This window comes from Nocardia sp. XZ_19_369 (assembly GCF_015355715.1).
In the GTDB taxonomy this organism is placed as follows: domain Bacteria; phylum Actinomycetota; class Actinomycetes; order Mycobacteriales; family Mycobacteriaceae; genus Nocardia.
On the sequence record NZ_JACVED010000004.1, the window covers coordinates 629,291 to 686,961 of the forward strand.

Annotated in this window: 52 protein-coding genes (1 of these 52 cut by a window edge); 35 read left to right on the plus strand and 17 right to left on the minus strand. The window is 67.9% G+C overall.

Going from position 1 to position 57,671, the window contains the following annotated elements; translation table 11 throughout:
- Positions 1 to 1,073, minus strand: the 5' portion of a protein-coding gene (locus IBX18_RS18235; protein ID WP_194834785.1) for a TIGR03364 family FAD-dependent oxidoreductase. Its footprint begins 55 nt before the window's first position; only the first 1,073 of its 1,128 coding nucleotides appear in the window; it begins with the start codon at positions 1,071 to 1,073; its stop codon lies beyond the left edge, outside the window.
- Positions 1,074 to 1,170: 97 nt separating this feature from the next.
- Here IBX18_RS18235 and IBX18_RS18240 point away from each other — a divergent pair, with 97 nt between their 5' ends.
- On the plus strand, positions 1,171 to 1,941 hold the full coding sequence (locus IBX18_RS18240; protein ID WP_194834786.1) for a GntR family transcriptional regulator: 771 nt from the start codon (positions 1,171 to 1,173) through the stop codon (positions 1,939 to 1,941).
- Between the two features lie 19 nt (positions 1,942 to 1,960).
- On the opposite strand, the gene IBX18_RS18245 is transcribed toward IBX18_RS18240, so the two are convergent.
- On the minus strand, positions 1,961 to 2,809 hold the full coding sequence (locus IBX18_RS18245) for a C1 family peptidase (protein ID WP_228541278.1): 849 nt from the start codon (positions 2,807 to 2,809) through the stop codon (positions 1,961 to 1,963).
- Between the two features lie 271 nt (positions 2,810 to 3,080).
- Here IBX18_RS18245 and IBX18_RS18250 point away from each other — a divergent pair, with 271 nt between their 5' ends.
- Both IBX18_RS18250 and IBX18_RS18255 read left to right on the plus strand, forming a co-directional pair.
- Complete coding sequence (locus tag IBX18_RS18250) at positions 3,081 to 3,731, plus strand: papain-like cysteine protease family protein (RefSeq protein WP_194834787.1); 651 nt, start codon at positions 3,081 to 3,083, stop codon at positions 3,729 to 3,731.
- A gap of 203 nt (positions 3,732 to 3,934) precedes the next feature.
- Entirely contained in the window at positions 3,935 to 4,315 is a 381-nt protein-coding gene (locus tag IBX18_RS18255; protein WP_194834788.1) for a hypothetical protein, read from the plus strand.
- Positions 4,316 to 4,445: 130 nt separating this feature from the next.
- Here the strand turns inward: IBX18_RS18255 and IBX18_RS18260 are convergent, their stop codons facing one another.
- Positions 4,446 to 5,456: an LLM class flavin-dependent oxidoreductase gene (locus tag IBX18_RS18260; protein ID WP_194834789.1), complete on the minus strand. Its 1,011-nt coding sequence runs from the start codon at positions 5,454 to 5,456 to the stop codon at positions 4,446 to 4,448.
- A 186-nt stretch (positions 5,457 to 5,642) separates the two neighbouring features.
- On the opposite strand from IBX18_RS18260, the gene map reads away from it, so the two are divergent.
- The 5 genes from map (at position 5,643) to IBX18_RS18285 (ending at position 9,552) form a co-directional block, all read left to right on the plus strand.
- Complete coding sequence (map, locus tag IBX18_RS18265) at positions 5,643 to 6,506, plus strand: type I methionyl aminopeptidase (protein WP_135232371.1); 864 nt, start codon at positions 5,643 to 5,645, stop codon at positions 6,504 to 6,506.
- A gap of 97 nt (positions 6,507 to 6,603) precedes the next feature.
- Positions 6,604 to 8,160, plus strand: coding sequence for a cobyric acid synthase (locus IBX18_RS18270; protein WP_194834790.1), 1,557 nt, complete (start codon positions 6,604 to 6,606; stop codon positions 8,158 to 8,160).
- A 104-nt stretch (positions 8,161 to 8,264) separates the two neighbouring features.
- Positions 8,265 to 8,552, plus strand: coding sequence for an AbrB/MazE/SpoVT family DNA-binding domain-containing protein (locus tag IBX18_RS18275; protein WP_306796310.1), 288 nt, complete (start codon positions 8,265 to 8,267; stop codon positions 8,550 to 8,552).
- Positions 8,549 to 8,941 carry a PIN domain-containing protein gene (locus IBX18_RS18280; protein WP_194834791.1) on the plus strand — a complete coding sequence of 131 codons (393 nt, stop codon included), beginning with the start codon at positions 8,549 to 8,551 and terminating at the stop codon, positions 8,939 to 8,941. The genes IBX18_RS18275 and IBX18_RS18280 overlap by 4 nt, the downstream gene beginning before the upstream one ends.
- Before the next feature lie 47 nt (positions 8,942 to 8,988).
- Positions 8,989 to 9,552, plus strand: a complete 564-nt coding sequence (locus IBX18_RS18285; RefSeq protein WP_194834792.1) for an alpha/beta hydrolase — start codon at positions 8,989 to 8,991, stop codon at positions 9,550 to 9,552.
- Here the strand turns inward: IBX18_RS18285 and IBX18_RS18290 are convergent.
- Positions 9,532 to 10,602: an alpha/beta hydrolase gene (locus IBX18_RS18290; protein ID WP_194834793.1), complete on the minus strand. Its 1,071-nt coding sequence runs from the start codon at positions 10,600 to 10,602 to the stop codon at positions 9,532 to 9,534. The genes IBX18_RS18285 and IBX18_RS18290 overlap by 21 nt on opposite strands.
- Positions 10,603 to 10,801: 199 nt before the next feature.
- Between IBX18_RS18290 and mqo the strand changes: the two genes are divergently transcribed.
- The 7 genes from mqo to IBX18_RS18325 all read left to right on the plus strand — a co-directional run bounded on the left by mqo (position 10,802) and on the right by IBX18_RS18325 (position 18,297).
- A complete protein-coding gene (mqo, locus tag IBX18_RS18295; protein WP_194834794.1) occupies positions 10,802 to 12,331 on the plus strand; it encodes a malate dehydrogenase (quinone) in 1,530 nt (509 codons plus the stop codon).
- Positions 12,332 to 12,349: 18 nt separating this feature from the next.
- Complete coding sequence (locus IBX18_RS18300) at positions 12,350 to 12,799, plus strand: GNAT family N-acetyltransferase (protein ID WP_135232365.1); 450 nt, start codon at positions 12,350 to 12,352, stop codon at positions 12,797 to 12,799.
- A 146-nt stretch (positions 12,800 to 12,945) separates the two neighbouring features.
- Positions 12,946 to 15,066 (plus strand): magnesium chelatase subunit D family protein, encoded by a 2,121-nt coding sequence (locus tag IBX18_RS18305; protein WP_228541280.1) that lies wholly within the window; start codon positions 12,946 to 12,948, stop codon positions 15,064 to 15,066.
- Positions 15,067 to 15,098: 32 nt separating this feature from the next.
- The gene (gene cobO, locus IBX18_RS18310) at positions 15,099 to 15,713 is read left to right on the plus strand and encodes a cob(I)yrinic acid a,c-diamide adenosyltransferase (RefSeq protein WP_194834796.1); all 615 of its coding nucleotides are present in this window, start codon (positions 15,099 to 15,101) and stop codon (positions 15,711 to 15,713) included.
- 121 nt (positions 15,714 to 15,834) lie between these two features.
- On the plus strand, positions 15,835 to 17,343 hold the full coding sequence (locus tag IBX18_RS18315; RefSeq protein WP_194834797.1) for a cobyrinate a,c-diamide synthase: 1,509 nt from the start codon (positions 15,835 to 15,837) through the stop codon (positions 17,341 to 17,343).
- 128 nt (positions 17,344 to 17,471) lie between these two features.
- The gene (locus IBX18_RS18320) at positions 17,472 to 17,837 is read left to right on the plus strand and encodes a cobalamin biosynthesis protein (protein WP_194834798.1); all 366 of its coding nucleotides are present in this window, start codon (positions 17,472 to 17,474) and stop codon (positions 17,835 to 17,837) included.
- Between the two features lie 67 nt (positions 17,838 to 17,904).
- Positions 17,905 to 18,297, plus strand: a complete 393-nt coding sequence (locus IBX18_RS18325; RefSeq protein ID WP_194834799.1) for a VOC family protein — start codon at positions 17,905 to 17,907, stop codon at positions 18,295 to 18,297.
- A 1-nt stretch (position 18,298) separates the two neighbouring features.
- Here the strand turns inward: IBX18_RS18325 and IBX18_RS18330 are convergent, their stop codons facing one another.
- Together IBX18_RS18330 and IBX18_RS18335 are read right to left on the minus strand one after the other, a co-directional pair.
- Positions 18,299 to 19,396, minus strand: coding sequence for a hypothetical protein (locus tag IBX18_RS18330; protein WP_194834800.1), 1,098 nt, complete (start codon positions 19,394 to 19,396; stop codon positions 18,299 to 18,301).
- Positions 19,397 to 19,404: 8 nt separating this feature from the next.
- Positions 19,405 to 20,535 carry a phosphotransferase family protein gene (locus IBX18_RS18335; protein WP_194834801.1) on the minus strand — a complete coding sequence of 377 codons (1,131 nt, stop codon included), beginning with the start codon at positions 20,533 to 20,535 and terminating at the stop codon, positions 19,405 to 19,407.
- 408 nt (positions 20,536 to 20,943) lie between these two features.
- Between IBX18_RS18335 and IBX18_RS18340 the strand changes: the two genes are divergently transcribed.
- Positions 20,944 to 22,239, plus strand: a complete 1,296-nt coding sequence (locus IBX18_RS18340) for a DoxX family protein (protein WP_194834802.1) — start codon at positions 20,944 to 20,946, stop codon at positions 22,237 to 22,239.
- Positions 22,240 to 22,251: 12 nt separating this feature from the next.
- On the opposite strand, the gene IBX18_RS18345 is transcribed toward IBX18_RS18340, so the two are convergent.
- Complete coding sequence (locus IBX18_RS18345) at positions 22,252 to 23,211, minus strand: isopenicillin N synthase family oxygenase (protein ID WP_194834803.1); 960 nt, start codon at positions 23,209 to 23,211, stop codon at positions 22,252 to 22,254.
- A gap of 46 nt (positions 23,212 to 23,257) precedes the next feature.
- A complete protein-coding gene (locus tag IBX18_RS18350) occupies positions 23,258 to 23,731 on the minus strand; it encodes a nucleoside deaminase (protein WP_194834804.1) in 474 nt (157 codons plus the stop codon).
- A gap of 84 nt (positions 23,732 to 23,815) precedes the next feature.
- On the opposite strand from IBX18_RS18350, the gene IBX18_RS18355 reads away from it, so the two are divergent.
- A complete protein-coding gene (locus IBX18_RS18355) occupies positions 23,816 to 25,342 on the plus strand; it encodes a PucR family transcriptional regulator (protein WP_194834805.1) in 1,527 nt (508 codons plus the stop codon).
- 24 nt (positions 25,343 to 25,366) lie between these two features.
- Here the strand turns inward: IBX18_RS18355 and IBX18_RS18360 are convergent, their stop codons facing one another.
- Entirely contained in the window at positions 25,367 to 26,752 is a 1,386-nt protein-coding gene (locus IBX18_RS18360) for a cytosine permease (protein WP_194834806.1), read from the minus strand.
- An 89-nt stretch (positions 26,753 to 26,841) separates the two neighbouring features.
- On the minus strand, positions 26,842 to 27,813 hold the full coding sequence (locus tag IBX18_RS18365; protein ID WP_194834807.1) for an alpha/beta hydrolase: 972 nt from the start codon (positions 27,811 to 27,813) through the stop codon (positions 26,842 to 26,844).
- 224 nt (positions 27,814 to 28,037) lie between these two features.
- Between IBX18_RS18365 and cobA the strand changes: the two genes are divergently transcribed.
- Together cobA and IBX18_RS18375 are read left to right on the plus strand one after the other, a co-directional pair.
- On the plus strand, positions 28,038 to 29,243 hold the full coding sequence (gene cobA / locus IBX18_RS18370; RefSeq protein ID WP_194834955.1) for a uroporphyrinogen-III C-methyltransferase: 1,206 nt from the start codon (positions 28,038 to 28,040) through the stop codon (positions 29,241 to 29,243).
- A gap of 59 nt (positions 29,244 to 29,302) precedes the next feature.
- Complete coding sequence (locus tag IBX18_RS18375) at positions 29,303 to 30,751, plus strand: MFS transporter (protein WP_194834956.1); 1,449 nt, start codon at positions 29,303 to 29,305, stop codon at positions 30,749 to 30,751.
- A gap of 95 nt (positions 30,752 to 30,846) precedes the next feature.
- Here IBX18_RS18375 and IBX18_RS18380 read toward each other — a convergent pair whose 3' ends face one another.
- From IBX18_RS18380 to IBX18_RS18390, 3 genes are all read right to left on the minus strand, one after another.
- Complete coding sequence (locus tag IBX18_RS18380) at positions 30,847 to 31,260, minus strand: PPOX class F420-dependent oxidoreductase (protein WP_306796311.1); 414 nt, start codon at positions 31,258 to 31,260, stop codon at positions 30,847 to 30,849.
- An 84-nt stretch (positions 31,261 to 31,344) separates the two neighbouring features.
- On the minus strand, positions 31,345 to 32,712 hold the full coding sequence (locus tag IBX18_RS18385) for an aspartate aminotransferase family protein (protein WP_194834809.1): 1,368 nt from the start codon (positions 32,710 to 32,712) through the stop codon (positions 31,345 to 31,347).
- A gap of 55 nt (positions 32,713 to 32,767) precedes the next feature.
- Positions 32,768 to 34,258, minus strand: a complete 1,491-nt coding sequence (locus IBX18_RS18390) for a CoA-acylating methylmalonate-semialdehyde dehydrogenase (RefSeq protein ID WP_194834810.1) — start codon at positions 34,256 to 34,258, stop codon at positions 32,768 to 32,770.
- 136 nt (positions 34,259 to 34,394) lie between these two features.
- Between IBX18_RS18390 and IBX18_RS18395 the strand changes: the two genes are divergently transcribed.
- The 5 genes from IBX18_RS18395 (at position 34,395) to IBX18_RS18415 (ending at position 40,327) form a co-directional block, all read left to right on the plus strand.
- Positions 34,395 to 35,987, plus strand: coding sequence for a PucR family transcriptional regulator ligand-binding domain-containing protein (locus IBX18_RS18395; protein ID WP_194834811.1), 1,593 nt, complete (start codon positions 34,395 to 34,397; stop codon positions 35,985 to 35,987).
- Positions 35,988 to 36,073: 86 nt separating this feature from the next.
- On the plus strand, positions 36,074 to 36,751 hold the full coding sequence (locus IBX18_RS18400; RefSeq protein WP_194834812.1) for an NADPH-dependent F420 reductase: 678 nt from the start codon (positions 36,074 to 36,076) through the stop codon (positions 36,749 to 36,751).
- 558 nt (positions 36,752 to 37,309) lie between these two features.
- A complete protein-coding gene (locus IBX18_RS18405) occupies positions 37,310 to 38,359 on the plus strand; it encodes a hypothetical protein (protein ID WP_194834813.1) in 1,050 nt (349 codons plus the stop codon).
- Positions 38,346 to 39,395, plus strand: a complete 1,050-nt coding sequence (locus IBX18_RS18410; protein WP_194834814.1) for an iron-containing redox enzyme family protein — start codon at positions 38,346 to 38,348, stop codon at positions 39,393 to 39,395. Before IBX18_RS18405 ends, IBX18_RS18410 begins: the two co-directional genes overlap by 14 nt.
- Positions 39,368 to 40,327 (plus strand): DMT family transporter, encoded by a 960-nt coding sequence (locus IBX18_RS18415; protein ID WP_194834815.1) that lies wholly within the window; start codon positions 39,368 to 39,370, stop codon positions 40,325 to 40,327. Before IBX18_RS18410 ends, IBX18_RS18415 begins: the two co-directional genes overlap by 28 nt.
- A gap of 426 nt (positions 40,328 to 40,753) precedes the next feature.
- On the opposite strand, the gene IBX18_RS18420 is transcribed toward IBX18_RS18415, so the two are convergent.
- A complete protein-coding gene (locus tag IBX18_RS18420; RefSeq protein WP_194834816.1) occupies positions 40,754 to 41,485 on the minus strand; it encodes a hypothetical protein in 732 nt (243 codons plus the stop codon).
- A gap of 216 nt (positions 41,486 to 41,701) precedes the next feature.
- Positions 41,702 to 42,445, minus strand: a complete 744-nt coding sequence (gene yaaA, locus IBX18_RS18425) for a peroxide stress protein YaaA (RefSeq protein WP_135232344.1) — start codon at positions 42,443 to 42,445, stop codon at positions 41,702 to 41,704.
- A 58-nt stretch (positions 42,446 to 42,503) separates the two neighbouring features.
- Here yaaA and IBX18_RS18430 point away from each other — a divergent pair, with 58 nt between their 5' ends.
- Complete coding sequence (locus IBX18_RS18430; protein WP_194834817.1) at positions 42,504 to 44,261, plus strand: proline--tRNA ligase; 1,758 nt, start codon at positions 42,504 to 42,506, stop codon at positions 44,259 to 44,261.
- Positions 44,262 to 44,448: 187 nt separating this feature from the next.
- Positions 44,449 to 46,200, plus strand: a complete 1,752-nt coding sequence (locus IBX18_RS18435; RefSeq protein WP_135232342.1) for an acyl-CoA dehydrogenase family protein — start codon at positions 44,449 to 44,451, stop codon at positions 46,198 to 46,200.
- Between the two features lie 57 nt (positions 46,201 to 46,257).
- Here the strand turns inward: IBX18_RS18435 and IBX18_RS18440 are convergent, their stop codons facing one another.
- Together IBX18_RS18440 and IBX18_RS18445 are read right to left on the minus strand one after the other, a co-directional pair.
- On the minus strand, positions 46,258 to 46,692 hold the full coding sequence (locus tag IBX18_RS18440; protein ID WP_194834818.1) for a ferritin-like domain-containing protein: 435 nt from the start codon (positions 46,690 to 46,692) through the stop codon (positions 46,258 to 46,260).
- Entirely contained in the window at positions 46,689 to 47,213 is a 525-nt protein-coding gene (locus tag IBX18_RS18445; RefSeq protein WP_194834957.1) for a hypothetical protein, read from the minus strand. Before IBX18_RS18445 ends, IBX18_RS18440 begins: the two co-directional genes overlap by 4 nt.
- Before the next feature lie 309 nt (positions 47,214 to 47,522).
- Between IBX18_RS18445 and rimP the strand changes: the two genes are divergently transcribed.
- The 9 genes from rimP to IBX18_RS18490 all read left to right on the plus strand — a co-directional run bounded on the left by rimP (position 47,523) and on the right by IBX18_RS18490 (position 57,562).
- Positions 47,523 to 48,197, plus strand: coding sequence for a ribosome maturation factor RimP (gene rimP / locus IBX18_RS18450; protein ID WP_194834819.1), 675 nt, complete (start codon positions 47,523 to 47,525; stop codon positions 48,195 to 48,197).
- Positions 48,194 to 49,225: a transcription termination factor NusA gene (gene nusA / locus IBX18_RS18455; protein WP_194834820.1), complete on the plus strand. Its 1,032-nt coding sequence runs from the start codon at positions 48,194 to 48,196 to the stop codon at positions 49,223 to 49,225. The genes rimP and nusA overlap by 4 nt, the downstream gene beginning before the upstream one ends.
- Before the next feature lie 68 nt (positions 49,226 to 49,293).
- Complete coding sequence (locus IBX18_RS18460; protein WP_228541408.1) at positions 49,294 to 49,653, plus strand: YlxR family protein; 360 nt, start codon at positions 49,294 to 49,296, stop codon at positions 49,651 to 49,653.
- A gap of 110 nt (positions 49,654 to 49,763) precedes the next feature.
- Positions 49,764 to 52,805, plus strand: a complete 3,042-nt coding sequence (infB, locus tag IBX18_RS18465; protein WP_194834821.1) for a translation initiation factor IF-2 — start codon at positions 49,764 to 49,766, stop codon at positions 52,803 to 52,805.
- 96 nt (positions 52,806 to 52,901) lie between these two features.
- The gene (locus IBX18_RS18470; RefSeq protein WP_194834822.1) at positions 52,902 to 53,192 is read left to right on the plus strand and encodes a DUF503 domain-containing protein; all 291 of its coding nucleotides are present in this window, start codon (positions 52,902 to 52,904) and stop codon (positions 53,190 to 53,192) included.
- A 54-nt stretch (positions 53,193 to 53,246) separates the two neighbouring features.
- Complete coding sequence (rbfA, locus tag IBX18_RS18475; RefSeq protein WP_194834823.1) at positions 53,247 to 53,690, plus strand: 30S ribosome-binding factor RbfA; 444 nt, start codon at positions 53,247 to 53,249, stop codon at positions 53,688 to 53,690.
- Between the two features lie 13 nt (positions 53,691 to 53,703).
- On the plus strand, positions 53,704 to 54,705 hold the full coding sequence (locus tag IBX18_RS18480) for a bifunctional oligoribonuclease/PAP phosphatase NrnA (protein ID WP_194834824.1): 1,002 nt from the start codon (positions 53,704 to 53,706) through the stop codon (positions 54,703 to 54,705).
- 87 nt (positions 54,706 to 54,792) lie between these two features.
- Entirely contained in the window at positions 54,793 to 56,220 is a 1,428-nt protein-coding gene (locus IBX18_RS18485) for an MATE family efflux transporter (protein ID WP_194834958.1), read from the plus strand.
- 385 nt (positions 56,221 to 56,605) lie between these two features.
- A complete protein-coding gene (locus tag IBX18_RS18490; RefSeq protein WP_194834959.1) occupies positions 56,606 to 57,562 on the plus strand; it encodes a metallophosphoesterase in 957 nt (318 codons plus the stop codon).
- Positions 57,563 to 57,671 lie beyond the last annotated feature (109 nt).

Sequence of the window (57,671 nt, forward strand, 5' to 3'; positions counted from 1 at the left end):
CCGCGGCCGCCGGGGCCGGTGATCACCCAGATGTGCGCGCCCGCCGCGGCGCGGGTGACGATCGCGGTCGGGTCGACGCTCTGGCTGTACACGCCGGCCCAGCGCCGAACCACCTGCGGCAGTTTGCGTCCGAGTAATTCCTCGGTGACCGCGGTGAGGTGCTCGTAAGGCGCCTCGTCCACGTCGAAGGCGAACGGCTCGTCGTATTCGTGGGTGTCGCCGATGGTGAGCCCGCCGTGCAATCGCTGCACGCAGAGCAACTGCATCTTGTGCTCGGCGGCGGTCGCGGACTGGGACTGTTCCCGGTTCAGCGTGTCCACCTCGTCGCCCGCGAAACCCGGGTAGTAGCGGAAGCTGTCGCCGTCGGCGATGGCGGTGGTGAGCGGTTCGCCCAGCGGCGCGGTCTGCATCATCTGCAAACGGACCCGGCGCACCGGCAGATCCTCGACCAGCTCACGGGTCAGCCCGCTGTGCGCGGCGCCGGGGCAAACAAGCGCCAGATCGGCCTCGAAGCGGCGGCCCTGATCGTCGAGCACGGTGGCACCGGTGGCGGTGTCGAGCACCGACCTGGCCTCGGTGGCCGCGTGGAAGGTGTATCGGCCGGTGGCGGCCAGGTAGGCGCGCAGCGCGGGCAGCGCCTGACGCGATTCGACCGCGGCGTCGGTCGAACAGTGCAGTCCGGCAAGGAATTTCCCGCGCAGGGCGGGATTGATCGCGCGCACCTGATCGGGGCCCAGCAGTTCGAAGCCGCGGGTCTCGGCGGTCGGTCCGGCCGCGGCCTGCTCGGCGACGGCGAGTTCGGCGGGGGTGCGCACCAGCGTGATCGATCCGGCGGGACGGAATCCGACAGCGGGGACCTTGCCGCCGATCTCCTCCCACAGCTGCCGCGAGCGCAGCGTCAGCTCCAGCTCGGCGGCGGAGCGCCCGGAGACCCAGACCAGGCCGAAGTTGCGGACCGTGGCGCCGCGGGCCTCGGTCTCCCGCTCCAACTGCACCACTTCGTGACCGCGGCGGACGGCGGCCAAGGCGTGTGCGGTGCCGAGGATTCCACCTCCGATGATGACCAATCGCATGGCCTCATCGTGCACATTGGTCTAGACCAAGCGGTGTTGCCTGTGCGAACGCCAGGTTAATAATTGGTATAGACCAATTGCGGGTAGGCTGTGCCGCATGGAAGCAACGGAGGTCGGTGCGGACGTGGCGCCCGGCGACACGCGTGACGGGCGAGCCGAATTCGCGCTGCCCGACCGGCTGCCGAAGTCGTACCGCGTGCGCACCGAACTCGAGACGATCCTGCGCGATCTGAACGAGGGTGATCCGGTGCCCTCCGAACGTGATTTGGCGGTCCGCTTCGAGGTGGCGCGGGAGACCGTTCGCCAGGCGTTGCGAGATCTCTTGGTGGAAGGCCGAATTCGCAGGCAGGGCCGGGGGACCGTGGTCTCGCGGCCCAAAATGGTGCAGCCGCTGTCGCTTCGGTCCTACACCGAGGGTGCCATCAGTTACGGCCGCGTCCCCGGCCGCCTGCTCGTCAGCTGGGACGACGTCCCCGCCGACCCCGACACCGCCCGCGATCTCGCTGTGCCCGTGGGCACTTCGGTCATGCACCTGGAGCGCGTCCTGCTCGCCGACGGCGAACGCATCGGCCTGGAGAGCACCTTCCTGCCGCTGCACCGCTTCGCCGGCCTGCGCACCACCTACGACCCGAGCACCTCGCTGTACGCGGCGGTGCGCGGGTCCGGCGTGATTTTCGGGCAGGCCACCGAACGCATCGAAACCGTCCTCGCCTCCCCCCGCGAGGCCGCGCTCCTCGAATGCACCACGGCCCTACCGCTTTTGCTGCTGCACCGCCGCAGCCTCGACGCCGCAGGCGACCCGATCGAACGCGTCCGCGGCCTCTACCGCGGCGACCGCATCGCCTTCGAAGCGCACCTCACCCAATAGCCCACGCCGATGGCCGCCGTCAGGCGGGAAGCAATCGGCCCATCGAGTGGATTTCGTTCACATCGGCGCCGGTGATGAAGGACCAAGGAGCGGTGAAGAAACCGTTCTTGCCCCAGTTCGGGCCCCATGAATTCTCGACTGTCACGCCTTTTGCGTCGTAGGCGACGATGGTGACCTCGTGGCCGCCGAGGATTTTCTCGCGGGCCGATGGGTTGTAGTTGTCATTGGTGCTGTCCAGGGCTTCGAAGCTTTCCCTGGCGTCGAAGCCGAAGGGGACCGGCAGGCCGGATGCGATCGCCTTCTTGATGTTGGTGACGATATCGCCCTTGGTGAGATCCTGTGCTCCGGACAGTTTGTAGTGGGTGGCGTTCGCGCGTTCTGCCGTGTCGGGCTGGGTCGTGTAGTCGAAATCGCCCTGCCAGTAGTCGGATTTGGTGTCGATGCCCTGCTGCTGTTCCAGCGGCAACGCGACTCCGGCGTAGGTGCCCTGGTCGCTGCCTTGCGCGATCTGCGCGTAGATGAACATCGGAGCCATCGGATCGCCTGCGATCTGCTGCTCGTTCATCAGCACCCCGTACCCGGTATATCCGGTCGCCCAGGTGACGCACGATCCGACCGGCCCCTGATCGCCCGCGGGTAAAGCGTACTGGCGCAGCGAGTATGCGGCTGGTGGTGCACCGGCCGCGCCCAGTTGAACCGGCAGCGCCGAACCGACGGTGGTGTCTCGGCCGAGGCTGTCGTGCGCGGCCGCGCGGTCGAGTCCGAATGCGTGGTGCTTGATCTGCGGCGAGGGTGCGTCCGGGGCGGCGTGCGCGGTACCGGTCACCGCGAGGCTGATTCCAAGGATGGATACGAAAGCGGTGGACAAGCGCGAATAGTGCAAGGTTCCTCCTGCTGAGCCCCATGATCCATCACTTCCGGATGGAATGATCGGTGAACTGAACAGGGAGTGTTCCACGGCATTTCGGCGACAACAATATAAAAGTCACCTTGATTCCTTTAAGTCGCGGTTAACGGCGGTGTCGCACAAGTAAATCCACCCAAGTCGCCCATTCGCACTATGATTCGATGCGGTGGTATTGCGGCCGAGAGCGCGGATATGTACCGTGCGATGGTATTTCCGCTCGGAAGGATGAGATGTGACGTCGAAATGGAAGCTGTGCTGCCTGGTCTCGATGTTCCTCGCCTTCGCACTGCACGGCTCCGCCGTCGCCGAGCCGGGTCCCGCCGAGCGGAATGCCGCCGGGCATTCCTACGGTTTGGTGGTGACGCCGAACCTGCCTCGGGTTCCGGAACCTCGCGCCGCCGCCTTCGGCGCGCAGACCCTGCCGTATCTCCAGCAGACCCAGATCGCGGATCAGTGGTGCTGGGCCGCCGACGGCTCGTCGATAGCCACGTATCTGCACCGGCCGATCAGCCAGAATCAGTATTGCGCACTGGTACACGGCGTCAGTGCCGAGGGCGCCTGCCCAGATGAGGAGGCGTCGCTCGAACAGATCGCGTCCGCTTTCCGGGGGATCGGTTTCGCCGCGGCCGTCGGTGCGCCGTTGTCGATGGCCAAGGTCATCGATGAGATCTCGGCCGACCGGCCGATCCTCACCGGCATCGCGTGGACGGCAGGCGGCGGGCACGCGCAGGTGATCTACGGCTTCGACACCGATGCCGGCACCGTCACCTACGGGGATCCCTGGCCCACCTCGCGGCGCAGCGTCACACAGTCGCTCGACTCCTATACCCGGAATTCGGACTGGACGTGGTTCGGCGAGGATTACGGCATCGCACTCCAATGAGTGGATCGGTCCTGCGCATCGCGATCGGGCTCTTAGTTGTTGGTCTGGGCCTGTCGGGGTGTGCGGATCGCGGTGCACCCGCGACGGTGTGGGAGAGGGAGCCGGACGGCAGTGCCATCGACAGCGCGATCGACACTCTCGCGGCGCAGCGTCTCGTCGGATCGTTCCTTCGATCGTCGGGTGCGTCGAATGATGTTGAGGCCGTGACACTTCAGCGAGCCGGCGCCCCGGTCATGGTGTATGCGACCTACCCGTCGTCCGCTGACGATTCCGGACACTCCCTCGAGCGTGCCGGGATCGAGTCCTACATCGCGGTGCCGGTTAGGGTGGCCGGGCGCAATGCCGCCGACACGTTGCAGTTGGAACCGTCGCCACCGTATCTGCCACGGGCGATGGCAACGGGAGTAGAGGAGACGAGCCGGCCACGTGCCGCCAGTGCGCGACTGCTGCTCGATTACCCGACCCATACCTGGTTCGCCTGGACGCGAACCCACGTCACCGTGATCTCCTCGGAAGAGACCCCAGCGTTGGCAGGCAATGAACTCAACGCCGAGGCCTTCTATGCCTGGCTCCAATCCCGCTGACCCGCCGAGTCGTTCGCGCGCCGCGCAACTAACTGTTGGATTTCCAGTGCCGCAGGCGATCCGATCGAGCGTGTCCGCGGCCGCTACCGCGGCGACCGGATCGCCTTCGAAGCGCACCTCACCCAGTAACTCAGCGCACCTGCGGGGCGACCTTCTCGCCCAGCAATTCGATGTTGTGCAGGACCTTTTCGTGCGGGAGGGTGCCGACGCTGGTGTGCAGCATGAAGCGGTCGAGGCCGAGGGTGTCGCGGATGTCGGCGACCTTTTCGGCGACGTAGTCGGGGGTGCCGACGAACAGGGAACCTTCCTTGGAGCGCAGGGCCTCGAATTGTGGGCGGGTCATGGGGCCCCAGCCGCGTTCGCGGCCGATGACGCTCATGGCCAGTGCGTACGGCTCGTAGAAGTCGGCGACGGCTTGTTCGTCGGTGTCGGCGAGGTAGCCGTGGGCGTGCACCGCGACCGGCTGCTTCTCGTGGCCGCCTTCGGCGAGGGCGCGGTGGTACAGCTCGACCAGCGGCTTGAACCGGGCGGGCTGACCGCCGATGATCGCGATGGCCAAGGGGAGTCCGAGCAGTCCGGCGCGGACCACCGACTCGGGGCTGCCGCCGACCGCGATCCAGACCGGCAGTGGCCGGTTGTCGGTGCGCGGGTAGACGATGGCGTCGCGCAGCGGTGCACGGAACTTGCCGGACCAGGTGACCGGCTCGTCCTCGCGCAGGTGCAGCAGCAGCGCCAGCTTCTCCTCGAAGAGCTCGTCGTAGTCGGACAGGTTGTAGCCGAACAACGGGAAGCTCTCGGTGAACGATCCACGCCCGGCCATCAGCTCCGCGCGACCCTTGGACAGGCCGTCCAGCGTTGCGAAATCCTGGTACACGCGTACCGGATCATCGGAGCTCAGCACGGTGACCGCGCTGGTCAGTTGGATCTTCTCGGTGCGCGCCGCGATGGCGGCCAGCACCAGCGCGGGGGAGGAGGCGGCGAAGTCCTTGCGGTGGTGTTCGCCGACGCCGTAGACGTCGAGTCCGGCCCGCTCGGTGGCGACGGCCTCCTCGACCACCTCACGCAACCGCTCACCCGCAGTCGGTGCGGGGCGGTCGCCGACGGGGTACAGCTCGGCGAAGGTCGTGAGTCCCAATTCCACGGTCGAGCCTCTTTCCTCTGTAGTGTCGATGTCAACCAATACCGTAAACGGACCGCAGTCCGCAGGTATTCCGCGTGTGTCGACGCCGGTGCGGTCTGGCTCGGCCGCCCTGCATCGGCCGGGGCGCTGCCGCGCCGCTCAGGTCCGGCGCTGCCGCAGCGCGCGCCATCCGATTACTCTGTTCGCATGTCTGTCCGCACTCGCAAGCCGCTCGTTCCCGGCATCCAGTCACCCACCCGCGAGGTCCCGCGCACGATCGAGCGCCCGGAGTACGCGTGGAAGAAGACTGTCAACGAGGGGCGTGAGCCCTGGGTGCAGACGGCCGAGACGATCGACAAGATGCGGATCGCGAGCAAGATCGCGGCGCAGGCGCTGGAAGAGGCGGGCAAGGCCGTCGCGCCCGGCGTCACCACCGACGAGCTGGACCGGATCGCGCACGAGTACATGTGCGACCACGGTGCCTACCCGTCGACCCTGGGCTACAAAGGTTTTCCGAAGTCGTGCTGCACCTCGCTCAACGAGGTGATCTGCCACGGCATTCCGGACTCCACGGTGATCGAGGATGGCGACATCGTCAATATCGACGTCACCGCCTACATCCACGGCGTGCACGGCGACACCAACAAGACCTACCTCGCCGGTGAGGTGGACGAGGAGGTCCGGCTGCTGGTCGAGCGGACCGAAGAGGCCACCATGCGGGCGATCAAGGCGGTCCGGCCCGGCCGGGCGCTGAACGTCATCGGCCGCGTCATCGAGTCCTACGCCAACCGCTTCGGCTACGGCGTGGTCCGCGACTTCACCGGGCACGGCGTCGGCCCCACCTTCCACAGCGGCCTGGTGATCCTGCACTACGACCAGCCCGCCATCGAGTCGATCATCGAGCCGGGCATGACCTTCACCATCGAGCCGATGATCAATCTGGGCGGCATCGACTACGAGATCTGGGACGACGGCTGGACCGTGGTCACCAAGGACCGCAAGTGGACCGCGCAGTTCGAGCACACCCTCGTCGTCACCGACACCGGCGCGGAAATCCTCACCCTGCCGTGAGGCGCCACAGCCGCACACTTCTTGATTTGCCGCACAAGGAATCGCATGCGAATTCGTATGCGGCGCATCAGAAAGTGTGCGGCAAGTGGTTGGTGCCGTGAAAGGCGCCCTGCTGGTCGCGGGGACTACGTCGGACGCTGGCAAAAGCGTTGTGGTGGCGGGCATCTGCCGGATGCTGGCGCGGCGTGGCGTGCGGGTCGCGCCGTTCAAGGCGCAGAACATGTCGAACAATTCCGTGGTCACCCTCGACGGCGGCGAGATCGGGCGGGCGCAGGCGTTGCAGGCGCAGGCGTGCGGGCTCGCGCCGAGCGTGCGGTTCAACCCGGTATTGCTGAAGCCGGGCAGCGATCGGCGCTCGCAGTTGGTGGTGCGGGGTAAGGCGGTCGGCACGGTCGGTGCGCGCGACTATTTCCGGCACCGGCAGGAACTACGCGAGGTGGTCGCGGCCGAACTCGCCTCGCTGCGTGCCGAATTCGACGTCGTGATCTGTGAGGGCGCCGGATCGCCGGCCGAGATCAATCTGCGGGCCACGGATCTGGCGAACATGGGGCTGGCCCAGCCCGCGCGGCTGCCGGTGCTGCTGGTGGGCGATATCGATCGCGGCGGCGTGCTGGCCCACCTGTTCGGCACCGTCGCCATCCTGGAACCCGAAGACCAGCAACTGATTTCGGGTTTTGTGATCAACAAGTTCCGCGGTGACGTCGAGCTGCTGCGCCCCGGCCTGGACCGGCTGACCGAACTGACCGGCCGCCCCACCCTCGGCGTGCTCCCGTATGCCGAGGACCTGTGGATCGACGCCGAGGATTCCCTCGGCACCGTCGCGGACGCCCCGGTCGGTCGTCCGCGCCCGCCGGTCGGTACCGAGTGGCTGACCGTCGCCGCCATCCGCCTGCCGCGCATCTCCAACTCCACCGATATCGAGGCCTTGGCCTGCGAGCCAGGGGTTTCCGTGCGCTGGGCGAGCGAGCCGTCCCGGCTGGCCGGGGCCGACCTCGTGGTGCTGCCCGGCAGCAAGGCCACCGTGTCGGACCTGGAATGGTTGCGGCGCAGCGGAATCGCCGAGGCCCTGCGTGCACGGGCGGCGGCGGGCGGCCCGATTCTGGGCATCTGTGGCGGTTATCAGATGCTGGGCAAGCGAATCATCGACCCGGTGGAGTCGGGCCGCGGACAGGTCGACGGCTTGGACCTGTTGGACCTGGCGGTCGAATTCGCCGACCCGAAGGTGTTGCGCCACAGCACCGGCCATGGGGCCACCGCCGACACCGCGGGAATCCCGATGCACGGCTATGAGATTCACCACGGCCGGGTGGTCGGCAGCGGCGATCCGGCCTGGCTCGACCTCGACGGAAATCCGGAAGGCAGTGTGCGCGGCGCGCTCTGGGGCACCCACTTGCACGGCCTGCTGGAATCGGACGACTTCCGCCGCGCCTGGCTGCGCTCGGTAGCCACAGCCGCCGGACGCACCGGTTTCGTTGTCGCCGAAGACGTTTCCGTCGCCGCCGTACGCTCGGCGCAACTCGATCTGCTCGCCGACCTGATCGAGCAGCACCTCGATCTCGGCCAGCTCGACCGCCTGCTCACCGACGGTGCGCCCGCCCATCTGCCGACGCTGGCAACCCAACTGCTCCCCACCACCGCAACCCTCGGTAACTGAACTGTTGACGTGACGAACGTCGCCCCTTACCTTTCAGTAAGGAATTCGGCTCCGGGTAAGGCGCGGGTCGATGGGCGCGGGAGAAGCACGGGTCGGTGATCGAAGTGGCAGCAGACAAGAAGTCCACCGGTAGGGCGGGAAATGTGGTGTCCGCGACGGTGACCAGCAAGGGGCAGATCACCATCCCGATCGACGTGCGAGTCGCCATGGGTTTGCGGGCCGGTGTCCGGGTCGCCTTCGTTCCGACCGACAACGGTACCTACGAACTGGTGCCGGAGACCCGAACCATCAAGTCGCTCAAGGGGATAGTCGGCTGGTCCGGCTCGCCCATCGGCCTCGCGGAGATGAACGAGGCGATCACCGGCAATGTCGTGGAAGGCAAGCAGAAATGATCGGTCTGGACGCCAATGTGCTGATCCGCTACCTCACCCAGGACGATCCGGTGCAGTCCGCGCGCGCCAATCAGGTGATCGACGGCCTCAGCGAGAGCCGCCCGGGATACGTGACGATGATCGTGCTCGCCGAGATCCACTGGGTGCTGCGCCGCGGCTACAAGCAGGACCCCGAGGCGGTCACCGACGTGTTGCTGGGCCTGCTCGACTCGACCGAGATTGTGGTCGAGCGTGCCGACACCGTGCGCCAGGCGCTGCGCCAGGCCGCCGAGGGCGCGGATTTCGCCGACGCGCTGATCCAGCAACTCGGCCAGGAGGCGGGCTGCGACCTCACCGTCACCTTCGACCACAACGCCGGGGAACGCGCGGGCATGCGTCTACTGGCCTGACGCGAAGATAGGGCTTCGTTCAGCAGACCCGTGTAGCGTCATTCGGCATGAAATCTCGGCAGATCACGGTGGGTGACGGGACCTGGACCGTGCGGGTAGACGGCCCGGAATCTCGGCACAGCGTGCTGCTGCTGCCCGACCTCGGCGACCCGGCGGACGTCTACGACCAGGTGTGTGCCCGACTGCACAATTCGGATCTGCGCACGGTGGTGCTGGAGTCGATCGAGGGCCTAGATGCCGCGGGCGTCACCGCGATCCTGGACCAGATCGGCGTGCCCTGGGCCAACGTCGCGGCCCGTGGCGCGGGCGCCGACCTGGCGTGGCGGGCGTGCGCGGCCGGATTCGGCCGCTTCATCAGCCTCGTGGTGGCCGATCGCGGCCATCCGGCGGCTCCGGGTGCGGACGGGACCGTCGCCGACGCCACGGTCCGTCCAGTCGAGTTGCCGACCACGGTGCTGGTCACCAAGAACCTGCCGCGCTCGGTCGCCGACGCCTCGGGGCGGTTCGTCTACGGCGAGTTCCGCGTGGTCGACGTCGACGTCACCAACGTGGCGACCGAGGCCGACCACGAATTGGCCACCGAGATCGTGCTACGCACCAGCACCTGGTGAGCCGTTGCCGGACTTGGCTTGGTACACGGCGAGCCACTCCAGCCAGCTGTCGAGTTCGGCGAAGGCGTGGGCCAGTGGTTCGGCCGCGGAAAGGAACACATCGTGCTTGGCGCCGTCGATCGGCACGATGTTGGTGCGGTCGCCCAGGCAGCCCGACCAACGCTGAATCTGCTTGACGTCCAACACCGCATCGGCCACGTCGACCGCCGGGCCGTACCGGCGGGCGAACTTCGTCATCCGGGAACGCAGGATCAGCGACGGCACCCCGATGTCGAGCCCGGCGTGCAGTTGCGCGTGGCCGTTGCGGATGGCGCGCAGCCAACCGAACCGAACGGGGAAGCCGTGCAACGGTTTCCAGTCGAGGTTGTAATCCCACTCGCCCGCGACGCTGTGGTGCAGGCTGTCACCGTAGGTGCTGATCTTGCCGCCCGGCAGTTCGATCATCTTCCGAAAACGGCCGAGCGCCTTGATGATCGGCGTCCCGACGGTCCGGTAGTACGACGGCCCCTGCAGATCGAACCAAGGGCTGTTGAGCACCAGACCGGAGACCCCGGCCGCGGCCGTCCCTCGGGTCCGATTGAGCCGATCCAGCCACAGCGGCAAGATCAGGCCGCCGGTCGAGTGTGCGTTCAGGACGACCGGCGCGCCGGTCTCCTCCCGCACGATTCGCAATGCCTCGTTCAACTCGTCGTCATACAGTGCGAGATCGGTCACATAATGCGGCGTCTGCCCGTCGCGCAGTGATCGTCCGCACTTGCGTAGGTCCAGCGCGTAGAAGTGGTAGCCGAGCGTCGCGAAATGTTCGGCGAGATGCTCTTGAAAGAAGTAGTCGGTAAAGCCGTGCACATACAGCACGGCGCCGGCGGTGAGTTCGACATCGTCGCCGGGCAGATAGCGGACCAGCGTGGCCACGGCCTCGCCTTCACCATCGGGATCGGGCCCGAAAGAAAGCGTGCGCTGCTGGTACTTCTCGCCTAGGACATCGGCTTTCCACTCCGCCCCGTGGTGGGTGTCGGTTTTCGTAGCGGCAAGTGAAGTTTCCTTTGTCACATACACAATCTAAGTCACATTCCGCGGTTTCGGCGCGGGGGATCGACGTGGTGAGGTGCACAATTGAAGCTAGGTGAACGGCGGGTAACCTAGCTCCCGCCACGGTTCACGGACCAGAGGCAAGAAACGCAAGCACCGTGCCCAGGCAGGTCCACCCGCCCGGTGGGCCCGCGAGAAGGACAAGGAAGTCGATCTAGCCGTGTCGAACGCTGCCATGACTGAAAAGACCGATGTTGTACTCATCGGCGCCGGCATCATGAGTGCCACCCTCGGCGCGCTGCTGCGCCAACTGCAGCCCGACTGGTCGATCTCCCTGTTCGAGCGGCTCGACGCCGCGGCGGCGGAGAGCAGCGACCCGTGGAACAACGCGGGCACCGGCCACTCGGCCCTGTGCGAACTGAACTACAGCCCGCAGAACGCCGACGGCTCGGTGGACATCACCAAGGCCATCGACATCAACGAGCGGTTCCAGGTGTCGCGCCAGTTCTGGTCCTACGCCGTAGAGAACAACATCCTGGGTGACCCGTCCCGGTTCATCAACCCGATCCCGCACGTGAGCTTCGTGCACGGCGCGGACAACGTCGACTACCTGCGCAAGCGCTACGAGGCGCTGTCGCGGCATCCGTTGTTCGAGGGGATGGAGTACATCGACAGCCCGGACGAATTCGCGCGCAGGCTGCCGCTGATGGCGCGCGGCCGCGACTTCTCCGACCCGGTCGCGCTGAACTGGACCGACGGCGGCACCGATATCGACTTCGGCGCGCTCACCCAGGAACTGCTCGCCTACCTCGGCGCCAGCGGTGCCGACCTGGCCTTCGGCCACGAGGTGCGCGACCTGTCCAAGCAGTCCGACGGGTCCTGGCTGGTCAAGGTGCGCAACCTGCGCACCCGCGAAACGCGCACGCTCATCAGCAAATTCGTCTTCGTCGGCGCGGGCGGCGGCGCGCTGCCGCTGCTGCAGAAGTCCGGCATCAAGGAGATCGACGGCTTCGGTGGCTTCCCGGTGAGCGGGCAGTTCTTCCGCTGCACCAACCCGGAGCTCATCCAGCAGCACGAGGCCAAGGTGTACGGCAAGGCCGCCGTCGGCGCGCCGCCGATGTCGGTGCCGCACTTGGACACTCGCGTCATCAAGGGCACGCCGGGCCTGCTGTTCGGCCCCTACGCGGGCTGGACGCCGAAGTTCCTCAAGGACGGCAAGCTGACCGACCTGTTCAAGTCGGTGAAGCCGAACAACCTGTTCTCGCTGCTCGGCGTCGGCGTCACCGAACTCGGCCTGACCAAGTACCTGGTCAGTGAGCTGCTCAAGTCCCAGGCGGGCAAGGTCGACACGCTTTCGGAGTTCATCCCGCGCGCCGACGGCCGGGACTGGGAGCTGATCACCGCCGGCCAGCGCGTGCAGGTGATCCGGCGCAAGGGCGCGGGGGGCGTGCTCGAGTTCGGCACCGCCGTGGTCGCCGCGGCCGACGGCACCATCGCCGGCCTGCTCGGCGCCTCCCCGGGCGCGTCGACGGGTGTCACCGCGATGCTCGACGTCATGCAGCGCTGCTTCCCCACCGAGTACGCGCAGTGGACGCCGAAGCTCAAGGAGATGATTCCCTCACTGGGCGTCAAGCTGTCCGAAGATCGGGCGTTGTTGCACGAAGTATGGGACTGGACGTCCAAGACGCTGAACCTGACGGGTGGCACAGATAACACGCCAAGGCATGCGGGGGTCGCGGCGAGCCGCTAGGTGTGATAGCAACAGGCGATGATGTCAACGGTTGTTCTCAAACGGTCATGGGCGTTGGATCTCGACACCGCCACCCTCTATCAGCTGTTGAAACTTCGCGTCGAAGTCTTTGTCGTCGAGCAGAAGTGCGCGTACCCCGAGTTGGACGGGCTGGACCTGCTGCCGGAGACCCGGCACTTCTGGCTCGATGACGAGGGCGAGGTGATCGCTACCCTGCGCCTGCTCGAGGAGCACCACGACGGTGTGAAGTCCTTCCGCATCGGGCGCCTGTGCACCGTCGTCCCGGCCCGCGGCCACGGCTACACCACGCGCCTGCTGCAGGCCGCGCTCGCCGAGGTCGGCGAGGCGACCGTGCGGTTGAACGCGCAGACCTATCTCGTCGACATGTACGCCAAGCACGGGTTCAAGCCCGACGGCGAAGAATTCGACGAGGACGGGGTTCTGCACATTCCGATGCGCAAGGGGTGACCGTCCCGCTGGCCGGCATCCGCCCTCGTCGCCCCACCGCGACGAGGGCGGTCTTGTCTGCCTAGGCCCGCGTCGGCGGGTGCGTGTCGCGCGCATAGAGTTGGGGCGTGTCCTTGTCCCATGCCGAAACTGTGTCCCCTCACTCGTTGACCGGATCGCGGACGCGTCCGGCCGCCGACGGTGAGGCGGGTTTTCCGTTCTCCGCCGTGGTCGGTCAGGAACGGCTGCAACTGGCGCTGATCCTGTGTGCGGTGCACCCCGGCATCGGCGGCGTGCTGGTGCGCGGCGAGAAGGGCACCGCGAAATCGACCGTGGTGCGCGCGCTGGCGCAGCTGCTGCCGCCGGTGGTGGATGAGACCGGTGCGCGGCCCGCGCGGCTCGTGGAGCTGCCCGTCGGCGCCACCGAGGACCGGGTGGTCGGCTCGCTGGATCTGGAGCGGGTGCTGCGCGACGGGGAGCAGGCGTTCCGGCCCGGACTGCTGGCCGCCGCGCATCACGGCGTGCTCTACGTCGACGAGGTCAACCTGCTGCACGATCATCTGGTCGACGTCCTGCTCGACGCCGCGGCGATGGGCCGGGTGCACATCGAACGCGACGGTGTCTCGCATTCGCACCCGGCGCGGTTCGTGCTCGTCGGCACCATGAATCCGGAAGAGGGCGAGCTGCGCCCGCAGCTGCTCGACCGGTTCGGGCTCACCGTCGATGTGGCGGCCTCGCGGAACGTGGACGTGCGGATGGCGGTGGTGCGGCGGCGACTGGACTACGAGGCCGATCCGGCCGGGTTCGCCGAGAGCTACGCCGCCGCCGACCGGGCGGTGGCCGAGCGCATCCTCGGCGCGCGGGACCGGGTCGCGCAGGTGCGGCTCGACGATGGCGAGCTGCGTCGAATCGCCGCGCTGTGCGCCGCATTCGACGTCGACGGCATGCGGGCGGACCTGGTGGTCGCGCGGACCGCGACGGCGCACGCGGCGTGGCGTGGTGCGGATGCGGTCACCGAGGATGATGTGCGGATCGCGGCGGAACTCGCCCTGCCGCACCGGCGTCGGCGCGATCCGTTCGACGAGCCCGGTATCAGCGAGGATCAGCTCGACGACGCGATGCGGGATGCCGCTGCGGAGGTGGATCGCTCGGCTCAGTCCGACGGGGACGCAGCGGAATTCGATCAGAGTCAGGTACCCGAGGACGATGCAGACCCGTCGAACCAAGCGCAGCCGGAGGACTCAGGCGATTCGACCTCGAACCAGTCGGCAGCGAACGACCGAGCGGACGACGAGCAGAATCAGCGCGGCGACGATCCCCAGTCGCGGACAGACGACGAGCCGACCCCTGGCGATCCTCAGTCGCGGACGGACGAACCGAACCCGCGCGGTGACGGTCCCGACCACGATCCCGACGGTCCCGGTGGTGGGCAGCGGCCGAGTGCCCGTGAAGGCCGCAGTGGCGCACCGGTTTCCGCCGCCGCGACACCGCCGCGCTGGGAGGTGCCCGGCATCGGCGAAGGTGCTCCCGGCCGCCGTTCCAGGGCCGAGTCCCGCCATGGTCGCGTCGTGCGGCCCAGCACCGACACCGGCACCGGCCTGCATCTGCTCGGCACCATCTTCGCCGCCGCGCCGCATCAGCGGTCCCGTGGCCGCGGCGACGGACCGCTGAAGCTGGTCGCCGAGGATCTGCGTGGCGCGTATCGCGAAGGGCGCGAAGGCAATCTGGTCGTGTTCGTGGTCGACGCGTCCGGCTCGATGGCGGCCAGGGATCGGCTCTCCGCCGTCACCGGTGCGGTCGTCGCACTGCTGCGTGACGCCTACCAGCGCCGCGACAAGGTCGCCGTGATCACCGTGCGTGGGCAGGACGCCGAACTCGTACTGCCGCCGACGTCTTCGGTGGATATCGCGGTGCGCCGCCTGTCCGGCATGCGCACCGGCGGTAAGACTCCGCTCGCCGCGGGGCTGCTGAAGGCGCGCGAGATCGTGCAGCGGGAACGCGTCCGCGACCCGCGCCGGCGCCCGATGCTGGTGTTGCTCACCGACGGTCGCGCCACCGGCGGCGTCGATCCGGTGCCGCGCGCCCGCGCCGCCGCCGCGCTGTTGGCGAACGACGCGGTCACCTCGATCGTGGTCGACTGCGAGCGCGGCATGATTCGGCTCGGCCTGGCCGCCGAGCTGGCTCGGGAACTGCGAGGCGGATATCTGAGACTGGCTGAGCTGACCGGGGATTCGGTCGCCGACGTGGTGCGTGCGGGGTCCGGACGCCCGGGTGCCCGCGCCGCTTGAGCCGCAGGGGATCGAACTAGCAAGGAGAGTGCATGCCCAAGGGTGTTCCGCAGACCGTGCCCGACGACGGGCTCACCACACGGCAGCGGCGGAATCAGCCGGTGCTCGCGGTGCATACGGGGCCGGGCAAGGGAAAGTCGACGGCCGCGTTCGGGATGGCGTTGCGGGCCTGGAACCAGGGTTTCGACGTCGCGGTGTTCCAGTTCGTGAAGAGCGCCAAGTGGAAGGTGGGGGAGGAGGCCGCTTTTCGCACTCTCGGCACGTTGCACGAGGAGACCGGTGCCGGTGGCGCGGTCGAGTGGCACAAGATGGGTGAAGGGTGGTCCTGGACCCGCAAGCAGGGCAGCGACGAGGACCACGCCGCCGCCGCGCTCGCGGGTTGGCAGGAGATCGCCCGCCGCCTGAAGGCCGAACAGCACCGCTTCTACGTTCTCGACGAATTCACTTACCCGCTCAAATGGGGTTGGATCGACATCGATGAGGTCGTCGACACCCTCAGTAGCCGTCCCGGCAATCAGCATGTGGTGATCACCGGTCGCGACGCGCCCCAGGCGCTCATCGACGCCGCCGATCTCGTCACGGAGATGACCAAGCTCAAGCACCCCATGGACGCGGGCCGTAAAGGCCAGCGCGGCATCGAATGGTGAGCTCCCGCACTGACTCTCGGGACTTGCACTCTCTCCGGGCCCCCGGAGTGGGTGCGGATCCCGAGAGGTGGTGCGGCTGCTGCGTTCCGTCGGCTCGCGCGGTCGTGCGGCGGTGGTGTCGATGAGCGGGGGTGTGCCCGCGGTGGTGATCGCCGCGCCCGCGTCGGGGAGTGGGAAGACCACGGTGGCAACGGGGTTGATCGGTGCGCTGCGGCGGGTCGGTCATCGGGTCGCACCCTTCAAGGTGGGGCCGGACTACATCGATCCCGGGTACCACGGGCTGGCGGCGGGGCGGCCGGGACGCAATCTGGATCCGGTGCTCGTCGGCGCGGAACGTGTTGTGCCGCTGTATCAACACGGCTCGCGGGAATGTGATCTCGCGGTGGTCGAGGGCGTGATGGGGCTGTTCGATGGCCGCATCGATGCGAACGATGCCGGGCCGGTCGCCGAAGGATCCACCGCGCAGGTCGCCGGGTTGCTCGGCGCGCCCGTGGTGCTGGTGGTGGATGCCAGGGGGCACAGCCAGAGTCTGGCCGCATTGCTGCACGGCTTTGCGACTTTCGACAGCAGTATTCGGCTCGGTGGGGTGATTCTCAACCGGGTTGGCAGTGAACGGCACGATCAGGTGCTGCGTGCGGCCTGTGATCGGGTCGGGCTGCCGGTGCTCGGCTCGCTCCCGCGGATGACCGAATTAGAGGTGCCGTCGCGGCATCTCGGCCTGATCCCAGCCGTGGAGCATGGTGCGGCCGCCACCGCAGCGGTATCGGCGATGACGGATTTGGTTGCGGCACATGTGGATTTGCACGCCGTTGCCGCGATGGCCCGTTCGACCGCGGCTCGTCCGACCTGGGATCCGGTGGAAGCTTTAGCTGAAGTGGTCTCCGGCGTGTCACCCGGTTCAAACCGGCCGGAGCACGATGGAGCTGTCGCCGCGGTGGGGTCCGGCGTATCACTCGGATCAGGCAGGCCGGAGCACGATGGAGCAGTCGCCGCAGTGGGCTCCGGTCCATTGATCGCCATGGCAGGCGGACCTGCCTTCACCTTCGGTTATGCCGAACATCGCGAGCTGCTGCTGGCCGCCGGAGCGCGGGTAGTGGTGTTCGACCCGCTGCGCGACGAATTACCAATCGGCACAGCTGGTTTGGTGTTGCCCGGCGGCTTCCCGGAGGAGCACGCGGCAGCGCTGGCAGCCAACACCGCACTGCTGACCGCAGTGGCGGCGCAGGCCCGGCGCGGCATGCCCGTACACGCGGAATGCGCGGGCTTGCTCTACCTGACCCGCTCCCTCGACGGACACCCGATGGCCGGTGTCATCGACGCCGACGCCGAGTTCGGCCCGCGCCTGACCCTCGGCTACCGCGACGCGGTCGCGCTGGTGGATTCGCCGCTGTGGCGAGCCGGGGAACGCGTCCGCGGCCACGAATTCCACCGCACCCGCCTGATCGCGGCAGGCTCGGACACCCCGGCCTGGGGCTGGCACGGCAACGACGGCGCGCGCGTCAAGGAAGGCGCGCTCGTTCAACAGGTCCACGCCTCCTACCTGCACACACATCCAGCCGGAAACCCCAGAGCTACAAGTAGTTTCGTCGCCGCATCGGTTGAGTACGCAGGTGCTCGTGCGGACCGCTGAGCGGAGACGTGCGCTGCAATACGGCGGCAGCGGCGTGAATCGCGACTGTGCTGTGCTCGCTGGACTGAATCGCGCTGTGTCCGGCAGACCCGGCTCTGCTCGATCGTCCGCCATGAGGCAGGTGGCGCGTGGCTGAGCTCGCCGTTGGGCTCGGTCTGCGGTCCGGTACGCACGCCGACTCGATCGTTGCTGCCGTGCGGGAGGTGTTGGGCGACAACCCGATCAGCTGTTTGGCGACCATTGATCGACGGATGGGCGAACCAGGTCTGCGCGACGCGGCTGCCGAGCTCGGGGTGTCGGTCCAGGGGTACTCTGCCGCCGAACTGGCTGACGTTCCTGTGCCGAACCCGGACGCACGCATTGCGACTGCCGTCGGTACGGGCAGTGTCGCCGAGGCGGCCGCCATTCTCGCGGCTGGGCACGGCACGCTGGTGATCACCAAACGCATTGTCGCTGGGGTGACTATCGCTGCGGCGCAACGCGCCTCGGACTGATTGTCCGCCGCGCAACTGGGTGATCGAACCAGATGACCTTGGGTCTCCCGCGTGGTTTCATGGCGGGGTGGATATCCGAGGGATCGACAATGTGCTGGTTCCGGTGGGGAATCTGGCTGCGGCGCTGGAGTTCTACGCGAACGGGCTCGGGCTTTCGGTGCGGTTCACGGTGCCGGAGCGGGGGATCGCGTTGTTCGGGGTCGCGGCGGAGACGCCGGGGATCATGGCGATGGTGGATCCCGCTGCGGGGCAGGGGTCGCCGCCGGCCATCCGCATCTGGCTCGAGGTGCCGGATGCGCGGGCCGCCGCGGCGGAACTCGAAGGACGCGGTGTCGACATGCTCACCGCGCCCTTCGAAGTCGCGACCGGCTGGAGTGTGGAGGTGGCCGATCCGTGGGGCAATGTGATCGGATTGACCGACTACCTCAAGCGCCCCGACCTGGCACGACCCGCGTTCTGACCTACGGCGCCACCGCACCCCAGTCGGCGAAACCGCTGGGATCGTGGCGGCCGAAGGTGGCGTGTTCGAACAAGCCCCACCCCTCGGCGTCGCCGCAGCGGGCATGGGCCACATGGTCGATCACGCCGTACGGTGCGCGGGCGACGATGGCCGGATCGGTGAGGTCGTACCGGCTGGCCAGCGACCAGTCCCGGCCCTTCCACTGCCCGTGCTGCCAGTCGGGATCGCCGCCGTAGCCGCAACCCACGTGCAGCGGCACATGTGTGCCAGTGGTCACCTCGATCTCCAACGGCTTGCCGTCCGGCGTGGTCATCTCGAGCCGGGCACCGACGGGAAGCCTTGTGCCGGAACGGTAATCGATCGAGATGCGCGGCCAGCCGAGCTGCTCGGTGCGCCCGTCCGGCCAGATCCGCACGGCGTCGTTCAAGGTGCGCTTGCCGTCGGGTTCCTCCTGCACGATGATGACGACCGCGAAATCGTCGAACCGCAGCGGCACATACATCCACCAGAAACCGCCGGACGGCTCGGCGGCCGCCCGGCCCGCAGGCTCGCTCTCGCCGACCGGCCGGATGCCCCAGGACCGATCCCTGGTGCCGGTCCACACCGCGGGGTCGACGGTGATGTCGTCCCCGTCGACGTGCAGCGTCCCCGCCCACGAGCCCAGCTGGGCGAACCGGGTCGCGTCGATGATCGGCCGATTACCCGAGAGGATCAGGTGCGGCTGCTCCTGCAGGGTCGGGAAAGCGCCCTCCCAGGTGAGGTCGAAGGACAGGTCGTCGTGCTCGCAGACCACCCGGATCCGTTTGAGCGGCTCGAGCACCTCGATGCGATAGCCGCCGACCCGCTGCTCCAGGCTGCGGTCACCGAGCGCGTCGGAGAAGCGGACGGTCCGCTGGATGTCGCCGCGCCGGACGGCGGCGTAGGCGTCGGTCACCCCGAGGTTCGGGTACACGCCGAACCCGGTGATGAAGAAGGTGCCGCCGTCGCGGTTGTGACCGTTGAAATAGCTGCGGTCGTAGAAGTTCCGGTCGCTACTGGCGACCCGGGCCAGCGACAGCCCGGTCTGATGAATCGGGTACTCGTCCAAAGGAACTGGCATGACTGCCCTCAATCCCACTCGTAGGTTCCGTCGAGCAGCCGCTCCAGGCTCGCTCGGTGCATCACGTAGTCGTCGCGATCCGGGGTGTCGGTGTCCTCGCCGAAATGGATCATCCTGCGCTTCACCCTGGCCATTACGATGCCGTGCCGCAGCGCGGCGTAGACGAGGTACCAGTCCAGGTCGCGCACCGTATGCCCGGTAAGCTCTTCATATTTCGCGACGACGTCGGCGCGGCGCAGGAAGTCCGGCAGGCCCGGCTGATCGAATCGGGTCGCGATGTCCTGGAAGAACCGGTGGATGAAGATCACCCAGGCGACGTCGAGTTCGCGGGGACCCAATGCGGCCATCTCCCAGTCCAATACCGCCGCGGGCTCGAAGCCCCGGTAGATGACGTTGCCGGGCCGGGCATCACCCCAGCTGAGGACGTCGGGTCCCGGGTCGGCGGGCCAGTGCTCGTCGAGCCACGCGAAGGCTCGTTCGAGCAGCGGAATCTCGAAGCCGTCGTCGGCCAAAGCCCAGCGGTACCAAGCTTTCTGGGCCTCGACATGCCTGCGTAGCGACTGACCGGCTCCGCGCAGGGCCGGGAATCGCTGGGCCGGGTCCGCGATGGCGTGCACCTTGGCGATCACCGCGACGGTGTTCGCAGTGAGCTGCGCACGCTCCTCAGGGGTCGCGTCGAAGAGCCAGCCGACGAACACGTACGGCGGGTTGTCGGTCGGCACTCGCCCGTCCACCCGCTTCATCACGAAAAACGGTGTGCCGAGCGGTGTCTCGTCTTCCTCCAGCCAGCACAAAGCAGGCACCGGCACGTCGGTGTTTTCGGCGACTCCGGCCATCACCTGGTACTGGGTGGCCAGATCGTAGGTCTCGAACACCGGGAACGACCCGCTCTCCGGCGCCATCCTGGCGACGAACGACCCGCGCTCGTGCCGTCCGTCCACGCTCCACTCCGCGTCGAAAAGAATGGTGGTGCTGGACATTCCGCCCGACTGCGGCCGCGACAGATTGGCCACCTTCGGCGGGTGATCGGCGGAGACCTTCGAATCCAGCCAGCGCGCCAGGTCCTCGGCGAGCACGTCGAGATCGCGCTCGCTCACGGTCAGCTGCTGCCGCTCGGCGGGATCCGGATCTTCGGCCATCGTTGTCCTCCTGACGCCATGACGCGCGGGCGTGCCGCGGCACAGCCCACCTCGGCGGCGGTCCGCCGCGATACGCGACAGTAACGCGTTCCAGTCGGCCCGCGCGGTGAAAACGAGCGAGGCCACCGAACCCGCTCACTGGCTGGAACCGGGCCTTGACATGCGACGATCGGCCGGTGGTCGGGCCGGCCCGACCGGCGCGGTGTGGCTGGCACGTACGACTCGTTACCGAGGGGAAGACCAGGGATTTCCTGGATGCTCGCACCCTGCGCGCCTCGATACCGTTCGCTCACGCAGAGTGTTCGGAGTGAGGGGTTCGTTGTGAGTGCTGTCAGTGCGGAGCCGACAGATGACGCGGATACGAAGGAAGCGGCGGAAGCGCGGGCGCAAGATTCGAGATGGAATCCCTTGACCCGCTTCGCATTCCGCTTCTGCTTCGCCTATTTCGGCCTGTTCTGCCTGATGTTTCCGCAATTCCTCTGGGTGTACACCGGGGTGCTCAAAGACAAGCTGCCCGAGCTGGCGATCCTCGGATTTCTCTATCCGTTGAGTCCGATCTGGGAGTGGGTCGGCCGCCACGTCTTCGGTGCCGACGTCGAGCTGCACCTGGATTCGGGCAGCGGCGACCAGGCCATCATCTGGGTCTTCGTGTTCTGCGTCCTGGTCGTCGCCCTCGGCGCCGCCGTGGTGTGGAGCGTGCTGGACCGACGCCGGCCGAACTACCACCGGCTCAACGCCTGGTTCCTGCTCGCCATGCGGTTGTGCCTCGGCGGGCAGATGCTCTGGTACGGGATGGCGAAGGTGATTCCGACCCAGATGGCGGAGCCGCCACTGACGGCGCTGATTTCCCGGTACGGCGATTTCACGCCGATGGCGGTGCTCTGGTTCCAGGTCGGCAGTTCTCAGCCGTACGAGATTCTGCTCGGCGCGGCGGAGGTGCTCGGCGGACTTCTGCTCTTCGTGCCGAGAACCGCGACGTTGGGCGCGCTGGTGAGCCTGGTGAGCATGCTTCAGGTGTTCATCCTGAACATGAGCTTCGATGTGCCGGTGAAGATCCTGTCGGGTCACCTCTTGCTGATCTCGCTGGTGTTGCTGGCGCCACAGGCGCGTCGATTGGCGAATGTCCTTGTGCTGCAGCGATGGTCGGAGCCGGCTCGGCAACCGGAGCCGTTCCGCTCGCGACGCGTCCGGTGGTTCGCGGTCGGTCTGCAGGCGGTACTCGGCCTGTGGGTATTGGCCGGCGGTATCCAGGAGGGCCTGCGGTTCTGGAACGAAGGGGGCGGCGGTACGCCGAAACCTGAGCTGTACGGGATCTGGACGGTGTCGGAATTCAGCAGGGACGGGCAAGTCGTCCCGCCGCTGACAACGGACCAGAACCGTTGGCGGCGGCTGGTTGTCGACGTCACCGGAATGGCGTACCAGAAGATGGACGACAGCTTGGTCCCCGTTGTCGGCACGGTAGACACCGAAGCGCACACCCTCACCCTCTCGGCCTCGCCCGGTGCGAATCCGGGGGTGATGGCGGAGGCCACGCCGACCCAGATCGCCTCCTTCACTTTCACCCAGGAGACGCCGGACCGGCTGCGACTCGATGGTCAGCTCGACGGCCACACGGTGACGTTGTCGCTCGAGCAGGTCGATCTCGACTCATTCCCGTTGCGCAGCACCGAGTTCAAGTGGATCCAGGACTATCCCGCCTTCTGACCGGGACTCAGCTCATCCGATGGTGATGGCGTCGAGGCGGACGCGCAGGAACTCCGCCGAGACGACGGGTGGCAGGTTGCCGACCCGTCCGATCGGTGGCGTCAGCGGGGTGACGACGGCGTCGTGGTCGAGTTCGTAGAAGTAGATCAGGGACACCAGGTCTTCCTCTGGTGCTGTGGCTTGTGGCGGCAGCACGCGGTGCCGTCCGGACGGCCAGCGCTGACCGCTCCAATAGGCAAGCAGGTCACCGATGTTCACCGTCAGCGCGGCGGGGTCGTATGGCGCGTCGGCCCAGCCTTCCGCCTCGGTGTACACCTGGAGCCCGCCCGCGCCGGGCTCCCGGTCCAGCACGGTGACGGTGCCGAAGTCGGTGTGCGGGCCGATCCGGAACTGACCGGGCTCGGGTGCGCCGACCGTAGTCAACGGAGGGTAGTGGTTGATGTTGCAGGTCCAGGTCGGACGGCCGGCCAGGTTCTGAAAAGGGTTGGCGGGCAGCTGAAGTGCCGCCGCGAACAGGGCGAGCAGTTCGTCGGAGAGCGTGCGTACGGCAGCGGTGTACGCGGTCACCAAATCGCGCAGCTCGCGCACTTCGTCAGGCCACACATTGGGCAGGAACCAGACGTCGTCGACGGCCCGATCGCCGGTCGGTGTGTCGGCGCCCACGGCGAAGGTCTCCTTCAGATCCGGTGGCGTCCGGGTGCCCTCGGCATAACCGTTGGCCTCCTTGCCCGGTCCGATCCACCCGCGCCCGCCGACGGTGACGGCGTACTTCTCCCTCACCGCCGCCGGCAGCGCAAAGAAGCGCCGGGCGGCGGCGCGCACGTCACCGGCCAGCCCCTCGGGCACGCCGTGGCCGTAGACCAGCAGAAATCCGGCGCGCCGCAGGCCCTCGTCCACCTCGTGCTCGATCTCGGCTGCCGCCGGACCGCCGGCGCGCCATCGGGCCAGGTCGATCGATGCGATCGCGTTCATGTCGTCTCACTTCTACCGGAGTGCCGCGCAGCCGTGCGCCCGAGGCTCACTGTGCCTCGACTTCCGTTGCGACACCGATGTCTTCGTGCCAGAGGGCCGGATTGTCGACGATGAAGTCGGTCATCATCTGGACGCACCGCTCGTCTTCGAGCACGGTCACCGCGACGCCGTGCTCGGCCAGCCAGTCGTGGCCGCCGTGGAAGGTCTGGGATTCGCCGATGATCACCGCGCCGATGCCGAACTGGCGGACGAGTCCGCTGCAATACCAGCACGGCGACAGGGTGGTCACCATGATGGTCGAACCGTAGTCGCGGCGGCGGCCCGCGGCGCGGAAGGCGTCGGTCTCGGCGTGGATGCTGGGATCGCCGGTCTGGACGCGGCGATTGTGGCCGCGGCCGAGCAGCGTGCCGTCGGCCGCGAACAGTGCCGCGCCGATCGGGATGCCGCCCTCGGCGAGCCCGCGCTGCGCTTCGTCGTATGCCACCTCGAGCAGTTGTCGTGCCGGTGTCGCCTGCGTCATGGGTCCAGCCTCCAAGGGAAGGCCGCCGACCGCAACGTACAGATCGTCCGCACAGGTCGTGGCCACGGATGACAGGATGACCGTATGTTGCCCACCGTGCGCGAACTGCTCGATGACCAGTTCGCCGCCGCTGAACCGCTCGTCTTGGCAGGTCACCGTGCCCTCGAGCGGACGGTGCGCTGGGTGCATTCGAGCGAGATCTACGAGATCAGCCCGCTGCTGTCCGGGGGAGAGCTCCTGCTCACCACCGGGCTCGGGCTGGCCGGGGTGGACGCGGGAACGCGGCGGCACTACCTGGGTGAGATCGCCGGGCGTGGGGTGGCCGGGGTGGCCGTCGAGCTCGGCCGGACCTTCGATGCCATCCCGCAGGACATGGTGGCGGAGGCCTCGCGGCACAGCCTGCCGTTGATCGCGCTGCGCGCCGTGGTGCCGTTCATCGATCTGTGTCGCACCGCGAATACCGAGATCGTGTCGCGGGAGGTGCGGTCGTTGCGGCTGCTCAACGAGCTGGGACGGGACCTGGTAGGCGAGTTGGCGGCAGGCAATGGCCTCGCGCAGTTGCTCGGCCGGATCGGCGAGGTCACCGGCTGCGCGTTGATTGTGACCAGCGGCAACGGCGCGTTGATCGCCGCGCACGGCGTCGATGACGACCGATCGGCTTGGGCGGCAGTGGAATCCGCGACGGCCACCGCGTCCATTCGGGCCAGGGAGAACACCTGGGGCACGCTCACCGCGGGACCCGGCTCGGCACTGGACAGTGCCACCCTCGCCACGGTGCTCGACCAATCCGCGCCGAGCCTCGGTCTCGCGCTGGCGAATTCGGGCACCCCGACCGGGCGTCCGCAGCTGGCGGCGGCGACGTTGCTCGCGGATCTGCTGGACGGTAAGACGATTCGTCAAGCTGATCTGAAGGTACGAGCCGCGGCGGCGGGAGTGCCCGCGCTGACAGGGCGCACACTCGTTCCGGTAGCGGCCGACGCACCCGAGACCCGCATCGCGACGCGCCTGATCGACTCCGCGGCAAAGGAACTCGGCAGGCCCGGGCTGGTGGCCGAGGTGCATGCCACGAGCTACGGAGTGTTCGCCATGGACCCGGCGACCGCCGACCCGGTCGGCGAAGCGGTTCGATTGCTGCGCAATGCCTTCGCTACGAACGCCGTCGAGGGTGTGACGTTGGTCGTCGGTGATCCCTGCGAGTTCGCCTCCGCCGCACTTACCGGGTCGTTGGACGCCGCCCGGTCCGCATTGCGCTTGGCGACCCGTCATCGCCGTGACTGGCTGGCGGGTAGTCCCATCTCCACCTGCCGCGAACTGGCCACCGAGCTCGTCGTCGAAACTCTGCCCGCGGCGGAGCGAAGCCGCCTGATCGCCACCACGATCGCCCCGTTGATCGCCTGGGACACAACGCATCACAGCAATCTGACGCGCACCCTGGAGGTCTATCTGCGTCACGGCGGCAGCCCGACCCGCTGCGCCACCGCCCTGCACATCGGCCGCCAGTCCCTCTATCAGCGCCTGGACCGCATCCGCGACCTCCTCGGTTACGACCCGGCCGCCCCCGCCCTCACCGGCACCCTCCTGCTCGCCCTCTGCGCCCACCGCCTCTCTTGATGCCCGCGGACAAAGAGCGGTCGCTCAGGCGGGAGTAGTGCGCCGCTGGGCCAGGATGAAGTAGGCGGTGGCGGCGACAAGGAAGCCGACGAAGAAAGTGATGTCGCCCAGCTCGGGGACTTCCCGAACGAGGTAGCCGGTGAACTTCGCCTGATGAGAGAACAGCAGCACCGAGAGCACCAGGCCGAACAGAAATGCCGCTACGCCAGGCCAATTCGTGTATGCGCGGTTGTAGAGCAGGTCATCGATCTTGCGTCCACGACGCAGGTACTGATCGACGAACATCACGCCCAACCACGGTCCGATCCAGTACGCCACGATCAGCAGAAACGCCTCGTAGCTCGCGGCGGCATCGGGCAGCGCCCACCACGCGACCAGGAACCCGATGGCACCGAAACAGATCGAGACCACGGCGCGCTGCGTACGGACCGGCAGTTCGATGCCGATCGTCACGAATGCCATTGCGCCCGAATAGACATTCAGCGCGTTCGCCGCGACGGCACCGAGCGCGATGGCGAGTAGCGTCAGCTTCGCCAGCACGTCGGGCAGATTCGCGGTGAACACGTCCGTCGGACTGCCCTGTGCCGCACCGACGATGGTCGCCGAAGCCGCCCCGAGCGCCGACAGCCACAGGCACGAGACGAACAACCCGGCCGCCGCGTACCCGCCGGTGGCGACGCGCGAGACGGTCTTGGGCAGGTACCGCGAGTAGTCCGCCGCATACGGATTCCAACCGCCCGCATAACCGAACGCGGTCCCGACCGTCAGCAGGAAGCCGCCGATCCCGCCGACCCCACCCGACGGCGCGCCCGCGCCGAGCTCGGCCTTGCTGAAGATCGCGATGGTCACCACGACGAACACCACCGCGAGGATCGGGAACACGAACCGCTCGAACGCGTGCACCAGGTTGTGCCCGAACACGGCGAATCCGGTCTGCGCCACCACGATCAGGATCAGCGCCGTGAGTTTCGGCATGCCGGTCAGCGTGCTCAACGCCCACGCACCGCTCACACTGTTGGTGGCGAACCAGCCGACCCCGCACATGATCGACATGAACGCTGCGGGCAGCGCATTGCCCCGATATCCGAAGGCCGAGCGCCCCAACACCATCTGCGGCACGCCATGCGCGGGCCCGCGCCCCGACAGCACGAAATGCGCCGCCGCACCGAGCCCGACGCCCACCGCGAGCCCCAGTGTCGCCTGCCAGAAGTTCATGCCGAACGCGGTGACCGACAGCACGCCGATGAAGATGGTGGCGAATTCCAGATTCGGCGACATCCAGGTCCAGAACAGCTGCCGCGGCTTGCCGTGCCGGGCGTCGTCGGGGATGTACTCGTTGCCGCCCGGCTCCACCGCGATGACGCGGTCGGCGTACCCGGAGGCCAGCGGCGGGTCATCGGTCAAAGCCATGCCTGAACACTCGTCCGCGCGGGCGGGCTCGGCAACCGACGATCCGTACGTCAGTCGGCACCGCAGGGCGGACAGTTCGCCCGCCCGGGTCAGCCGGTGCCGGCCTGGTGGCGCCAATTCGGCGACGGCGCGAAGAACTCACCGCCGCCCGTGCGGAAGGCGTCGCGAGCGGCGGCATCGCCGCGCAGCTGCGCCATCAACCATGCCGTCGGATAGCCGAGGTAGCCGTACACCCCGTTCGTGCACGGGTCCGACGCGGTCGCGCAGTCCGGCTGCCCCTGCACGTCGTTGTGATCGGGACCGTTGAGCGTGCCCCACGCCTTCGGCAGGTTCGCCGGAGTCGCCTCGTAGTACGCCTGATTCGACTGCAAGCCCTCGACCTGCCACGGCACCAGCTGATGCGAGGGGGAGACGAGAGCGTCGGACGACCCGTTCACCAGGAACACCGAACCCGTTGTCAGCGAACGGGTGTCGGCACAGGTTTCCGACGTGGAACAGAAGTGCTGCGCCGGAATTTCCATCGGCACCGCGGTCTTGATCGCCCCGCCCGAATCACGCAGGGCGTTCAGCACTCCCGAGGCACCTTGCGAATGTCCCATCGCGCCAACGGCCGTCGTATCAAGCTTCCCGAAGAACACACTCGCCGGATCGCCGGCCTGCGCCAGCAGGAAGTCCAACGACTTCCGAATGTCCACCCCGGACCCGGTGCTCTGGTTTTCGGTGGCGATCACGACGAAGCCCCACGACGCCAGATGCCGCAGCAGATAGGCGTATTGGCTCGGCACCGCCTTGGTCCCATTGCCCCACAAGACAATCGGATGCTGGCCCTGACCCAGATCGGTCGGATGCCAAACATCGAACTTCGCCCCGGTGGTGTCGCAACAACCGAACCCGATCCGCTCGGTCACCGCGGCGGGACCCGGCTGGAAGTACTTCGACTCGACTCCCTGCGCCGGCACATAGGGCGCCGGATCGGCGTGCGCCACACCGGCCGCGGCAGGCACCCAAGCCAGCGCCACCGACGCCACCACCACGTGCACTGCCCGACTCCAGCGGTTCATGCGGCCGAGTATAGGAATGATCATGGTGCGCGGCCGACCCGGTTTCGGCCGTTTCCCGCTGGTCGCCCCGCGCTTGTGCGGCCCGTTATCGGCGGTGACCGAGTCGATTGCCGTCACTTCGGACACAGGCCGTAGGCTCGAAAACTGTGCCGAACACGTCAGACCACACCGCCGACCAGGCGGTATCCGAGACCGCCTCGCCCAATGAGGGCGATCCGAACTACCTGGTCGGGCTCGATCTCGACGGCCGCCGCGTCGTCGTGGTCGGTGGCGGCACGGTGGCCCAGCGCAGGCTCGGCCTGCTGATCGCCTCCGGCGCGGACGTGCACGTGATCAGCCGCGAGGTCACCCCGGCGGTCGAGGGCATGGCGACCTCCGGGCAACTGACCGTCACGCTGCGGCCCTACGCCGACGGCGACCTGGACGGCGCCTGGTACGCGATCGCCTGCACCGACGAACCCGCGACCAACGCCGCTGTCGTCGAGGAGGCCACTCGGCGGCGGATCTTCTGTGTGCGCGCCGACAACGCGCGCCTCGGCACCGCGGTCACCCCGGCCACCGCCCGCTACGACGGTATGACCCTCGGCGTGCTGGCCGGCGGCCAGCACCGGCGCTCGGCCGCGGTGCGCAACGCGCTGCTCGAGGCGCTGCAATCCGGTGTGGTGACCGATGATTCGACACCGATCACGCCGGGCGTCGCGCTGGTCGGCGGCGGACCGGGCGATCCGGACCTGATCACGGTGCGCGGACGCAGGCTGCTCGGCCGCGCGAACCTGGTGGTCGCCGACCGGCTCGCCCCGCCGGAACTGCTGGCCGAACTCGGCCCCGATGTCGAGGTGATCGACGCGGCCAAGATCCCCTACGGCCGCGCGATGGCCCAGGACGCGATCAATGCCGCGCTGATCGAGGGTGCCAAGGCGGGCAAGTTTGTGGTCCGGCTCAAGGGCGGCGACCCGTACGTCTTCGGCCGCGGCTTCGAGGAACTGGAAGCCTGCGTCGACGCGGGCATCCCGGTGACCGTCGTTCCCGGCATCACCAGCCCGATCTCGGTCCCCGCGGCCGCCGGTATCCCGGTGACGCATCGCGGGGTCACCCACGAATTCGTGGTGGTCAGCGGCCATGTCGCCCCGGACCACCCGGACTCGCTGGTCGACTGGCCTGCCCTGGCCCGGCTGCGCGGCACCATCGTGCTGATGATGGCCGTCGAACGCATCGAGCAGTTCGCGACGGTGCTCATCGAGGGCGGCCGCCCCGCGACCACCCCGGCGACCGTCATCCAGGAGGGCACGATGCGCAATCAGCGCGTGCTGCGCGCGGACCTCGGCACCGTCGCCGCCCGGGTGCGCGAGGAAGGCATCCGCCCGCCCGCGATCGTGGTGATCGGCCCCACGGCGGGATTTTCGGCGGACGACGCGACCGGAAGCCGATAGACCATCAATTACAGTGGCTCACTGTGCTCCAGAATCCCGCTGCGAAAACGCAGTATCCGATGACGCAGCGGGCCTTCGGACTCGCCATTCTCGTGCTGAGCGGGCTGCAGCTCATGGTGGTGCTCGACGGCACCGTGGTGATCTTCGCCCTGCCCCGGCTGCAGGAGGAGATGGGCCTGTCCAGCGCGGGCAGCGCGTGGACGGTGACCTCCTACGGCCTCACCTTCGCCGGGCTGATGCTGCTCGGCGGCCGGCTCGGCGACGCGTTCGGGCGCAAACGGATGCTGATCATCGGCGTGGCGCTGTTCACCTTCGCCTCGCTGCTGTGTGGCTTGGCGCAGAACGAGGGCATGCTGCTGGCCGCCCGGGCGATCCAGGGCGCGGGCGCGGCGATCGCGGCGCCGACCGCATTCGCGCTGGTGGCAACGACTTTCGCGCCAGGCAAGGCGCGTAACCAGGCGATCGCGATCGTCGGCTCGATGGTCGGCATCGGCTCGGTCGGTGGCTTGGTCGTCGGCGGTGCGCTGACCCAGGTGTCGTGGCGCTGGATCTTCCTGATCAACGTGCCGATCGGCGCGCTCATCATTCTCGGCGCGGTGTACAAGCTCGCCGACACCGCTCATCACCGGTCGCCGCTGGACGTGCGCGGCGCGGTGCTCGGCACGCTCGCCTGCGCCGCCATCGTGTTCGGCGCGACCGAGGGGCCCGAAATGGGCTGGGACCACCCGGCCATCATCGGCGCGCTGATCGGCGGCGCGGTGCTGCTCGTGGTGTTCGTACTGATGGAACGCCGGATCGCTGATCCGCTGCTGCCGTGGTCGCTGTTCGACAGCCGCGATCGGGTGGCGACCTTCCTGCTGATCTTCCTGGCCGGTGGCGTCCTCGGCGCGATGACCTTCTTCGTCGCGCAATTCCTGCAGAACGTGATCGGCTACAGCCCACTGCAAGCCGGTGTCGCGGCCATCCCGTTCACCATCGGCATCGGCATCGGCGGCGCGCTGGCCTCCAAGGCCGCGATGTTCGTCGCGCCACGCTGGCTGCTGGCCGGGGCGGCGACGGTGCTCGGGATCGGCCTGCTGTTCGGCGCGACGCTCGACGGGGACGTGCAGTACCTGACCACTCTGCTGCCGCTGCTGATCGTGATCGGCTTCGGCGTCGGCATGGCGATGGTGCTCGCGCCGCTGTGTGTACTGGTCGGGGTGTCCGCCGAGAACATCGGGCCGCTGTCCGCGGTCGGGCAGATGTTCATGAACCTGGCGACGCCGGTGGCGATCGGGCTGCTCAGTCCGATCGCGGCCTCGCGCACGCTATCGCTGGGTGGCCGCACCGGCAAGGTGACCGACATGAACGCGACCGAGGTCGCCGCGCTGGGCAGCGGCTACACGCTGGTGCTTTTCGTGTGCGCGATCGTCGCGTTCGTGGCCGGGCTCATCGCGCTGACGCTGCGGTTCACACCGCAGCAGCTCGCGCAGGCGCAGCACGTGCAGGAAGAGGCCCAGCAGGCGTGAGCCTGCCGGGCGCGCGACGGAGCCGAGTCAGGCGTGCGCCTGCCGACCGGTGACGGGCGTCGCCGACCGGGCCGAAGCGCCGTTAGCCGCAGAGGTCAGAGGCGGCCCGTGACCTTGTGCGGCGTCACGCGGACGATCACGCGCGGGCCGTCGTTGACCGAGGCGGGATTGAAGTCCCGGTACTTCTGACCGGTGTATTTCAGTGACAGTTCGTCCGGCAGGGTCTTGTCCGGATCCGGGGTGAGCGTCGCGGTGCCGCGCACCTCCGCATAGGTGTACGGATTCTCCGGCGGATTGATCATGACGGTGACCCGCGGGTCGCGCGCCAGGTTCTTGCCCTGCCTGCGATCGGTGGTGGTGGAGAACAGCAGGTCGTCGCCGTCGCGCTTCAGCCAGATGACGGTCAGGTGCGGTTGCCCGTCGGGGTTGATCGTCGCCACGGTCGCGAACACCTTCGACTCGTCCAGATGCTTCTTCAGATCTTGGGAAAGCTCAGCCGTATCGGTCACGCACAGCTGGAACGCTCGATGCGCCAAAGACATTCCGGCCCGGCGAAGAACCGGGACCCGCCGGCGCGGGCCCGGCCGTCGTCGTCAGGAAGTGTGCTGGTCGGCCACGGTCAGTGCACGGTCGAGGATGGCCAAACCCTCCTTGGCTTCGGCCTCGCCGACGATGCACGGCGGCACCACGTGCAGCCGGTTGAAGTTGACGAACATCAGCAGACCGGCGGCCCGGCACGCGGCGACGACCTCGGTCATCGCCGGACTGGTTCCGCCGTAGGGCGCGAGCGGTTCGCGGGTGGCCCGGTCGCGGACGAGCTCCAGCGCCCAGAACACCCCGGTGCCGCGCACCTCGCCGATGCTCGGGTGGTGCTCGGCGAGCTCACGCAGGCCGGGGCCGAGCACCCGCTCGCCGATCTCGGCGGCGTTCTCGATGAGGTGTTCGTCGGCCATCGCGTTGATCGTGGCGACCGCGGCGGCGGTGGCCAGCGGATGACCCGAGTACGTGAGACCGCCGGGATAGGGTCGGTCGTCGAAGGTCGCGGCGACGGCCGGGCTGATCGCCACCCCGCCGAGCGGCACGTACCCGGAGTTCACGCCTTTGGCGAAGGTCAGCAGATCGGGGACGACGCCCTCGAAATGCTCGATGGCGAACCACTTTCCGGTGCGGCCGAACCCCGACATCACCTCGTCGGCGATGAAGAGGATGCCGTACTTGTCGCACAGTGCCCGGACCCCGGCCATATATCCGGGCGGCGGAATCATGATTCCCGCTGTGCCGGGGATGGATTCGAGCACGATGGCGGCGATGGTGCTCGGGCCCTCGAACACGATGGTCTGTTCGAGATGCGCCAGCGCGCGCTCGGCTTCCTCGGCTTCGTTCGTGGCGTGGAACTGCGTGCGATACAGGAACGGGCCGAAAAAGTGCACCACCCCGCTGTTCCCGTGATCGTTGGGCCAGCGCCGTGGGTCACCGGTCAGGTTGATCGCGGTCTCGGTGCCGCCGTGGTACGAGCGGTAGCGCGTCAGCACCTTGTAGCGACCGGTGTGCAGCCTGGCCATCCGCACCGCGTGCTCCACCGCCTCGGCCCCGCCATTCGTGAAGAAGATCTTGTTCAGCTCGCCGGGCGTCCGCTCGGCGATCAGCCTGGCCGCCTCCGAGCGCGCGTCGTTGACGTGCGGCGGTGCGACGGTGCACAGTTTGGCCGCCTGCTCCTGCACCGCCGCAACGACTTTCGGGTGTTGATGGCCGATATTGGTGTTCACCATCTGGGAGGAGAAGTCGAGCAGCCGGTTGCCCTCGCCGTCCCAGACGTAGCAGCCCTGGGCGGCACTGATCGTCATCGGGTCGAGGTGCGCCTGGGCGGACCAGGAGTGGAAGACGTGGCGGCGATCGAGCTCGTAGGCGCGTTCGGCCGCCGCACGGGCGGTCTCCGGTGTCAATCCGTTCGGGAGGGTCATCGGCGAGTTCTCCTGCGTCGCTGGTGTTGTCGGCAAGGGGTAGGCGAGCGGCTAGCTATTTGTTCTCGGGGAACCCGAGATTCAGCCCGCCGTGGCTCGGATCGAGCCAGCGCGTGGTGACCGCCTTGCCGCGGGTGAAGAAGTGCACGCCGTCGGCGCCGTGCGCGTGCGAGTCACCGAACAGCGAGTTCTTCCAGCCGCCGAAGCTGTAGTAGGACATGGGAACCGGGATCGGCACGTTGATGCCGACCATGCCCACCTCCACCTCGTTGTGGAAGCGCCGGGCCGCGCCGCCGTCGTTGGTGAAGATGGCGGTGCCGTTGCCGTAGGGATTGGCGTTGATCAGCGCGAGCGCGTCGTCGTAGGTGTCCACCCGGACCACCGAGAGGACGGGGCCGAATATCTCGTCGGTGTAGACGCTCATGTCGGTGCCGACGTGATCGAGGATCGTCGGGCCGAGCCAGAACCCGTCCGCCGCGCCGTCGGCGTCGATCCCGCGGCCGTCGAGAACGACGGTGGCACCGGCGGATTCGCCCGCCGCGATGTACTCGGCGACCCGATCGCGGTGCGCGCGGGTGACCAGCGGGCCCATGTCGGTGTCGCGGGTGCCGTCGCCGGTCTTGATGGTGGTGGCCCGCTCGGTGATCTTGCCGACCAGCTCGTCGCCCGCGCCGGCGACCGCGACGACCACGCTGATCGCCATGCATCGCTCACCGGCGGAACCGAATCCGGCGTTCACCGCGGCGTCGGCGGCCAGGTCCAGATCGGCGTCCGGCAGCACCACCATGTGGTTCTTCGCGCCGCCCAGCGCCTGCACCCGCTTACCCGCCGCCGTGCCGCGCTGGTAGACGTACTGCGCGATCGGAGTGGAGCCGACGAACGACACCGCCTTGATGGCGGGGTTGTCCAGCAGCTCGTCGACCGCGACCTTGTCGCCCTGCACCACATTGAAAACGCCTGCGGGCAAGCCCGCTTCGTCCCACAGCCGGGCCAGCCACAGCGACGCCGACGGGTCCTTCTCGCTCGGCTTGAGCACCACCGTGTTGCCCGCGGCGATGGCCAGCGGGAAGAACCACATCGGCACCATCGCCGGGAAGTTGAACGGCGAGATGACGGCCACCGGACCCAGCGGCTGCCGGATGGAGAAGATGTCCACCTTCGTGGACGCGTTCTCGGTGTAGCCGCCCTTCAGCAGATGCGGTACGCCGCAGGCGAATTCGACGACCTCGAGACCGCGGCTCACCTCGCCCATGGCGTCGGCGAGCACCTTGCCGTGCTCGGCGGTGATCAGCCGCGCCAGCTCTTCCTTGCGCTCGTTCAACAGCTCACGGAACCGGAACAGGATCTGGCTGCGCCGGGCCAGCGAGGTGTCCCGCCAGGCCGGGAAGGCGTCCGCCGCGGAGTCGATCGCCGCGCGGGTGTCCGCGACACTGGCGAGCGCGACCTGTCCGGTCACCACCCCGGTCGCCGGATTGGTCACCGGCGCGGTCGCCTCGCTGGTGCCTGCGAAAGCCTTGCCGTCGAGCCAGTGCGCGATTGTCTGCATTTCTCCTCGATTCGATCCGTGAGCGTCGCGGTGCGTCGGCGGGTGGACGCCTCCTGGGTACTACTCTGCGGCACCAACGATCCTCGGTGCCCCGACGATCTGTACGTGATTTCCGATTTCGTATTACGATTCGTCGGTGCTCCCCTCCGTGGCCGACGTGCTGGCTATGCCGGCCGTGCGCGCCGGGGATCCCCAGGTCGTGGCCGGTGGATCGCTGGACCGGCCGGTGCGCTGGGTGCACGTGAGCGACGTGGCCGACGTGGCGCAGCTGCTCGTCGGCGGCGAACTGATCCTCACCACCGGCCAGGCCATGCGCCACGGCGACATCGCGACGGTCGGTTACCTGACCGCGCTGGCCGCCGCCGGGGTCGCGGGACTGGTCATCGAGCTGGGCGGTTATGTGCCCGAACTCGCGCCGGTCGTCGCCGCGACCGCCGACGCGCTGGGCCTGCCGCTGATCGTGCTGCACAAGGTCACCCGGTTCGTCGAGATCACCGAGGCGGTGCACCGGGTCATCGTGGCCGAGCAGTACGCCGAGCTCGAATTCGCGCGCACCGTGCACGAGACCTTCACCGACCTCAGCGTGCGCCGTGCCTCGCTGGCCGAGATCGTGAAAACCGCTGCGGACATGCTCGATTCGTCGGTGGTGCTGGAGGATCTGGCGCACCGGGTGCTCACCCTCACCGCCAGGCATGCGTCCACCTCGACGCTATTGGACAACTGGGAGACCACCTCGCGGCTGCTGCCCGACGGCTGGGACGCGGTCGCCGTCGGCCCGCACACCCAGCGCTGGGGACGGCTGATCCTGCCGTCCGGTGACGTGCCGACCGCCCGCGCCAGGATGGTGCTGGAGCGGGCCGCGCAGACGCTCACCCTGCACCGGATGATCGAGAAGGACCGCTTCGGCCTGCACCGGCAGGCGCAGACCGGACTCATCGACGACATGGCCAACGGCCGGGTGCTCGACGAGCGGGACGCGGTGGCCCGGGCCGCCGCGCTGGGCCTGGCCCGCCGCGCGGCCTATGTGCCGCTGGCCATCGACATCGCCGCCGTCGCGGAGACCGATCCGGTGGCCAAGCAACGCCGTGCCGCGGGCATCCTGGACGCGGTCACCCACGGTCTCGGGTTGGCGAAGCTGACCGCGCTTGCCGCCGCCGACCAGGGCGATCGAGTCGGCATGATTCTGGCGCTGCCGCGCACCGGCGCGCTCGACGACAGCCTCACCGTCGCCTGCACCGCGATCATCGGCGAGGTGCGCCGGGTCGACGGCGTCGAACGAGTGGTGATCGGCGTCGGCGCGGAATCGGATTCGCTGCTCGACACCGCGCACGAGCTGCCGCACGCCGCCCACGTCGCGGAAGTGGCGCTCTCGCTGGAGAGTTCGCGGCCGTTCTACCGCAGCGGCGATGTGCGGCTGCGCGGGCTGCTCTCGCTGATCCGCAACGAGCCCGGCGTCCAGCGCTTCGCCGAAACGGAGCTGAGTGCGTTGCTGCGCTACGACATTCGGCACACCGCCGACCTGACCCGCACGCTGCGCCAGTTCCTCGATCTGGCGGGCAACAAGACCGAGCTCGCGCGCAGGCTCAATATCAGCAGGCCCACCCTGTACGACCGGCTGGCCCGGATCGAGCGGATCCTCGCCGTCGATCTCGAGGACGGGGAGTCGCGCACGTCGCTGCACGCCGCGCTGCTCATCCGCGACCTCACCGCCAACGCCGACGTGCCATGAGCACTGCGCGTGACATCGCTCACGCTCCGCCGCCGTAAACGGCATGACGCGGGAACATCGCAGGTCCAGGCGGTGTTCCAGGCGCTATGACCACCCTTGGATTGATCGGCAGCGGGAACATCGGTAGTACGGTGGCGCGGCTCGCGATCGCCGCGGGGTTGGACGTGGTACTCAGCAACTCGCGTGGTCCGCAGACCCTGGCCGAGCTCGTCGCGGAACTCGGCCCGCGGGCGCGGGCGGCGACCGCCGACGAGGCGGGCGCGGCGGGGGACATCGTGGTGGTGGCCGTGCCACTGCGCAATTACCAGCAGATACCGGTGGCACCGTTGGCGGGCAAGGTCGTGATCGACGCCAATAATTACTACCCGGACCGAGACGGCACCTTCCCCGAGCTGGCGGACGGGGCCATGACGACGAGCGAGCTGCTGCAGAAGCAGCTGCCGACCTCGAAGGTCGTCAAGGCGTTCAACAACATCTACTTCCTGCACCTCGCTTCGCTGGCTCGCCCCGTCGGCTCGCCGGATCGCACGGCCTTGCCGATCGCGGGCGACGACGCGGACGCGAAAGCCGCTGCGGCCCAACTGCTCGACGTCCTCGGGTACGACATTGTCGATGCCGGCTCGCTGAGTGAGAGCTGGCGCTTCCAGCCGAGCACCCCGGTTTACTCCGACGCGTACGCGACGGGAGTTCCGTTCTGGGAGAAGGCCGCCGCGCCCGCCGATGCCGCGAAGATTCGCGGGCTGCTGGCCGCCGCTCAGCATTGACGTCAGGTAACTGAACCGATTACCTCGAACCCGGGAGTGCATCGCGCTCCCGGGTTCGGTATGTCGGTCTCTTGCTGATCGATGTCATGTCTTCTTTTGGATATGTTGCGCCGCACGGAAACTCGTCTCCGCGAAGTAAGTGATCGCTCAATTACCTCGGTGTCTTCTGCTATGCCGATTGCACACTCCGCGCCACTGTGGCGGCGGTGAGCTTACGTAACTGACACTTTGCAAGTTGTCATCCCCCCAGAAAGGGGGTTAAACGCTAAATATCAAGTGTGCCAATAGAATTGACCTCTGAATCGGACCGGTCCTGTTATTCTTGGCTCGTCCGATCATCGGACAATTCAGCAACCGCTCGGCGTCAGCCCACCCAGCGGTTGGCACCGGGCGCAGGATTCCCGAGGGGAGGTTTGGTCATGAAAATTCGTCGCACTTCGAAGGTTGTTGCTCTGACTGCTGTTCACCTCTGAGTTCGCAGCAGAGTAAGGATGGGGCGGCCCGAACGGGGCGCCCCACCCGACCCTTTAATTCCTGGCACGAAAGGTCGACGGCGCGGTGACTCGAACAATCCCGGGCAAGCCCCAGCTCTTGGCAGAGGTGTCGGACACCTCTGCCAACACTCTCGAATTGCGCAGTGGGGAGGTGACATTCGAGGTCGAGCCGGAAGACGACATCACCGCCGAGCAGCTCGGCGCGGTATTGCGCTCGACCGACGGCACCGCTTCGCTGTCGGAGATCTCGGCGAAGACCGGCGTCGCGCCGGACAAGCTGACGACGATCCTGCTACCCGCGCAGATCGCGGGCCTGCTCGCCGACCGTTCGATACCCGAGGCCGAATCGCCGATGGCGGTGCTCAGCAGTGTCGAGCACGTGGTGAACAAACTGCTCGAAGAACTGATCTTCGACGGCCCGTTCTGGCGCGCGATACTCGACCACCCCGAGCAGGTCGAGCCGAATGTGTATTACGGATTCGGCCTGGAGAACTGGTATTTCCTCTCGCGGGAAAGCGAATTCGACTCCGCGATCCTGTCCTATCCGAGCAGTGACGCGATCCGCACCATGGCCAACGACTTCTATCACGAGGAGCACCGCCACGACGACATCGTGGTGCGCGCCTTCGAGGGCTTGGGGATCAGTCGCCAGGACCTGGTGTCCGCCCGGCCGTTGTCCACCACTTCGGCCTTGATCAAATTGCTGTCCTGGTGGGCGCGCACCGATCCGCTGTTCTTCATCGCCACCATCGGCATCCTCGAGGGTCGCCTGGAGAAGGCCGAAAGCGAAGGGGCGTACTACGACTCGTTCCTGCGCGCCGCTGCCGCCGCGGGCATCGCCACGCACTTCGTGGAACCGCTGCGTCAGCACGCGAAGGTGAACGCCGGCCACGATCACGGCAGTGTGAGCCGGGAGTTCTTCGCGGCGCTGCCGCCGCTTCCGGTCGGCACCGAGGCCCGCCTGGTCGGTAAGGCGCACCTGTTCGTCGAGGCCTATGCCGAGTTCTTCAACGGAATTCTCGAATATTACGGCGATCCCGGTCGGCCACTGGTGCGCACGATCGGCTCGTCACCCGTCACTACCACCGCAGGAGTCGAAAATGGCCGGTCATGAAATGCTGCGGCGGCCGACCTTGCGCCGCGAGGTCGAGCGGACCGAGACCGCCGATGGCATCCGCCTGTCCTACCTCGATGACAAGCATTGGATCGAGCTCGAATATCTGGAAGGTCGCGCCGACGAATCGCGAAAGTTCTTCCTGGCCTTGGCGTCCGGTGCCCGATCGGCCGACGATCTGGCCGCCGAATTCCCCGGCAGCCGGGAAGAGTTCGACGCGGTGCTCGAAGCGCTCGACGAACAGGGCATGCTGGCCGACTCCGACGTGGTCGATCCGTCCACCGGAACCACCGGTGTCGGCGCTTACGCGCATCTGAAGCGGGCGGCCGATGCGGCGCGGGCGACCATCAACAGCCCGTTCAGCGATGCGCTGGTTTCCGGGAAACTGTCCAGGGAACAGATCATCGGCTATGCCATCGAATACTGGCATGTCACGCATTTGTGCCCGCGTGCCCTCGCCCCGCTGCTGGCGCGCGACGATATCGGCATCGAGGTCTGGCAGCAGTTCATGGCCTTCTATCAAGCCGAACGCAACCACGACCGCATGCTGGAAAGGTCGTTGAAAGCGGTGGGCATCACCCGCGAACAGCTGCTGCGGATGCAGCCGCTGCCCGCGACCATGGCCATCATGGCGACCATGGGCGTGCACGCCTACCAGTTCCCGCTCGGCATCATCAGCACGCTGTTCCCGATGGAGGAGCCGGAACCGGACTTCCTCGAGTTGTTCCTCGCACGCTGCCGGGAACACGATCTGTCGGAGGAGTTCTCCAAGCCGATCGCCGCGCACTCCGGCGTGAACGAGGACGAGGAGCACGAGGCCGTCACCCTCGATCTGCTCGCCGAATTCTCCTTCGTCGGCAACGAGGAACTCAACGAATGCGCCAAGGCGGTCGTCGACATCATCGAGCTGCGCGCCCGGCTGGATAGCCAGATCATGACCTGGTACGCCGACGGCGGGCTGCGAATTTTCACCGACACGTATCCAGTGGCGACGGGAAGGGCGATGACGTGCTCGCCGCTAGCCGCCTTGCACTGATCGCACTGGCGGCTATCTGGGGTTCCAACTTCCTGTTGGTCGATGTGGCGTTGGGTGGCGCCAACCCGGCACAGATCGTGGCGGCACGACTGTGGCTGGGTGGGGCCATCCTGCTCGGGGTGTGTGTGGCGATGCGGCGGCACCTGCCGCGCGGCTGGAGTATCTGGGCGCGGCTGCTGCTGATGGGAATTCTGGGGCAGGCGCTGCCGTGGATGCTGTTCGCCTGGGGTCAGCAGAACGTGTCGGTGAGTATGGCCGGCATCTACAACAGCGTGACGCCGTTGGCGTCCCTGCCGGTGGTCTGGCTCCTGTTGCGGCAGAAGGGGAGTCGCGGCGAGGTGGTCGCCTCGGTGCTCGGTTTCGGTGGGATCATCGTGCTGATGGCGCCGTGGGGCGAGGAGTCGCGCTCGTCGTTGAGCGGGCAGCTCGCGTGCCTGGGCGGTGCCGTCTGCTACGCCATCGCCTATGCGTACGCGAAGCATCTGATCAGTACGCTCGGCTATTCGAAGGTCGCGCTCGCGGCGAGCCAGGCGATCGTCGCCGGTGTGCTGATGCTGGTGGTCACCGCGCCGCAGTTGCTCGAACCGATGGATCCCCGTGCGGCGGTGCTGGGTTCACTGATCGCGATGGGCGTCGGGACGGCGGTCGCGTTTCTGCTCAACTACTGGTTGATCGGCGCGGTGGGGCCGTTGCAGGCCGGGCTCGCCTTTTATCTGATGCCGCTGGTGGCGGTGGCGCTCGGTATCGGGGTGCGCGGTGATGTGCTCTACCTGCACCAGATCCTCGGCGCCGCAGTGGTATTCGGTGCGTTGGCATTGCAGTACGCCATCGATCGACGGGAGTCGCTCGACGTGCCGGTACCCGAGGTGGCGCCGGACAACGTGGTCGAGCTCGCGAAACGCAGGCCGGCGGCGCCGGTTCAGGGCGAGTAGTCAGCGCCGGACATTGGGGAACCCGGGAGCGTAGCCTGCTCCCGGGTTCCATTCAATGCCGCCCAATTCGCACACCGCGGTAATGGGATCGGATGAGACTGAGATTCACGACGTGTCCTACGGTTGGACCACCTCCGCATGGGCGCGGAAGGCCGGAGTTGAACCGGCACCTCGTCGCGTACGTGTCCTTTCCTCGTCTCGCGGTGTTCGGCAGCGAATACTCGTGCTGGAGCGAGAGTCTGAGATTGAGCACGGTTGCCTCTACCAGTTGGGCTACCCGGACCTGGATGCCCGGGAGGGGACTCGAACCCCCACTGACGCCGTGTCATTCAGCTTCAGCTTCAGATTGAGTTTGCGCTCCTTGCGCTTCCCCCGCACGCGGCGGGGGAGTCTGTGGGCTCGGGGCCGTAGCGGCCCCGAGCGGGTTCAGCGGAAGAGGTAGCCGAAGATCGCGTCACCGGTCTTGCGATCGGTGACCTCGGTCCCGTTGGCCGCCTCGCGGGCGAACTGCACTGCCCGCTGGAGCTTTTCGACCCGTACGGCCAGCTCGTTGACCCGGCGGGCCGGGAGGGCGCCGGAGAAGCGCACCATCGTCCAGTAACCGACGGTGATGTCCTCGTAGTACACCTCCACCTGGGCCGGGTGCTTCTCGGTCGCCTCGGCCTTCACGTGGTTACGCGGCACCTTCTTGGTGCGCATGGTGCGCACCGGGTCGGTGCGCCAGGTGTCGGAGGAGTCGTCGAACGACCACACCTCGGCCGCGTCGAGCACCGGCAGCTTGCGCACGAAGGTGTGCAGCTCGGCCAGCTGCTTCTCCAGGAACAGCAGGTAGGAGACCGGCACGTCGCGCAGCAGCACCTCGCCCTCGACCGTCACATCGGCCTTGGCCTCGGTGTTCGCCCAGTCCTTGGTCGCGGTGACGTCGAACAGGCGGGTCAGGGTGGCCGCGGTCTGGCGCAGCACCTCCTCGGACTTCACCTGCACCCGGGTGGACTCGGACGGGATCTGCTCGCCCTCTTCGTCTTTCGGCTGATAGGTGCGCGCGATGCCGACCAGCAGCGGTGCCTTCTGCAGCGATCCGTGCGCCTCGGCCAGCTCGCGCAGTGCGCCGCTCTTGATGCCCTTCTCGACCGCAATGATCTGATTCAGCTTCGTCATCTCTACCTCCCCGCCGCGCAATCCCGCGCGGTGCACCGACATTCGGCCCGGGGTAACCGAATCCTCCCGTTTCGGAAACCCCGAGCTCCTGTGCCACGGTACGGACACGTGGCGGGTCGGCGCATCCTATTTTCCGGGGTCGATGCGGGACAACCTCGACCGCGAGCTGGTCGCGTTGACAACGTCGACGGGCTGAGGTGCGCCGGACTTCGACGCTCAGGTGATGATCAAAAGCTCTGTCGGCGAGGCGATTTCGGTGCGCAACCCCGCTTTGCTCGCCACGCGGGCGAGACCGCGCACGTCGGTGGGTTCGGCGCGGGTCAGCACGAGGGCGCGGGCGAGCAGGCCCTTGTGGTGCTTGTTGAAGTGGCTCACCACGGTGCGGCTGCCGTCGGGGTGCTCGGTCAGCACGTTGGCGGTGACGGCGCCCGGTACGCGGCCGAGCTGCTGGTAGGTGCCGGAGCGCAGGTCGACGACCAGGTCACCGTTGGCCTCGGCGAGCAGGGCGTCGGCGAGGGAGTCGCGCCACACCGCCGAAAGGGTCGGCAGGCCGGGCAGTTTCGAGCCGCCGGAGAGCCGGTAGGCGGGGATCGGGTCGCTCGCGCGCACCGCGCCGAACAGCGCGGAGCCGATGCCGAGCCGCGCGTACGCCTTGGCCCGCTGCGGTTTGCTGAACGAGCGTGCGTCGAGCGCGTCGTAGAGCACGCCGGTGTAGCGCTCCAGCGCGGGACGGGTGGGGGAGGTGCGCAATGCCGCGTTGCGGGCGATCTCGCTGTCAGCCCCCTTGCCGAGACCGAGCACGGTGCGCGCGGCGTCCGGGTCGGTGGCCAGCTTGGTCACCGCGTCGACGAGCCGCTCGCGCACCGCTGTGAGCTGCGGCATCGACAGCGCGGCCAGGTCGAGGGGCACGTCGGTACCACCGTCGGACTTGGTTTCGGAGGGAGGCAGCAGCACCAGCACGAGCGATTACGGTAATGCGTTGCGAACAGCGTCGCGCCAGCGACTACCCTGTGCATCCGTGATCACCCGCCTCTCTCGCCTTTTCCTGCGTACCCTGCGCGACGATCCCGCCGACGCCGAGGTGCCCAGCCACAAACTGCTCGTCCGCGCCGGATACGTGCGGCGCATCGCGCCGGGCGTCTACTCCTGGCTGCCGCTGGGCCTGCGAGTGCTGCGCCGGGTCGAGAACGTGGTGCGCGAGGAGATGGACGCGATGGGCGCCCAGGAGATCTCGCTGCCCGCGCTGCTGCCGCGCGACCCGTACGAGACCACCAACCGGTGGACCGAGTACGGCGACAGCCTGTTCCGGCTGCAGGACCGCAAGGGCGCGGACTACCTGCTCGGCCCGACGCACGAGGAACTGTTCGCGCTCACCGTGAAGGGCGAATACAACTCGTACAAGGACCTGCCGGTCACCCTGTACCAGATCCAGAACAAGTACCGCGACGAAGAACGGCCGCGCGCGGGCATCCTGCGCGGGCGCGAGTTCATCATGAAGGACTCGTACTCGTTCGACCTGGACGAGGACGGCTTGAAGGCGAGTTACGACGCGCATCGCGAGACGTACCAGCGGATCTTCGACCGGTTGCAGGTGAAGTACGTCATCGTGGCGGCCACCTCAGGCGCGATGGGCGGCAGCGCGTCCGAGGAGTTCCTGGCCGACAGCCCGGTCGGCGAGGACACGTATGTGCGCTGTGTCGAATCCGGTTACGCGGCGAACGTGGAGGCTGTGATCACGCCCGCGCCCGAGCCGCTGCCGATCGAGGGACAGCCCGAAGCGGTCGTGCACGACACCCCGAACACCCCCACCATCGCGACGCTCGTCGACTGGGCCAACGGCGCCGGGATCGCCGAGCAGTTCGGTCGCCCGGTGACCGCGGCCGACACCCTGAAGAACATCATGGTGAAGCTGCGCCACCCGGACGGTAAGGCCGAGATCGTCGGCGTCGGCATCCCCGGCGACCGCGAGGTCGACGACAAGCGCCTCGGTGCCTCCGTCGAGCCCGCCGAGGTCGAGTTGCTCACCGAGGCCGACTTCACCGCCAACCCGTTCCTGGTGAAGGGCTACATCGGGCCGAAGGCGTTGCAGGCCAACGGTGTTCGCTACCTGGTCGACCCCCGCGTGGTCACCGGCACCGCCTGGATCACCGGTGCGGACGCGCCGGGCAAGCACGTCGTCGGTCTCGTCGCAGGCCGTGACTTCACCCCGGACGGCACCATCGAGGCCGCCGAGGTCCGCGACGGCGATCCGTCGCCCGACGGCCGCGGCCCGCTGGTCGCGTCGCGCGGTATCGAGATCGGCCACATCTTCCAGCTCGGCCAGAAGTACACCAACGCCTTCGACGTCGACGTGCTCGGCGAGAACGGCAAGCCGGTGCGCCTGACCATGGGCTCCTACGGCGTCGGCGTCTCCCGTATGGTCGCGGTGATCGCCGAGCAGCAGCACGACGAGAAGGGCCTGCGCTGGCCCGCCGAGATCGCGCCCTACGACGTGCACGTCGTCATCGCGAACAAGGACGAGGCGGCCCGCGCCGGCGCCGAAGAAGTAGTGGCCGGCCTCAACGCCCAAGGCCTCGACGTCCTCTTCGACGACCGCACCGCTTCCCCCGGCGTCAAGTTCAAGGACGCTGAGCTGCTCGGCATGCCGCTGGTTCTCGTCGTCGGCCGCGGCTGGGCCGAAGGCAAGGTCGAACTCCGCGACCGCTTCACCGGCGAAGCCGAGGATCTCCCCGCCGACTCGGCCGTCGACGCGGTAGTCGCCAAGGTCCGCGGCTAGCCACCCACCTCGACCAGCGCGGCCCCGATGGACATCCATCGGGGCCGCGCTTTTTGCTTTCCCGCCGCGGTGCTGGACGGGTCTCGGAGCGTGGCGGCAGCGACCTACGGGAGCGTAGGCGAGATTTGCTGTGTGACGTTGGCCAGACCTGCTCCGGCGTGCTGTTACCCGCTGGTAAGTTAACGGCATGACGAGCACCGATCCGTTGTTGTTCAACCCGGCCACTTATGACCCGAAGCAGTTCGATGCCGAGACCCGGCGGCTGCTGCGGGCGACGATCGAGTGGTTCGAGGGGCGGGGTAAGCGCCAGCTGCTCGCCGACGACGCGGACGCGGTGTGGACGGCGGAGTTCCTGGACTTCGTCGCGAAGGAGAAGCTGTTCGCCACCTTCCTGACGCCGGCCGCCTATGCCGACGGCGACGAGAACCGGCGCTGGGATGCGGCGCGCAACGCGGCGCTGTCGGAGATCTTCGGCTTCTACGGCCTGGCGTACTGGTACGCCGAGCAGGTGACCATCCTCGGACTCGGCCCGATCTGGCAGAGCGACAACGAGGAAGCCAAGAAGCGGGCGGCCGCCGACCTGGCCGAGGGCCAGGTGATGGCGTTCGGGCTGTCCGAGCGCGAGCACGGCGCCGACATCTACAACACCGACCTGGTGCTGACCCCGAGCGCACCCGGCAGCGACGACGCCGAGGCGGGCATCTTGTTCCGCGCCAACGGTGAGAAGTACTACATCGGCAACGGCAATGTGGCGAGCATGGTTTCGGTGTTCTCGCGGCGCGAGGACGTCGAGGGCGCGGACGGCTACGTGTGGTTCGCCGCGGACAGCAGGCACGAGAACTACCGGCTGCTCGGCAATGTCGTGCACCAGCAGATGTATGTCAGCACGTTCCGTCTGGAGAACTACCCGGTGCGCGCGCAGGACATCCTGCACACCGGACCCGAGGCGTTCTCGGCGGCGCTGAACACCGTCAACGTGGGCAAGTTCAACCTTTGTCACGGCGGCATCGGCATGGTCGAGCACTCGTTCTACGAGGCGATCACGCACGCGAACAACCGCATCCTCTACGGCAACCCGGTCACCGAGTTCCCGCATGTGCGAACGAATTTCGTCGACGCCTACGCCCGCATCGTGGCGATGAAGCTGTTCAGCGACCGCGCCGTCGACTATTTCCGCAGCGCGAGCCTGGAGGACCGGCGCTATCTGCTGTTCAACCCGATGACGAAGTCCAAGGTGACCTCCGAGGGCGAGACCGTGATGACGCTGCTGCTGGATGTGCTCGCGGCCAAGGGCTTCGAGAAGAACACCTACTTCGCCGAGGTGGCGCGGCTGATCAACACGCTGCCCCGGCTCGAGGGCACCGTGCACGTGAACGTCGGGCAGATCCTGAAGTTCATGCCGAACTACCTGTTCAACCCGAAGGAATACCCGGAGATCGGCACCCGCCAGGACGCCGCCGACGACGAGTTCTTCTGGCATCAGGGCCCGGCCCGCGGCGCGGGCAAGGTGCAGTTCGCCGACTGGACGCCCGCGTACGCCAAGCACGCCGACATCCCCAACGTCGGCCGCTTCTTCGAGCAGGCCCAGGCGCTGCGCACGCTGCTGACCACCGCGGCACCCAGCGGCGACCAGCAGAAGGACCTGGACTTCATGCTGACCATCGGCCACCTGTTCTCCTTGGTGGTCTACGGCCAGCTGATCCTGGAGCAGGCGGCCATCACCGGCCTGGACCGCGATCTGCTCGACCAGATCTTCGACTTCCAGATCCGCGACTTCAACACCTACGCCACCACCCTCTACGGCAAGCCGTCCGCCACCCCCGACCAACAGGGCTGGGCCGCTTCGGCTTTGCGTCCGCCGGTAGCCGACCGGGCGCGCTTCGACCGCGTCTGGGCCGAGGTGGCGTCGTACGACGGTGCGTACGAGATGCGCCCGTAGGCCGAGAGTTCAGTAAAGGCCGGTTCCGCGAACACTGCGGGACCGGCCTTTGCCGCGTCAGACTTTGCCGGGGAAGGCCACCGTCGGCGGATTGGTACCGAGGATCGCCTGCCAAGTGGCAAGGCGCACAGCGCATTCGGTGAGCGCATCAATGCCCAACCGGCGCAACGGCTCGGAGTCGGCGCGCTCGACCACCGATCGCCAGGCGACGGCGGTGTCGTTTTCGACCGTGGCCGCCAGCCGGGCGGCCGGAATCGGGTCGTTGACGGCGAACGGAACCGTATAGGCGGCGCTCGGCGGGGGCACAGTGGCACCGCCCGCCTTCAGGGCGTCGATGGTGCTGTCCCGCCGCGCACGGTGGGCAGCGGTGGTCTCGGCGACCAGTCGGCCGCGTTCGGCGGAGGCGTACGCGGCAATCACCCCATAGGCGTACACCGCACCGTATTCGGCGTTCAGCGCGTCGAGCAGAGCTCGGCGTTCGGCTTCGGTCATGCGAGCAACACCCCCGCCTGCGCCGCGCAGGCCGCGCTGATCGAGGCGAGCAGCCCGGCCCGGTACCCGGACTGGGTGCGCGCCAGTTCGGCGGCCGACTGTCGTGACTTGGTGAGCTGAGCGCGTAGCGCGTCCACGGTCGGCGGCGTGGTCGGCGGCACGGCCGTACCGGAGCCCACCGCGGCAGGGTCCGCGGACTGCCCGGGACCGTTCGCGCGGGTGCGGTGGACCGGCTTGGTGCCGTCGCCGTAGACGCCGATCACCCGGTCGATCTCGGTCTTCAAAGCGTCTGCGTGCGCGGTCCTTTCGGCCGCGATCGCGGTCAGTGCAGCGTGCCGCTGCGGCGCCAGCGCGATGGCCGCGGTCGCCGCGGCGGCATCGGCTCGGGCCAGAACCTCTTGGGCGGCAAGCGGATCCGGCTCGTACACCTTGTCCTCGGTGCCGCAGCCCGCGGCCGCGCCGAGCGCGAGCACGCCGGCCGTGCCGCCACCGGCAAGCCGTAACATGCTGCGACGGCCCATGGTGAACCGGGAATCGTGCCGGTCGGACGGGATGCCGGAGGTGCGCGCAGCGCTCGGCTGCGCGGGAAGGCGGATAGGCACGGCACCATCGTGCCAGATTCGCGCGGGGCCACCGGACCAGGCATCGGTGTTCGATCTTGGGCTGCCGCGGGTCGGTGCGGTTACGCTTCGCTGCCGCCGTCGCGCCCCCGCGTCGTGGCGCGCGTAGTGCCTGCCCGATGGTCCTTTACACTCTCTGGGCGCGTTACGCTAGACCCTCGGTAGAAGAAATTCCGACCGCCGTCACAACTGAACCAGGAGCCGCCCCATATGCCGATGCCGACCGAGGAAAGGCTGAGCCAGCTGATAGCTGGACTCGTCGAACGCCGAGGATTCGACCTCGAGGGCGTCGATATTTCGACGACCGGCAAGCATGCGGACGCGCAGGCTCGACTGAAGGTGATCGTCGACAGCGACGGCCCTTCCGATCTGGACACCATCGCCGCTCTCAGCACCGAGCTTTCGGAGTTGCTGGACGAGGCAGGCGATTTCGGGGAAACCCCCTACCTGTTGGAAGTCACCACACCGGGCGTGGACCGCCCGCTCACCGCCGACCGGCACTGGCGTCGCGCGCGCGGGCGGAAGGTGCGCGTCCACCTGCGCGAGGGCGCGCAGGCCCCCGAGCCGGATGGCTCGGCGAAGTTCGAGGCCAGGGTCGGCGAGCTCAGCGGCGATACAGTGGCCCTGGTACTCGGCGGCAAACACAAGCCGCACCGGGTGCGGATTCCGGTGGCCGACATCGCCGAGGCGGTGGTGCAGGTCGAGTTCGCCAAGCCGGGTGCCAGGGAATTGGAGCTGGCCGGCGGCGTGGTCCCCGGCCGCCCGGTCCCTGGTCAAGAAGACGATGTGCCGGCGGTCGACGCCGCGGATGTTCGAGGATCAACACCATTGCAACCCGAATCAGTACCAGCGTCCGATTCGCCGACCGAAGGGATCGTGGAATGAACATCGAAATCGAAGCCCTGCGTGCGATCGTCGCCGACAAGGGGATCTCGATCGAGACCGTGATCTCCGCGATCGAGTCGGCGCTGCTCACCGCTTACCGGCACACCGAGGGCCACCAGCCCAACGCGCGCATCGACATCAACCAGAAGACCGGAACGGTCCGGGTGATGGCGCGCGAGCTGGACGCCGACGGCAACATGGTCTCCGAATGGGACGACACCCCAGAGGGTTTCGGCCGGATCGCGGCGACCACCGCGCGTCAGGTGGTGCTGCAGCGGCTGCGGGACGCCGAGAACGAGAAGTCCTTCGGCGAGTTCTCCACGCACGAGGGCGACATCGTCGGCGGCGTGGTGCAGCGTGACGCGAGAGCCAACGCCCGCGGCACCATCGTGGTGCGCATCGGCAGCGAGTTGCACGGCGCGGAGGGTCTGATCCCGCCCGCCGAGCAGGTGCCCGGGGAGACCTACGAGCACGGCGACCGGATCAAGTGTTACGTCGTCGGGGTCTCGCGTGGTCCGCGCGGCCCGCAGATCACGCTGTCGCGCACGCATCCGAATCTGGTGCGGCGGCTGTTCGCGCTCGAGGTACCCGAAATCGCCGATGGCTCCGTCGAAATCGTCGCGGTGGCGCGTGAGGCCGGGCACCGTTCCAAGATCGCGGTGCGCAGCACCGTGTCCGGAGTGAACGCCAAGGGCGCCTGCATCGGGCCGATGGGGCAGCGCGTGCGCAACGTGATGAGCGAGCTGGCCGGCGAGAAGATCGACATCATCGACTACGCCGAGGATCCGGCGACCTTCGTCGGCAATGCGCTCTCGCCGTCGAAAGTGGTGTCGGTCACCATTGTCGATCCGGATGCGCGCGCCGCGCGAGTGGTGGTGCCCGATTTCCAGCTCTCGCTGGCCATCGGCAAGGAGGGGCAGAACGCCCGCCTGGCCGCCCGGCTGACCGGCTGGCGGATCGATATCCGCAGCGACGCCGCCCCTGACATGGGCGGCGGCTCGGTGCGGACCGAGGCCCACCGCAGTTGACCGGAACCGACGCGGCGCACCGTCCGTTGGACGGGACGGGTCGGGAATCGAACCGTCGGGATGACATGTTGGTAACTTCCGCGGGGGAGCGGTTCGTTGATCCGACCGGGTCGGCGGTAGAGTGGACACAGGTTCAGCACGCGCAACCGATTCGGACCTGTATCGGATGCCGGAAGCGCGAGTTGGCCGCCGATCTGTTGCGGATCGTGGCACGGGAATCGGATACCGGAAACGGTGCCCACTCCGTCGCGATCGTTCCTGATCCGCGGCGCAGACTTCCCGGACGGGGTGCCTGGTTGCACCCCGTCTCGGCTTGTCTGACCGCGGCAGAACGGCGCCGAGCATTCGGCAGAGCACTAAGAGTGTCCGGAAATCTGGATATCTCAGCCCTGGAGCAGTACCTCGAGAACAGGCACGAGCACTCATGAGCACACCGTGAAGCACCAACGATGAACGTCCATCGGAGATAACCCGAGGTCGTGCGGGCCCCGTCCCTGAACAACGGGAGCACCTGCTCGACCTCTCAGTGAGGAGAGCAGTGGCAGGCAAGGCCCGCGTGCACGAGTTGGCTAAAGAGCTCGGTGTCACAAGCAAGGAACTACTCGCAACGCTCAAGGAGCAGGGCGAGTTTGTGAAGTCGGCGTCCTCGACGGTGGAAGCTCCCGTCGCGCGTCGACTGCGTGAGTCGTTCGCAACGAAATCAGCCCCCGCGAACGGCAACAAGTCGGGATCACGCCCCGGCCCGTCCTCGTCGGCCCGTCCGGCCGCGAAGCCCGCAGGAGGCGGCCCGCGTCCGGGTCCCCGTCCGCCGGCTCCCGCGCCCGCCCCGGCCGCAGCGGCTCAGGAAACCGTCCGTGAGGCCAGCGCCCCGCGGACCAGCGAGGGACCGGCCGTGAAGCCGGGACCCGCGGCACGTCCGACGCCGTCCCCGGCGGCCAAGCCCGCCGCTGCTCAGGAATCCGCACCGGCGGCACCCGCCGCCGCGGCGTCCACCGAGGCAACCGCGAGCTCGGCGCCCGCACCGGCCGGGCCGCGCCCGACGCCGAACGCGGCGCGCCCGGGTCAGCAGCAGCAACGTCCCGGTGCTCCGGCACAGGGTGCCCCGCGCCCCGGTGGCTCGGGCCCGCGTCCGGGTCCGAAGACCCCGCGCGTCGGCAACAATCCGTATTCGTCGGCTCCTGAGCGGCCCGCGCCGCGTCCGGCGCCCGGCCAGGGTGGCCCGCGTCCGGGTCCGGCTCAGGGCGGTCCCCGTCCGGGTCCGGCCCAGGGCAGCCCGCGGCCCGGCACGCCGGCGCAGGGTGGCGCACGTCCGGCTCCCGGCCAGGGCGGTCCCCGTCCCGGTGGCCCGCGTCCGAGCCCCGGCTCGATGCCTCCTCGTCCTAACCCCGGTGCGATGCCGTCTCGTGCGGCACGTCCGGGCGGTGCCGGTGGACCCGGCTCCGGTCGTCCGGGTGGTCCCGGCGGTCGTCCCGGCGGCGGTGGCGGCGCAGGTCGTCCCGGTGGCGGCGGCGGTGGCGGTGGCTACCGCGGCGGCGGCGCTCCCGGTGGTGGCGCCGGTGCCGGCACGGGTGCGCCCGGTGCCGGTGGCGCTCCCGGTGGCTTCCGCGGTCGCCCCGGTGGTGGCGGCGGCGGTCGTCCGGGTGGTCCCGGTGGTCGTGGCGGTGCGGCCGGTGCGTTCGGTCGTCCCGGTGGCGCGCCGCGTCGTGGCCGTAAGTCGAAGCGGGCGAAGCGCGCCGAGTACGAGAGCATGCAAGCGCCCGCCATCGGCGGCGTTCGCCTGCCTCGCGGCAACGGCGAGATCATCCGGCTCGCCCGTGGCGCCTCGCTCTCGGACTTCGCGGAGAAGATCGACGCGAACCCCGCTGCCTTGGTCCAAGCCTTGTTCAACCTCGGCGAAATGGTCACCGCGACCCAGTCGGTGAACGACGAGACCCTCGAGCTGCTCGGCAGCGAGATGAACTACGTCGTGCACGTGGTCAGCCCGGAGGACGAGGACCGCGAGCTGCTGCAGTCGTTCGACCTGACCTACGGCGAAGATGCCGGCGGCGAGGACGATCTCGAACAGCGTCCGCCGGTGGTGACCGTCATGGGTCACGTCGACCACGGTAAGACTCGACTGCTCGACACGATCCGTAAGGCCAACGTCCGTGAGGGCGAGGCCGGTGGCATCACCCAGCACATCGGCGCCTACCAGGTGATGACTCATCTGGGCGAGACCGACCGGCTCATCACCTTCATCGACACCCCGGGTCACGAGGCGTTCACCGCCATGCGTGCCCGTGGTGCGAAGGCCACCGATATCGCGATCCTGGTGGTCGCCGCCGACGACGGCGTCATGCCGCAGACGGTGGAGGCGATCAACCACGCGCAGGCGGCCGACGTGCCGATCGTGGTGGCGGTCAACAAGATCGACAAGGAAGGCGCGAACCCGGACAAGATCCGGCAGCAGCTGACCGAATACAACCTGGTTGCCGAGGAATACGGTGGCGACACCATGTTCGTCGACATCTCCGCGCGGGAGAACATCAACATCGATGCGCTCCTCGAGGCCGTCCTGCTCACCGCGGACGCGGCGCTGGACCTGCGGGCGAACCCGGACATGGACGCGCAGGGTGTCGCCATCGAGGCGCACCTCGACCGCGGTCGTGGCCCGGTGGCGACCGTGCTCATCCAGCGCGGCACGCTGCGCGTCGGCGACTCGATCGTGGCGGGCGACGCCTACGGTCGCGTCCGTCGCATGGTCGACGAGCACGGCGAGGATGTCATCGCGGCGCTGCCGTCGCGGCCGGTCCAGGTCATCGGCTTCACGTCGGTGCCGGGCGCCGGTGACAACCTGCTCGTGGTCGACGAGGACCGGATCGCTCGCCAGATCGCCGACCGCCGCAATGCGCGCAAGCGCAACGCACTGGCCGCGCGCAGCCGCAAGCGGATCAGCCTGGAAGATCTGGATGCCGCACTGAAGGAGACTTCGGAGCTCAACCTGATCCTCAAGGGCGACAACTCCGGTACCGTCGAGGCCCTCGAAGAGGCGCTGCTCGGTATCCAGATCGACGACGAGGTTCGCCTGCGGGTCATCGACCGCGGTGTCGGTGGTGTCACCGAGACCAACGTCAACCTGGCATCGGCGTCGAACGCGATCATCATCGGGTTCAACGTCCGGGCCGAGGGCAAGGCGACCGAGCTGGCGAACCGCGAAGGCGTGGACATCCGGTACTACTCGGTGATCTACCAGGCCATCGACGAGATCGAGAAGGCCCTCAAGGGCATGCTCAAGCCGATCTACGAAGAGGTCGACCTGGGCCGTGCCGAGATCCGCGCGATCTTCCGTTCGTCGAAGGTCGGCAACATCGCCGGCTGCATGGTGCTCGAGGGTTCGGTCAAGCGCAACGCCAAGGCGCGCTTGCTCCGGGACAACGTCGTGGTCGCCGAAACGGTCACGATCTCTTCCTTGAAGCGGGAAAAGGACGACGTCACCGAGGTCCGTGAGGGCTTCGAATGCGGTTTGACGCTGACCTACAACGACATCAAGGAAGGCGACATCATCCAGGCCTACGAGCTGCGCGAGAAGCCGCGCGACTGAGTTCTCGACCGCACGTCACGCCGGGCTACCCGCTCGGCGTGGCGTGCGCGGCGAGTTTCTCGGAGCTCGTGCCTTTCGACACAAAGAGGTGTGTAGGTGTTCCTGGGGGCACTCGAGTTCGATCTTCTGCTCGGTGACGTGCATTCACTGAAAGAGAAGCGTTCCGTAATCCGGCCGATCCTGGCCGAGTTGCAGCGCTTCGGCGTGAGTGCCGCCGAGGGTGGGGAGCAAGACCGCTATCGCCGATCATTGCTGGGGGTTGCCCTGGTCAGCTCCGGTATGGAGCACCTGACCGAGGTACTCGACCGTTGTGAGCGGCATGTCGCGGCACGTCCGGAGTTACAGTTGCTGGCAGTACGCCGCAGGATCTTCGGACCCGAAGACTGATCACAGTGGACCGTTGGTTCCACCGACAATAAACAGAGTGAGGAAGGTTCAGCCATGGTGGATCAAGCCAGGGCACGCCGACTCGCCAAGCGGATTTCCTCGATCGTGGCGACCGCGATCGAATATGAGATCAAGGATCCGCGGCTGGGTTTCGTGACCGTTACCGATGCCAAGGTCACCGGCGATCTGCGTGAGGCGACGGTGTACTACACGGTCCTCGGCGAAACCTTGGACACCGAACCGGACTACCAGGGCGCCGCGGCGGGCCTGGAAAAGGCCAAGGGGGTGCTGCGCTCGAAGGTGGGCGCGGGCACCGGCGTGAAGTTCACGCCGACCCTGGCGTTCGTGCTCGACAAGGTGCCCGAGGTCGCGAAGGACATGGAAGAACTGCTGGCCAGGGCCAAGGCTGCGGACGAAGAGGTGGCGAAAGTGGCGGCCAACGCCAGGCACGCCGGCGACGCCGACCCGTACAAGGTCGAACGCGACGACGCAGAGTGACATGCGGTAGACGATGACGACGATGCGGGACGCGGTCGACCTCGAATCTGCCGTCGAGGCGTTGAACGCCGCCCGCTCGGTCACCATCCTCTGCCATGTGCAACCGGACGCCGACACCGTCGGCAGTGGTCTCGCGCTGGCGCTGGTCCTGCATCGGCGCGGCATCCCGGTGTGGGTGTCGTTCGCCGAACCCGCCGAGCTGCCGGAGTCGATGCGGTCGCTGCCCGGTGTGCACCACCTGGTGGCGCCCGGCGACGTGCCCGCCGAGGTCGATCTGCTGGTGGCGGTCGACTGCGGCAGTGCCGGGCGGCTCGGTGCGCTGGCCGATCGGATGTCCGGGGCTGCAAACACTTTGGTGCTCGACCATCATCGGTCCAACACCCGGTTCGGGTCGATCAATGTGATCGACGCCGGCGCGGAATCGACGACCAGTTTGATCGTGCGGCTGCTCGACGCGTGGGGCGTGCCGATCGATGCCGAAGTGGCGCACTGCCTTTACGCCGGGCTGGTCACCGACACCGGCTCGTTTCGGTGGGTTCGACCCGGGACGCACGAGTTGGCCGAGCGGCTGCTCGCCACCGGTATCGATAGTGCCGAGATCGCCAGGGCCTTGCTGGACACGCATCCGTTCGGGTGGTTGACCATGCTGTCCCGGGTGCTGAGTACCGCGCAGCTCGAGCTGGGGGTGCACGGCGGTATCGGGCTGGTCTATGCGGTCGTGCGGCGTGAGGATATTGCCGGGGTGAGTTCCGAGGAGGCGGAGAGTGTCATCGACATCGTCCGCACCACCTCGGAAGCGGGGATCGCCGCGGTGTTCAAGCAATCCAGTAGCGTCGCCGACCGGTGGACGGTGTCGTTGCGGGCCAGGGACAGTCGGCCCGGGGCGGACGACGGGGTGGACGTTGCCGAGATAGCGACCGCGCTCGGTGGGGGTGGTCACCGTTTTGCCGCTGGGTACACGGCCTACGGGAATCCGGACGACCTGGTTGCCGGGTTGCTGGCTGCCCTCGGGTGAGCCTGCCTCGGCTGTTTGTCGGTGGCTCGTGGCAGAGTCTCGCGTGGGCAGGATCGTAGGCGGCGACGGGGAGGTTTCGTGGGTTCGATGAGCTCGGGCGGTGCGGAGGTCTCCGGCAGAACCGAGGATCCTGCGCTCGTTGCTGACGTCTCTGGGGACGCTGCCCACGTTGCCGCGGCGTCGGATTCGGCGGCCGGGGTGGGGCCGCGACGCATTCTCGGGCTTGCGCTGCCGACGCTGGGGGTGTTGGTGGCCGAGCCGCTGTATCTGCTGTTCGATCTCGCTGTGGTCGGGCGGCTGGGGGCGCTGGCGTTGGCCGGGCTCGCGGTCGGGGGATTGATTCTGGCGCAGGTGAGTTCGCAGCTGACGTTCCTCTCCTACGGGACGACGGCGCGGGCGGCACGTCGGCACGGTGCGGGGGATGAGCGGGGCGCGGTGGCCGAGGGGGTGCAGGCGACGTGGTTGGCGATCGTGGTCGGTGCGCTGATTCTGCTGCTGGTGCAGGTTTTCGCGGTGCCGCTGATCAATGCGATCTCCGGCGGTGGGGACATCGCGGACGAGGCATTGGCGTGGGTGCGCGTCGCGCTGTTCGGGGTGCCGCTGATTTTGATCTCCATGGCGGGGAACGGGTGGTTGCGCGGGGTGCAGGAGACTCGGCGGCCGCTCGTCTATGTTGTTGCCGGGCTGGGTGTTTCGGCGGTGTTGTGTCCGGTGCTGGTGCACGGATGGTTCGGGGCGCCGCGGTGGGAGTTGCCCGGGTCCGCTGTCGCGAATGTTGCCGGTCAGCTGGTGATGGCCGGGCTGTTTCTGAATGCCCTTGTCCGGGAGCGTGTTTCGCTCGTTCCGCACTGGTCGGTGATGCGTGCGCAGCTGGTCCTCGGTCGTGATCTGATCGCCCGCAGCCTCGCCTTCCAGGCGTGCTTCGTCTCGGCCGCCGCCGTCGCTGCCCGCTTCGGCGCCGCCTCTGTTGCCGCTCACCAGTTGGTCCTACAGCTGTGGAATTTCCTTGCCCTGACCCTGGATTCGCTCGCCATCGCCGCCCAAACTCTGGTCGGCGCGGCCCTCGGTGCGGGTGACGCGCGCGGTGCCCGCGGTCTGGCCGCCCGGGTCACCCGGTGGTCCGAGATCTTCGCCCTCGCCCTGGCAGCCTGCTTTGCCGCGGGCGCCATGCTTATCCCGAAACTGTTCACCGACGATCCAGACGTCCTGAACCGCACCCACGTCGCGTGGTGGTTCTTCGTGTGCATCATCCCCGTGGCAGGCATCGTCTTCGCCCTGGACGGCGTCCTGCTCGGCGCGGGCGACGCCGCCTACCTGCGCACCAGCACCCTCGCCGCCGCCATCCTCGGCTTCCTCCCCGCCATCTGGCTCTCCCTGGTCTTCGACTGGGGTATCGCCGGAATCTGGTCCGGGCTGGTCGCTTTCATGATGCTGCGGTTGGTCGCGGTCTCCTGGCGCGCCTGGTCCGGGCGGTGGGCGCAGATCGGCGCTGAAGTCCCCCGGCAACAGGTATAGGCGGGCTGTCGCGACCTGGACCGCGCCGAGCGCCAGCGCAACCGCGCCTGCGGCAACCAGCGTCCCGATCCCGACAACAGCACCCACCGCGAGCACCGCCGGCGCCGCAACCACAGCCGGCGCGGCAAGCACAGTCGGCGCGGCAAGCACAGCCGGCGCGGCAACCACAGCCGCACCGGTGGCAGGGCACCGCACATGACGAACGGGACATGCCGGCGGCCCCACTTGCGCATTGCCGCCACCGTGTCCCGTCGATCATGGTCTCGGCCTTACCTCGATCTCCGACGGGCGTCGAGGAGTGCCGGCCTTCTGGCGCGCGACAGGGCGAGCTCGTGGCGGCGGGGTGACGGGCGCGGGGCGGTGGGGGTGTGCCAAGGTAGGTGTGGTGATACCCAAGTTGATGGCGGTGAGCGACATTCATGTCGGACACCAGGGGAATCGGCCGGTAGTCGAGCAGATCCACGCCGACTCGCCGGAGGACTGGCTGATCGTGGCCGGGGACGTGGGGGAGAAGACCGACGACGTCCGGTGGGCGCTGGAGTTGCTGCGCGGCCGGTTCGCCAAGGTGATCTGGGTGCCCGGCAACCACGAGCTGTGGACGACGGCGAAGGATCCGGTGCAGATGACCGGCGTCGCCCGCTACGACTACCTCGTATCGATCTGCCGCGACCTCGACGTGCTGACCCCGGAGGACCCGTTCCCGGTGTGGGAGGGTGCGGGCGCGGAGCAGTACGGCGGGCCGGTGACGCTGGCACCGCTGTTCCTGCTGTACGACTACTCGTTCCTGCCGGAAGGCGCCACCACCAAGGCCGAAGGGCTCGCCATCGCGCGGGACCGCAATGTGGTGGCCACCGACGAATACCTGCTCTCCCCGGACCCCTATCTGACGCGTGACGCGTGGTGCCACGCCCGCGTGCAGTTCACCAAGCGCAAGCTGGACGCGCTACCCGAGGGGACGCCGCTGGTCCTGATCAATCACTTCCCGATGGTCCGCCAGCCCACCGACGTTCTGTTCTATCCCGAGTTCGCGCTCTGGTGCGGCACCGAACTGACCGCCGACTGGCACACCCGCTACAACGTGGTCTGCTCGGTCTACGGCCACCTGCACATCCCGCGCACCTCGCACTACGACGGCGTCCGCTTCGAAGAGGTGTCCCTCGGCTACCCCCGCGAATGGCAACGCCGCGGCCTCCCCGAACGCCTACTCCGCCAAATCCTCCCGGCCCCCGAATACCCGCCCGGCTCGCTGAACGACTGGGGCGGCCACTTCAAGGTCACCCCCGAAATGGAAGCCGCCGCCGCGGAAATGCGCGCCAAAGCAGAACGCCGCCGCGGCGTCTGATGTCGCGCCAGCAATTTGATTCCCAACGCAACTACTGATTTGGTGTGTACATGGGTAACTCGTCGGGTACGGGCAAACTCGCCCATCCGTTGACCGCCGGGCGCCAGCC

What these genes read in the sequence shown, in the direction of transcription:
- IBX18_RS18365 (WP_194834807.1), bottom strand. Translation starts at nt 27,813, where the DNA reads ATGAACCGCTGGAGTCGGGCAGTGCACGTGGTGGTGGCGTCGGTGGCG.
- IBX18_RS18390 (WP_194834810.1), bottom strand. Translation starts at nt 34,258, where the DNA reads ATGCAGACAATCGCGCACTGGCTCGACGGCAAGGCTTTCGCAGGCACC.
- IBX18_RS18240 (WP_194834786.1), top strand. Translation starts at nt 1,171, where the DNA reads ATGGAAGCAACGGAGGTCGGTGCGGACGTGGCGCCCGGCGACACGCGT.
- IBX18_RS18360 (WP_194834806.1), bottom strand. Translation starts at nt 26,752, where the DNA reads ATGGCTTTGACCGATGACCCGCCGCTGGCCTCCGGGTACGCCGACCGC.
- IBX18_RS18435 (WP_135232342.1), top strand. Translation starts at nt 44,449, where the DNA reads ATGACGAGCACCGATCCGTTGTTGTTCAACCCGGCCACTTATGACCCG.
- IBX18_RS18375 (WP_194834956.1), top strand. Translation starts at nt 29,303, where the DNA reads ATGACGCAGCGGGCCTTCGGACTCGCCATTCTCGTGCTGAGCGGGCTG.
- nusA (WP_194834820.1), top strand. Translation starts at nt 48,194, where the DNA reads ATGAACATCGAAATCGAAGCCCTGCGTGCGATCGTCGCCGACAAGGGG.
- IBX18_RS18355 (WP_194834805.1), top strand. Translation starts at nt 23,816, where the DNA reads ATGTTGCCCACCGTGCGCGAACTGCTCGATGACCAGTTCGCCGCCGCT.
- IBX18_RS18300 (WP_135232365.1), top strand. Translation starts at nt 12,350, where the DNA reads ATGATGTCAACGGTTGTTCTCAAACGGTCATGGGCGTTGGATCTCGAC.
- IBX18_RS18440 (WP_194834818.1), bottom strand. Translation starts at nt 46,692, where the DNA reads ATGACCGAAGCCGAACGCCGAGCTCTGCTCGACGCGCTGAACGCCGAA.
- IBX18_RS18485 (WP_194834958.1), top strand. Translation starts at nt 54,793, where the DNA reads ATGAGCTCGGGCGGTGCGGAGGTCTCCGGCAGAACCGAGGATCCTGCG.
- IBX18_RS18420 (WP_194834816.1), bottom strand. Translation starts at nt 41,485, where the DNA reads ATGACGAAGCTGAATCAGATCATTGCGGTCGAGAAGGGCATCAAGAGC.
- IBX18_RS18410 (WP_194834814.1), top strand. Translation starts at nt 38,346, where the DNA reads ATGGCCGGTCATGAAATGCTGCGGCGGCCGACCTTGCGCCGCGAGGTC.
- cobO (WP_194834796.1), top strand. Translation starts at nt 15,099, where the DNA reads ATGCCCAAGGGTGTTCCGCAGACCGTGCCCGACGACGGGCTCACCACA.
- IBX18_RS18400 (WP_194834812.1), top strand. Translation starts at nt 36,074, where the DNA reads ATGACCACCCTTGGATTGATCGGCAGCGGGAACATCGGTAGTACGGTG.
- IBX18_RS18335 (WP_194834801.1), bottom strand. Translation starts at nt 20,535, where the DNA reads ATGGCCGAAGATCCGGATCCCGCCGAGCGGCAGCAGCTGACCGTGAGC.
- IBX18_RS18345 (WP_194834803.1), bottom strand. Translation starts at nt 23,211, where the DNA reads ATGAACGCGATCGCATCGATCGACCTGGCCCGATGGCGCGCCGGCGGT.
- map (WP_135232371.1), top strand. Translation starts at nt 5,643, where the DNA reads ATGTCTGTCCGCACTCGCAAGCCGCTCGTTCCCGGCATCCAGTCACCC.
- IBX18_RS18350 (WP_194834804.1), bottom strand. Translation starts at nt 23,731, where the DNA reads ATGACGCAGGCGACACCGGCACGACAACTGCTCGAGGTGGCATACGAC.
- rimP (WP_194834819.1), top strand. Translation starts at nt 47,523, where the DNA reads ATGCCGATGCCGACCGAGGAAAGGCTGAGCCAGCTGATAGCTGGACTC.
- IBX18_RS18285 (WP_194834792.1), top strand. Translation starts at nt 8,989, where the DNA reads ATGAAATCTCGGCAGATCACGGTGGGTGACGGGACCTGGACCGTGCGG.
- IBX18_RS18280 (WP_194834791.1), top strand. Translation starts at nt 8,549, where the DNA reads ATGATCGGTCTGGACGCCAATGTGCTGATCCGCTACCTCACCCAGGAC.
- IBX18_RS18445 (WP_194834957.1), bottom strand. Translation starts at nt 47,213, where the DNA reads ATGGGCCGTCGCAGCATGTTACGGCTTGCCGGTGGCGGCACGGCCGGC.
- IBX18_RS18330 (WP_194834800.1), bottom strand. Translation starts at nt 19,396, where the DNA reads ATGCCAGTTCCTTTGGACGAGTACCCGATTCATCAGACCGGGCTGTCG.
- IBX18_RS18385 (WP_194834809.1), bottom strand. Translation starts at nt 32,712, where the DNA reads ATGACCCTCCCGAACGGATTGACACCGGAGACCGCCCGTGCGGCGGCC.
- IBX18_RS18480 (WP_194834824.1), top strand. Translation starts at nt 53,704, where the DNA reads ATGACGACGATGCGGGACGCGGTCGACCTCGAATCTGCCGTCGAGGCG.
- IBX18_RS18315 (WP_194834797.1), top strand. Translation starts at nt 15,835, where the DNA reads ATGAGCGGGGGTGTGCCCGCGGTGGTGATCGCCGCGCCCGCGTCGGGG.
- rbfA (WP_194834823.1), top strand. Translation starts at nt 53,247, where the DNA reads ATGGTGGATCAAGCCAGGGCACGCCGACTCGCCAAGCGGATTTCCTCG.